This window comes from Bacillus sp. bc15, from assembly GCF_900142585.1.
In the GTDB taxonomy this organism is placed as follows: Bacteria; Bacillota; Bacilli; order Bacillales; family Bacillaceae_G; genus Bacillus_A; species Bacillus_A cereus.
Window position 1 is genome coordinate 1 of record NZ_FRBJ01000004.1, and the last position, 57,671, is coordinate 57,671.

Below are 57,671 nucleotides of genomic sequence, written 5' to 3' on the forward strand. Positions count from 1 at the left end.
ACTCATCATATATGGGAGAAATATAAGGATATCGCTAGAAAAAACAAACTAACAGTTACAGGGAAAAAGTTGTACAAAGTACGCTGTTCAACTATAGAGCGAAGCTTTGCAGACGCCAAAGAACTACATGGCTATCGATATGCTCGATTTCGAGGGCTGAAGTCTGTCCAAATGCAGGCTTATCTCACCGCAGCTTGTCAAAACATGAAAAAAATAGCCCTCCATCTGACCAAAAAAGGTCTGGTGGAGGGCTATTTTTTTGAAACTCTATTATTTTATGTTGTTTTTATTCGCTAAAATCAAAATGATTACAGAGTGTTGGGAACCCCTAAAGGGTTTCCCAACACTCTGAAAAAAATCACTCGTGTAAAAACGAGTGATTTTTTTATTTGTATAAAAGATGAAACACTCCGTCCAAACTATAATAGACGAGGTGTTTTTTTATGAAAATAAAACGGAGAATTACAATTGTTTTAATTTGTTTTATGGGCATTATGTTTTTATTGCTTTGTCGTTTAATTCAAATCCAAATTATAGATACAGAATCATTTACTGATCGCAAAATAAATTTAATTGAAAAAAGTGTTACGCAACGTACGCAATCCATTGCAGTAGACGATGGACGTGGGCAGTTTATAGATCGTAGTGGTAAAGAAATAGGTGAGGAAAAGTATCCTGTTTTAATTGTTTTTCCATTTTTACAAATAAAAAATGACATGTTAGAGAAAATCGCGCATATCATTGGTGTGTCGAGACAAGAGATCAGAAGACAAATGAAAAATAAAAAAAATGCATTTATACTGCAAGGGGAAACTGCTCCATTTCGAGTGACACGAGAGCAGATGGAGAAGGTGAATCAATTACATGTATTAGGTATTGTAGCAGCTGAAGTGCGATTAAAACAAACTGGGGAGATAAATCATTTAATTGGTGATGTAGGGGAGAACGAAAGAGAATTTCAAAAGCGATATGGAGAAGTGAAAAAAATTTCAAAACAAACGCCGATAGGTATTTCAGGATTACAGCAATCTTTTGATGAATTTTTATTGACTGATGGAGAGGCAAAAGTATTGTATCAAGTAGATCGGCAAGGAGAACCAATTTTCGGAAAGCAAGCGAAATATACTTCACCAGGAAATCCATTTTACCCAGTTAGGATTCAAACTACTTTACATAAAGGGTTGCAGCAAAAAGCAGAAGAAGTGATTGAAGCAAATGAAATAAAGAAGGGGGGATTAGTATTACTTGATGTAAAGACAAATGAAATATTAGCGATGGTCAGTAAGCCGTCTTTACAAGTAAGAGATAAGAATTTATATAAGACTACACTTGAAAATCAAATGTTAACGCCGCATTTTCCAGGCTCTGTTTTTAAAACAGTAGTTGCAGCTGCAGTCATTGATCAAAAAGTAAATTTGTTTAATCGGACATTTAATTGTAATAAAGATTTATATGGTGAAAACGACCCACAAGTTATGATGGGTACACTTAACTTCAAAGAGAGCTTTGCTAGGAGCTGTAACAGGACATTTTCCGAGTTAGGTAACGAGCTATTACAAAAGGATAGGACGGTGCTAGAAACATACGTAGCAGCTTTAGGAGCAAATGAAAAGGTCGGATGGAAAGGTTCTGTATTTCATACACCTCATTTCGAGCAAATGCCAGAAGAAAAAGGCACTACTATTTGGGGGAATGAAGAAAACAAAAATAGTAAAAAAGCGGTAGAGCAAACAGCGATTGGACAGAAAGATGTACGTATATCACCTCTAGCAATTGCTAATATGATGGCGACGATTGCGAGGAATGGAGAAAAGATGGAAGTGAAAGCTGTTGAAAAAATAGTATATAAAAATGGAGCGGATTTTTTTACATTTGAGAACCATACGTTACATGGAAAACAGCTTTCGTATGAAACAGTGAAAACATTACAAGAGTTATTAAGAGGCGTTGTAACAAGGGAGAAAGGAACAGGAACGGCATTCCGCTCGTTACCGCTCAGTGTCGCTGGAAAATCCGGGACAGCGCAAACAGGGAAAGGGACGAGGGTGAATCGCTGGTTTGCAGGTTATTTTCCGTATGAGAATCCAAGATATGCTTTAGTTGTTGTTGATCTAGAGACTGATAACAAAGTGAATAAAGTAACACCTATTTTTAAAGATATGGTAGGAGCAATCTATCAATTGGAGAATGAAAAGTAATCTTGCAATTTATAGTGAATTGTTTTCATTTCATGAAAATATCATTGTAAATGTTCAACCTTTCTAGATTTAATGTTACAATAGCAATTAGGAAAAACTGCATGGAGGTTTGGAGAATGGCAGGAGGATCAAGATTCCAACAGAAACAACAAAAACGTCGTCAAAACGGTGTTTTAAATATTGCAATCGCTATTGTATTACTATTAGTAGCTATTGTAGCATATCAATTGTTCGTTCCTAGTACGAAAGAGCAAGCATCTTCTACTGATAAGAAAGTCTCTCAACAAACAACAAAGAATGAGAAAGCTGGAAAATCAGAAGATAAAGAATCTGCTAAGAAAAAAGAAAAAGAAAAAGAGCAAGCAGAAGCTAAGCAAAAAGCTGAAGAAGAGAAGTTAAAGGCTGAGGAAGAAAAGAAAAAAGCTGAAGAAGAAGCGAAAGCTAACGAGAAAGTATCAGCTGAAAAAACTGTATCCAAGGCAAAAGAGGCTTATACAAAACCTTCTTGGAAAGCTGTAGGAACAGAACAAGGTTCATCACCAGCGATGACGTTTAAACAGGGGTCATCAGATTGGAATGAGATGCAAAGTGCAATTGCTGCAGGTATTGAAGTACCGAAGGAGCAATTAGTATTCCATTTTGTTGGAAGAGACAAAACTGGAAAGAGTAAAGCTTATGGTGACGTTCAAGATAAGCAAAGTGGAAAAAGATATTACGTAAATATTGATTGGGTAGACAATGAGGGCTGGAAACCAGTACTTGTTCAAACTCTAAACTAAAAAAGAGAAGCTCCTTAGGAGCTTCTCTTTTTTAGTTAACGCAATTTCTTTAATTTAAAATGAACAACCGCGCTATAATACGGTCTTTTGCTTTCAGGATCCATAACCATTTGATGTGAGATGTGATGAACTTCAAGCATAAGTGCTTTATTATTATCGATTTGTTCACTAATTTTTCGTTCTAAAGAAGCTAAGTCTCCCGCTTCAAAAAATTCTACTTTATCTTCTAACATTTCAAAGGTAAATGACATGAAGACGGCCCCTCTCCTATGTAATCAACTATAGTGTAACAAAGAAAAGAAGGAAATACCATGTACATTTCAATTGACATTTTTAGAAAGAGGGAATATCATACTGATAAAACCGATAAGAAAAAGGGGAATTTTTATGGGCACAGAATTTAATGGTTTATTTGATGAGTGGGCTCATACGTACGACTCATTCGTACAAGGCGAAGATATACAATATAAAGAAGTTTTCGCCCATTATGAGGATATTCTAGAGGATGTAGTTAACAAGTCATTTGGTAATGTATTAGAATTTGGTGTCGGTACAGGTAATTTAACAAATAAATTATTACTTGCTGGCCGCACAGTTTACGGTATAGAACCGTCGCGTGAAATGCGTATGATTGCAAAAGAGAAATTGCCAAAAGAATTTTCGATTACAGAAGGTGATTTTCTTTCGTTTGAAGTCCCAAATTCAATTGATACCATTGTAAGCACCTATGCATTTCATCATTTAACAGATGATGAAAAAAATGTAGCGGTTGCGAAGTATAGTCAATTGCTAAACAAAGGTGGTAAAATAGTGTTTGCTGATACGATATTTGCAGATCAAGATGCATATGATAAAACTGTTGAAACAGCAAAACAAAGAGGTTTTCACCAGTTAGCAAACGATTTGCAAACGGAATACTATACACGTATTCCAGTTATGCAGACTATTTTTGAAAACAATGGCTTCCATGTAACGTTTACGAGATTAAATCATTTCGTTTGGGTAATGGAGGCAACTAAGCAATAGAAAGAGGGATTAGATTGAGAATTGCTGTAATTGGAGCAATGGAAGAAGAAGTACGTATTTTACGTGACAAATTAGAACAAGCAGAAACAGAAACGGTTGCAGGTTGTGAATTTACGAAAGGGCTATTAGCAGGACATGAAGTAATCTTGTTAAAGTCTGGTATTGGTAAAGTAAATGCAGCGATGTCAACGACAATTTTATTAGAAAAATATAAGCCTGAAAAAGTAATTAATACTGGTTCAGCTGGTGGATTCCATCATTCTCTAAACGTTGGTGATGTAGTTATTTCCACTGAAGTTCGTCACCATGACGTAGATGTAACAGCATTTAACTATGAATATGGTCAAGTACCAGGAATGCCGCCTGGATTTAAAGCTGATGAGGCGTTAGTTGCATTAGCTGAGAAATGTATGCAAACTGAAGAAAATATTCAAGTTGTAAAAGGCATGATTGCAACAGGCGATTCATTTATGAGTGATCCGAACCGCGTTGCAGCCATCCGTGATAAATTTGAAAATCTTTATGCGGTAGAAATGGAAGCAGCAGCTGTCGCACAAGTATGCCACCAATATGAAGTTCCGTTTGTTATCATTCGCGCACTTTCTGATATTGCTGGTAAAGAATCAAATGTTTCATTTGATCAGTTTTTAGATCAAGCAGCTCTTCATTCTACAAACTTTATCGTAAAAGTGTTAGAAGAGTTAAAGTAATGTAACAAAAAGGCAACTGTCTCATATAAAGAAAATACATACAGTTGCCTTTTCTTTATTGGCAAACAAGGGGGAGAACACGATGAATGTATATCGTGGAGTTCATGAGTTAATTGGTCATACACCAATTGTAGAAATTACTCGTTTTTCACTTCCGAAAGGGGTCCGCTTATTTGCAAAGCTTGAATTTTATAACCCAGGCGGAAGCGTTAAGGATCGTTTAGGAAGAGAATTAATCGAAGATGCGCTAGAAAAAGGGCTTGTTACCCAAGGTGGAACAATTATTGAACCGACTGCTGGGAATACTGGTATTGGACTGGCACTTGCAGCATTAGAACATGATTTACGTGTTATCGTTTGTGTACCAGAGAAATTTAGTATTGAAAAACAAGAATTAATGAAAGCACTAGGTGCAACGGTCGTGCATACACCGACTGAGCAAGGAATGACCGGTGCAATTGCAAAAGCAAAAGAATTAGTAAATGAAATACCGAATTCATACTCTCCAAGTCAGTTTGCGAATGAAGCAAACCCGCGTGCTTATTTCAAAACACTAGGTCCTGAACTTTGGGATGCACTGAATGGAGAGATTAACATATTTGTTGCTGGAGCAGGAACTGGCGGTACGTTTATGGGGACTGCATCTTATTTGAAAGAAAAAAATATAGATATTAAAACAGTTATCGTAGAGCCAGAAGGATCTATTTTAAATGGTGGTAAGGCTGGTTCACATGAGACCGAAGGAATTGGACTGGAATTTATCCCGCCATTTTTGAAGACATCTTATTTTGATGAAATTCATACGATTTCTGATCGAAATGCATTTTTACGAGTGAAAGAATTAGCGCAAAAAGAAGGACTTCTCGTTGGGAGCTCTTCAGGAGCAGCATTTCATGCGAGCTTACTTGAGGCAGAGAAGGCAGCACCAGGTACAAATATTGTAACCATTTTTCCTGATAGTAGTGAGCGCTATTTAAGTAAAGACATATACAAAGGATGGGAATAAAAAATGAGAGCAAAGACAAAGTTAATTCATGGTATTCGCATAGGAGAACCTTCAACTGGATCTGTAAACGTACCGATCTATCAAACAAGTACGTACAAACAAGAAGCGGTTGGTAAGCATCAAGGATATGAATATTCACGTACAGGTAACCCAACACGTGCAGCTTTAGAAGAAATGATTGCTGTATTAGAAAATGGTCATGCTGGATTTGCATTCGGTTCTGGAATGGCTGCTATTACAGCGACAATTATGTTGTTCTCAAAAGGTGACCACGTTATTTTAACAGATGATGTTTATGGTGGAACGTATCGTGTTATTACGAAAGTATTAAACCGCTTCGGTATTGAACATACATTTGTAGACACAACAAACTTAGAGGAAGTTGTAGAAGCAATTCGTCCAAATACGAAAGCGATCTATGTGGAAACACCAACGAACCCATTACTAAAAATTACTGATATTAAGAAAATATCTACTCTTGCTAAAGAGAAAGATTTATTAACAATTATTGATAATACATTCATGACGCCATATTGGCAGTCGCCGATTTCTTTAGGAGCAGACATTGTACTTCATAGTGCAACGAAATATTTAGGAGGTCATAGTGACGTAGTTGCAGGTCTAGTAGTGGTAAATAGCCCACAACTAGCAGAAGACCTTCACTTTGTACAAAACTCAACAGGAGGTATTCTTGGACCACAAGATAGCTTCTTACTACTTCGCGGTTTAAAAACATTAGGAATTCGTATGGAAGAACATGAAACGAATTCACGCGCTATTGCTGAATTCTTAAATAATCATCCAAAAGTAAATAAAGTATATTACCCAGGTCTTGAATCACATCAAAACCACGAATTAGCAACAGAACAAGCAAATGGATTTGGTGCTATTATTTCGTTTGATGTAGATAGTGAGGAAACATTAAATAAAGTACTTGAGAAACTGCAATACTTTACACTTGCTGAAAGCTTAGGAGCAGTAGAAAGTTTAATTTCTATCCCATCTCAAATGACACATGCATCAATCCCAGCAGATCGCCGTAAAGAATTAGGAATTACAGATACATTAATTCGTATTTCTGTCGGTATTGAAGATGGTGAAGATTTAATTGAAGATTTAGCACAAGCGCTAGCGTAATAAAAAATGCACTGCTAATGTGGAGCAGTGCATTTTTTATTATGTTAATTTGTGAAACATTTCACAAATTAGACATACACAAATGAAATGATTTCATGTATATTGAATTCATGAAATGTTATTCACGAGTAAACTTGTGAAATGTTTCACAAACAATGGGATTCATGTAGGACGGTAACTCTATTTTTTTTCGCTAATCGGGACTTATTATGACCTGTAGGGACTTATAAAGACCGTGATAACAGAATAGGAGGAAATTTACATGGTAGTCAAAGAGAAAGTTGTAAATGAAATGCAAGAGGTAAAAGAGATGATTGATACGTTAGTAAATAACGGTCAACAAGCTTTACAAGCATTAGAAAGTTTTACACAAGAGCAGATTGACAACATTGTTCATGAAATGGCATTAGCAGGTGTTGATCAACATATGCCACTTGCAAAATTGGCTGTTGAAGAAACAGGCCGTGGTGTCTATGAAGACAAATGCATTAAAAATATTTTTGCCACTGAATATATTTGGCATAGTATAAAGCAAGATAAAACGGTAGGAATTATTCACGAAGATCCTCATGAAGAAATAATAGAAATTGCAGAACCTGTCGGTGTAGTAGCTGGGGTAACACCAGTAACGAATCCAACGTCGACAACAATGTTTAAAGCTTTGATTGCGATAAAAACGAGAAATCCAATTATTTTCGCATTTCATCCTTCTGCACAAAATTGTTCGGTGGCAGCAGCGAAAACCGTATATGATGCAGCAATGAAAGCTGGTGCACCAAAACATTGTATTCAATGGATTGAAAGACCGTCTGTCGAAGCGACAAAACAATTAATGAACCATGAGGGTGTGGCACTCGTTCTAGCAACTGGAGGCGCTGGTATGGTGAAATCAGCTTACTCTACTGGAAAACCAGCACTAGGTGTAGGTCCTGGTAATGTACCGTGTTATATAGAAAAATCAGCACATGTAAAACGAGCTGTTAATGATTTAATTTTATCGAAAACATTTGATAACGGTATGATTTGTGCATCGGAACAAGCAATCATTGTCGATAAAGAAATCTATGATGATGTTAAAACAGAAATGATCGAAAACAATTGTTACTTTGTAACAGAAGAAGAAAGAAAAAAATTAGAAAAGCTCGTTATAAATGAAAATACATGTGCAGTAAATAGTGATATTGTAGGAAAATCAGCACAGTATATTGCCGAATTAGTTGGGATTACTGTTCCTGAACATACAAAAATGCTTGTAGCTGAAATTCAAGGTATCGGAGCAGCATACCCGTTATCTCGTGAGAAACTGAGCCCAGTATTAGCCTGTGTGAAGGCGAATTCATTAGAAAAAGGATTTACATATTGCGAAGAAATGTTGAACCTCGGTGGTTTAGGACATTCAGCAGTTATTCATTCTACAAATAAAGAAGTGCAAAAGCAATTTGGATTACGTATGAAAGCTTGCCGTCTCATTGTAAATGCACCTTCATCACAAGGTGGAATAGGGGATATATATAACGGATTTATTCCATCACTTACACTTGGTTGTGGTTCTTACGGAAAAAATTCAGTTTCCCAAAATGTAACAGCGACTCATTTATTAAATATAAAAAGGCTGGCAAATAGAAAAAAGAATATGCAGTGGTTCAAATTGCCGCCAAAAATTTATTTTGAAAAACATGCTACAGCGTATTTAGCAAATATGCCTAACATTTCACGTGCATTTATTGTAACGGATCCTGGAATGGTTGAACATGGCTATGTGGATACAGTCACGCACTATTTAAACAAGCATGCAAATGATGTGAAAATTGAAGTTTTCTTTGAGGTCGAACCAGATCCATCAGATGAAACTGTCTTTAAAGGTGCGGAAATGATGAGAAGCTTTAAGCCAGATGTAATTATCGCACTTGGTGGTGGTTCAGCTATGGATGCAGCAAAAGGAATGTGGTTATTCTATGAGCATCCAGAAACGACATTCTATGGCATTAAACAGAAGTTTTTAGATATAAGAAAACGTACATGTAAATATCCGGAATTAGGAAATAAGGCGCAGTTTGTTGCGATTCCAACAACATCAGGAACAGGATCAGAAGTGACACCATTTGCGGTTATTACAGATAAGAAAAATAATATAAAGTATCCGCTCGCAGATTATGAATTAACACCAGATGTAGCAATTGTTGATCCGCAATTTGTAATGACAGTACCACCACATGTAACAGCAGATACTGGTATGGATGTTTTAACACATGCAATTGAGGCGTATGTGTCTGTTATGGCAAATGACTATACAGATGGATTAGCATTAAAAGCTATTGATCTCGTATTCAAATATTTACCGAGAGCATATAAAGATGGAAATGATGAAGAAGCACGGGAAAAAATGCATAACGCTTCTGCAATTGCAGGGATGGCATTTGCAAATGCTTTTCTAGGTATTAATCACAGCTTAGCACATAAAATTGGTCCAGAATTCCATATTCCGCACGGACGTGCAAATGCAATTCTTATGCCGCATGTAGTCCGCTATAATGCTATTAAGCCAAGAAAACACGCATTGTTCCCAAAATATGAGCACTTTGTAGCAGATGAACGCTATGCACATATTGCGAGAATGCTCGGGCTTCCAGCAAGCTCAGTAGCAGAAGGTGTGGAATCACTCGTCAAAGCAATTATTGAGCTTGGAAAAAGCTTAAATATTAATATGAGTATTGCCGGACAAGGGGTAGATAAAGAGCAATTTGAAGAGGTTGTTGGAGTATTAGCAGAAAGAGCTTTTGAAGATCAATGTACAACTGCTAATCCAAAGTTACCGCTTATTTCAGAGCTGAAAGAAATTTATATGGAAGCATATAAAGGTGAATAATGATTAAAAAAGAGCCGCAGTAAAGCGGCTCTTTTTTTGTTGGAAAACATCTCCCAGAATGGCTGTATTTACTGGTCTTTCAGTTTCATAGAATATGATAAAGTGAAATGGAGGAGTGAGAATATAATGAAAGAATTACAAGGGAAAATAGAAGATTATACTAGGTTCGGACAAATTCTTCTCGCTGTAAGTACATTGTTAATGGTTGGCTTGTTGATTCCGGATGGAGCAAAAGAGACAATCCAATTTTTTGTTATGATGGGGAGCATCGTTATATTTTTAAGTTTATCGTTCTTTTTCTTTCAGCGTGTGAAAGTGATGCGTGACCAGTTAGAGGAAAATGAATGTGAATAATATTGTTAACTAGAGCACGGCGAAAAGAAAGAATCTTTTTGTCGCGCTTTTTGTTTTTTGTAGAAAAATGTATGCGTTTCATGTTGACAATGATAATCCTTATCAATTAAAGTAGAATAGTAGTTAATGATTATCATTATCAATTAGAGGTGAAGGAATGAAAAAATCTATTACGCTATTTACAGCGTTTTTATCTATTTTTTTCTTGTTAATAGGTTGCAGTGCCAAAGAGGACGAAAAAGCGTCTGCAACCAAAACAGAAAAAGGAAAAGAAAAAATCGAAATTACCGACCTGTCAGGGAGAAAGGTAACATTCGATAAAGTACCAGAAAGTTTTGCAACATTAAGTATGGGAGACATGGATATTATTCATGCTTTAGGTGGAAAAGTAGTAGGTCGTCCGGATACGAAATTAACTCTTCCAGAGGAGTTAAAGAAAGCAAAAGTAATCGGGAATGCACATCAACCGAACTTTGAGCAAATTGCTAGTTTAAAGCCCGATGTACTTGTTGCTAACAATGGATTCCAAAAGAATGTGCCAACGGTTGAAGGACAGGGAACGAAAGTAATCATTTCTTCTGCGAATTCTGTACAAGATATTCAAAAGAATATTGAATTATATGGAACGGTAATGAAGAAAGAAGATAAAGCAAAAGAACTTAATCAAAAAATCAATGATCAAATGAAGAAATATGAGAAAAAGAGCGATGTGAAAGCATTGCTAGTGTATGGCGCACCAGGTACTTATTTAGCGGCATTACCAACATCTTTATCAGGTGATGTTTTAGAAAAAACAGGCGGGAAAAATATTGCTTCTGATTTTCCAGAAACGAAAGAATATCCGCAATATGCACAGCTAAGTGTAGAACGTATTATTGAGGCGAATCCAGATGTCATTTATTTAATTACACACGGAGATCCAAAAAGTGTGAAAAAAGCATTCGAAGGCGAAATGATGAAAAATGAAGCGTGGAAAAATTTAGATGCAGTAAAACAAAACCGCGTAGTTATTTTGCCACCTGATTTATTTGGATCTAATCCTGGGACAAAAGTTACAGAAGCAATGGACTTTATGTATAAAAGTATACAAGATGTAAGGAAATGATACGTATGGAAAGTAGTGAAGTAGTAAGAGAAAAGGAACATCCTTTTGCGAAAAAAAGATGGATAATAGCAGTTACTTTAGTTGTATTAACAATTCTAGGCCTCTTTTACGGACTTTTCGCAGGAAGTTTATCTTTTTCTGTACGAGACATTCTAACAGGTATACAAGATGAAGGTTCGACAGTTCATCGAATTGTATGGGATCTTCGCATACCGAGAGTTCTCGTTGGGTTTATAGTAGGAACATGTTTAGCTGCATCTGGTACACTGCTGCAAGGGGTTATGAGAAACCCTCTTGCAGATCCTGGTATTATCGGGGTTTCATCTGGGGCAGGCCTTGTAGCAATTGTCATCATGATTTTATTCCCACAGCATCTAGCTTTTTTACCACTAGGGGCGTTTTTAGGAGCTTTCATAACAGCGATGGTTATTTATGCTTTATCATGGCAAAAAGGGGCACCACCTTCAAGAATCGTCTTAGTAGGAGTGTCAATCAATGCATTAATTGGTGCAGCAACGTCAGCTTTAATGTTATTACATAATGACAAAGTACAATCCGTGTTACCGTGGCTAGCGGGCGGCATTGGTGGTGTAAGTTGGGCACATTTAAACATGATTATTTATTATGCAATATTCGCCATTATATTAGCTTTCTTTGGTATTAAGCATATTCGAGTGTTAATGCTTGGAGATGAAATGGCAAAACTATTAGGACATAATGTGGAAAAAAGTCGGTTTTATTTAATCGTAGTAAGTACATTATTAGCTGGAATTGCGGTAAGTGTGTCTGGTCTTATTGGATTTGTCGGTCTTGTCGTACCACATATGCTACGTTTATTAGTTGGAAATGATTATAGATATTTGCTACCTTTATCATGCCTTGGCGGCGGGGTATTACTTGTTTTTGCGGATGCAATAGCTCGAAGTTGGTTTGACCCAATCGAATTGCCTGTTGGTATTTTACTGTCCTTCTTAGGTGGTCCTTTCTTCTTATATTTAATTCATAGAGGAGGAAAACAACGTGATTTCCGTTAACAAAGTGTTTTATGCACACTCTGAAAGATTTCAAATGCAAAATATGAATGTACATATTAAGGCTGGAGAAATCGTTAGTTTAATTGGTCCGAATGGATCGGGAAAATCTACTTTGCTTCGTTTAATAGCAAGGCTACTGAAACAAAGCGAAGGGGACATCATTTTAGATGGGAAAAATATTCATATGATGAAGAGTGCTGATGTAGCGAAGCAATTAGCGATGTTACCACAAATGCATGATCATCAATTAGATTTGACAGTGAAAGAACTAATTGAGTTCGGAAGAGGTCCACATAAATCATGGAGTAGCCGCTTAAATAAAGAAGATGAAGAAATTGTTGATTGGGCATTGTCTGTTACAAATCTTGAAGGGTATGAATATCGTCTTTTACATTCTTTATCAGGAGGGGAACGGCAACGTGCTTGGATTGCGATGACGCTAGCGCAACGTACAAATGTCTTATTATTGGATGAACCAACAACCTTTTTAGATATCGTTCACCAGTTGGAAGTAATGGAACTTGTGAAACGATTAAATGAGGAGTTTGGAATGACAATTATAATGGTTTTACATGACATTAACCAAGCTGCTCAATATAGCGATCGTTTACTCGTATTAAAGCGAGGAAAGATTCAGTATGATGGTATACCAGAAGAAGTACTATGCCATGAAATGTTTCAACATGTATTTGGCATAGATGTAGATATTTTTCAAGGAAATGACAAACCGTTTTTTACACCGAAACGAATTTCTAGAAGGGGAGAAGAGCGATGCAAACAGAAGAGCGTATTACCACTGAATTAGTAAGAGAATTTGTTATGGCAGCTCACGGGGATTTAGAGAAAGTACAAGAGCTATTGGTTGAATCACCAAGCTTACTTCACGCCTCTTATAATTGGGGTGGATCAGATTGGGAAAGTGCGTTAGGCGCATCGGCACATGTAGGTCGTAAAGATATTGTTCTTTATTTACTAGAAAAGGGTGCTCGGATGGATATTTTTGCAGCAGCTATGCTTGGTGAATTAGAAGTTGTACAAGCTATTTTAGTAGCTCAACCAGAAGCATTGCGTGCATCTGGCCCTCATGGTATTTCTCTTCTTCAACATGCACGAATGGGTGGAGAGAAATCTAAGCGTGTATATGATTATTTAGCAATACTATCTTAATGAACGAAGGAAGTTCTTATGTGCGGTAAACTTTTCACTTGAAACAATTGGAAAGTTTACCGCCCGTTAGAACGGGATAAGTATCTAGTATATTTGAAAATCCTACACCCCCCTCAATTGTAGTTTTCTTTATGCTAGTTATGATATGGATGCAGTGGACAATATTTGTCTACTGCTTTTTTTAGTTATTAAGAATGAATATTCTGTATTTTATCGTTGGTTCATTTATCCCGCTATTTTCCAGGCAGTAAGACTCCCGCCTAAAAATTCGGCTAAAGCAAAGAAGTTAGACGGGAGATCCACTGCCCGTAAACGCCTAGTTGGTGAAGGCTAATAATCAGTGGGGATGAACAAAATTTCCCACTGATTAAAGTTTCACTTTATAATAAATAGTAACATTTCGTATACACACAAAACGTGATCGTGAAATGAAGAAAAAATTAGTGGAAAGGAGTGCCAGCATGTTTCATACAGAACGTTTACAAATTCGCAAATATACAATGGATGATTTACAGTTCTACGCTTCACTATGGGGGAACGAGAAGGTAATGCGTTATATTGGAAATGGGATGTTAAAAACATATATGCAGTGTAAAAAAAGTCTGGAGGAATGGGTAATTCCTAGCTATAAAAACGGTCTCGGTTTATTTGTATTGATTGAAAAGGAAACGGGAACAAGAATTGGTCATGCAGGGCTGGTAAAGCAGAAGATAGATGGAAAAGAGGAAATTGAAATTGGTTATTGGTTACTTCCTCAGTATTGGGGAAAAGGGTATGCAAAAGAAGCGGCGGCAGCATTTCGTGACTACGGTTTCCAAGCATTACGAATGAATAAATTAATTTCTCTTATTAATCCGAATCATCCCGCCTCAATATTTGTTGCTAGAAAAACCGGGCTCAGCTATGAGAAAACAACGTCATTTCATGGAATCGATGTTCTAGTTTATTCTATTAAGCGTGTTGGATGAAAAAATTACTTTTTTAAAGGTAAATTGCATTTTTTGAAGAATGGTATATGAAAATAAAGGGAGGGGTTACATGTACATTTATCATAATGGACTTATTATTCGTGAGGGAACGAGTAGCGTACCAGCATATGCAATTAAAGCTTTGTTTGAAGATGCCGGTTGGAGTAATGATAATATCCCTTCTTGGCAAATTGAAAAATTTACGATAGCATTCGAAAATTCAACATGGGCTTTCACAATTTGGGATGAGGAAGAGATGGTTGCGATGGTTAGAGTCATTTCTGATGGAATTATGATTGCGAACATAGTAAATTTAGTTGTGAAGTGTGAATATAGAGGGAAGGGATTAGGTAAGAAGCTTGTAGCTCTTTGCCTGCAAAAACTTCCCCACGGTGATTGGTTTGCGCATACATCAGCGAACAATTTTGATTTTTATAGAAGTTGTGGATTTGAAGTTAGAGAGCTATCGAGAAATGGAACATGTGCGTATTATGGATACCAAGTCGCGAAAAGAGATGGTCACCGATAAATGAATGGAAAGTAAAAAAGTATAGCGAGGTAATTTTGAGACTTTTGATAATAGAGAATGGATTGAGGCTCGTTTTATGATAAAATAAAAGAAAATTCTGTTTATTATTAGGGGGATAAAAATGAGTGTAAAAGCTGGGGATGTATTTAAATATGAAAGAAGATTTACTGAGGAAGAAGTTTTTGAATTTGCAAATATTACCGGTGATAAAGGTAGACACCATGTGGAATACGATGAAAATGGAAGATTAATGGTTCATGGTTTATTGACTGCTAGCATTGGGACGAAAGTGGGAGAAGAGTTACATTACATAGCAAGAGAATTAGTAAGTGAGTTTATTAGACCAGTTTTCACAGGAGATACGATCACTTGTGAACTAACTTTAACAAATGTTGAGCAAATGGAAGGCTATAAAAAAGTTTCAATCGAGTCAGTTTATCGCAATCAGCATGAAAAGACTGTACTAGTTGGGACAAGTTATGGAATTATAAGGGGATAAAAAAGAAGCCTGTTTAACAGGCTTCTTTTTTTTATTATTTAATAAACACGTTTTCGATTTTCCGCATAACTAGAGATGAGTAATAATGCAGTTTCTTCTCCTATATTACGAACAATATGAGGAACGCATGCATTCCATGAGAAAGAATCACCTTCTTCTACAATTGCAATATCTTCACCGTGCTGAACTTCTAGTTTTCCGCGTAATACAAGGTGACATTCTTCCCCTTCATGGGCATTTGGTGAGTTTTCTTTCGGGAATCCAGTAGGGATTTCTACTAAAGATAGGCGAAGGCCCCCTTGCTCCGCAACATGTTCAATTCTTTGCTCATCTTTGCCGTATACACTGTATTTCCGTTCTTCTTTTTTGACAATTTTTAATCGATCTTTTTGCTCTAACAATAAATAGGGAAGGGGAACGTTTAAAAAATTGGAGATCGTTTCTAAAGTTGAGATAGATGGTGATGTTTTATTATTTTCAACCTGACTCATAAATCCTTTAGAAAGACCTGTTCCCTCGCAAATTTGTGCAATTGTTATGCCTCTACGTTGACGGATTTCACGTATTGCAGAACCAATATTCATAAAATCAAGCTCCTTTTTGTAAACAACTATTTGTATCATAGCAAAAAAAATATATTTTTTCCCAGTGAAAATGAATTGACGAATAAAAAAAATTAGTGTATGTTTTGTAATGTAAATAAAAGTTTTGTATAAGAAAACTATAAAGGAGAGAATGAAATGAATCAACATATTGGTAACTTAATTATTCGTATCGTGTTAGGGGTAACATTCTTCATGCACGGTTTAACAAAATTCCAATCAGGAATTGACAATATTGCAGGGTGGTTTACAAGTATTGGTTTACCAGGAGGACTTGCATACGGTGTAGCAACAATGGAAGTAGTTGGTGGGCTATTATTAATTCTAGGTTTAGGTGTAAGATATATTGGGTTATTATTTGCACTTGTTATGGTTGGAGCAATCGTAAAAGTGAAATGGTCAGCTGGTTTATTGGGAGATGGAAAAAATCCTGGTTTCGAATTAGAACTTGCATTATTAGCAATGGGTGCATACTTATTTATTGCAAAAGCTGATGGTTTTGTAGATAATTTCTTAAAAGAAAAAATGTCAAAGAAGAACTAATTTAAATGGGGGGGCTAACAAGATGAGTTTTCAACTTCATCCCGATACAACACTTGATGTTGTTCATTTATACGTATCTAATGTAAAGAAATCACTAGAGTTTTATACGGAAGTACTAAGTATGAAGGTGCTAAGAGAAGAAGAAGCAGTCGTTACATTTGGGAATGAAAATGATGAACCACTTCTTATCATTGAAGAAAAGAAAGAAGCTTTTCCGAAGCAAAGAGGAAGAACAGGGTTATATCATTACGCAATTTTATTACCAAGTAGACAGGATTTAGCGAATGTTCTTCGTCATCTTGTAGAGATGGTATATCCACTACATGGCGGAGCCGATCATTACTTTAGTGAAGCTCTTTATTTAGCTGATCCAGATGGAAACGGGATTGAAATTTATCATGATCGACAAAAAGAAGTTTGGCGTGATGAGAATGGAGAACTCCCATTTGTTAGTAACCCGTTAGCTGGTGAAGAATTATTACAGCAAGGAAGTACATGGAATGGCTTTCCAGCTGGTACTGTGATGGGGCATATTCATTTTCATGTAGCTGATTTAGAGGAAGCGAAACGTTTCTATGTTGATGGTCTTGGTTTTGAAGTAACGATTCCAGCTCGTAATGGAGCATTGTTCGTATCTGCAGGTGGTTATCATCATCATATCGGTTTAAATACATGGCAAGGTGAAGAGGTACCACCGCAAATGCCAGGTTCTGTTGGTTTGAAATATTTCACAGTTGTACTAGCGAATGAAAAACAAAAAGAGCAAGTATGTGAAAGCTTAAAAAATATTGGCAAGATTGCTACGTACAAAGATGGAATATTACAAGTCGAGGATCCATTTGGACATTGTATCCATTTCAAAATAAAAGGAGAAGCCTAAAAAGGCTTCTCCTTTTATTTTCTTATAATTGCTTTTTCGTTTTGTAAAAATAGTTCATCAAATTGTTTTGCAAGCTCAAAATCTAGTTTCGTTAAACCTTTTGCATTCCAAGATGACAAAGTAATAATAACTGCTTTATACTGGATAAGGATAAATGGATGGTGATTATGTTCTTCTGATAGTTTGGCGGCTTCAGAGACAAATTCGACTCCTTTTAAGTAGTCGGAAAACATATATTTTCGTTCAATCCATTTCTCATCTTTTACCATCCATTTATCTACCTTCAATAATTCTTCGTGAACTTCTTCTTCAGTTAATCTTAGCATCATTTTTCACATCCTTTACTGGAAGTAACGCAAGACCATTGTTAATAAGGCGTGTTACAGCTTCGTCAGTTGTGAAAGTAGAAAGTTGATGTAGTAATGCTGCCGATGTTTCATGCCCTTTGTTATGCTCTAAAAGTAACTCTAATACTTCAAGGCGCAGCAACCATTCTTTCGCATAAAATTTATTTAATACTTCTTGAATTGCTACTAATTGATCGATATGCGCGTCGTGTAAAATCCCTTCACTTCGAATATCTCGAACTGTTTGATACATACGTTCAAGTTCATTCAGTACAAGTGGAGCAGGAATTTCGTGAACTTCTTCATCCATTGGGAAAAATGCTGCGGCATCTGCGGCACCTGGGAATACTGAAGTGATTTGTGAGCCAACAGCCATATCAAATGCGCCCCATGAAGCATCAAATAAAACGCGGGCGTTATAAGTAACTGTGCAATCGATAAAGGAAATAAGAGCAATTTTCTTATCGTTTTTTACAATATCTGTTACTGTTCCTTTTACATGAATACCACTTGCAAAAGTAAACTCAGCGATAGTTCCAATTGTAATCCCTAATGATTGTAGTTGTTCGTCTGTACAATTTTCTAATGCAATATTTTCAGTGAGTAATCCAATCGGAGTTCCAAATCCGTCACTGTGTACAGAAGTAGAATGATTTGCTAACTGTTTATTATGAAGCGCTAATGCCGTTGGCGAATTTGTTCGCATGTAAATTAATTCACCTGCATCGTTTTCAATTGTCTCGCTAAATGTACCTGTAATTTGTAATCCACTATTTAGCTCAGCTGTTGCATAGTTCTCAGAGCGAATTGCTTTTTCTAAACCTTCTTTTCCACCTGTTTTAAAGGCCATTGTTTTAGAAAATGTTTCAAGCGCATCTGTTAATTCTTCAAAGGATTCACAAACAAATAGTTGTGGTTGCATTTTTGTTACGTCATAAGTTGTCCCTGTACATGCTTCGATAGAAAATGGAACCTTTTCTACAGCGTCTGTTAAGCAATGTTTGCTTTCGCCAACAGAAGAAAGGAGACCAGCACCATATATTTTTGGATCATCTATATTTCCGATCAATCCATATTCTACTGTCCACCAGAAAAGACGTGAAATTTGTTCAGCTTCTGATAAACCAGAAACTAAGTTTTGTTTTTCAATTACAGCATTTTCAGCAGCCTTAACTTCATCAGGAGTAGAAGTAGGGCTTTCTTTTACTATCGTTAATGTACGAACAGCTTCAAATGCATCATGTTCTTCTTTTGTAGAGAAAGCTTTTGCACCAATTTGCCCAAAACGTTTCACATATTTTGCATATGTAGGATCAAGTAAAATCGGTGCGTGTCCTGCGGCTTCGTGTACGATATCTGGAGCTGGTGTGTACTCGATATTTTCTACTTTCCGAATATCTGTTGCGATCGGTAGTAATCCGTGTCCTTGAAAATCGAAGAATGCTACGCCGGGAATAAGTCCGTCAATCGTTACAGCGCCCCAGCCACTTGGTGCCAAACACTCATTCATTTCTTCTACTTTTGGAATTGCATCTATATTAATACCAGATGATTGTAGTCCGTTCACATAGGCTGGATGAGCAACGTCTTTTAAGAAGCTATGATTTTGTCTCATAATGTAACGCCACACAGCGTGATTCACCGGTGTGTATTGATCATAATGTTGTGTGGATACGAATGGTTTTAAATGCGATGGAATTTCTGTTTTCTTTGTCATTTAGACATCCTCCTTTTTTTCTATAAAATTGAATATCGATTTCGTATAGCTTGTATCACCTCCCTTCATAATTTGTAAGCGCTTATAAAATTTTATCATAAGATTCGGAATTATTTAACATCTGTTTCTGTGAGAAATAGAAAAAGCCCCTATCGGAAAGTCCGATAGGGGCGAAAGAATCGCGGTACCACCCTATTTGTAAGTGAAAATATACTTACATCTCAATTAATGATAACGGAAAAATTCCGTCTTTTCCTTCATGCATAAAAGCACTACGAAAAAGAAGCTCCAGAATTGTAATTCATACTTATATATGTGCTAATTTCCACCGACCATTAGCTCTCTGTAACAGGGATATAAGATACTACTGCGATTCTTTCAACGCGTATATATGAAATTGTGTAAGAGGATGGACGCAAAAAAGTCCCTATCGGAAAATCCGATAGGGACGATAAAAATCGCGGTACCACCCTATTTGTAAACAACTAATTGTTTACCACTCACTTTACGATAACGGAAAGATCCGTCTTTCTCTTCATGCATAAAAAGCATTACGGGAAAGAAGCTCCAGAATTGTAATTCACGCTTGTATATGTACTGATTCGCACCAACCATCAGTTCTCTGAGACAGTGATATAAGTCGCTACTAGTATTCCTTCAAAGCCGATATATAATTCGTTCAACTAAACTATGTTTTGTATTATAAAACTATATTAAAAAAATTGTCAACAAAAATTTTTTATCCCGTGTGAATGAGCAGTAAAATTCCTACCTCAAAATTGGGTTGGAGTAAAGAAGTGAGAGGGAAGATTAACTGCCCGTAACTCCCGATTGGTGAAGGCTAATAATCAGTGGGGATGAACGAAATCTCCACTGATTAAAGTTTCACTTTATTTCACTTCTAAACTAACAGCTAAATTAGAGGTATTGCCAGCTGCATCAGTTGCTACAATGTGAATAGTATTTTTCCCTTCTTGTAATTGAGTGCGATCGAAATAAATGTCATAGCTTTTCTCCCAAGGGTTCAGGAATGCCTGGTCCCATACACCATTTCCGTTAATTTCATATTGCATTCTCACTGGAATACCAGGTGCTATCCAACCAGATTCTGACATCCAATCTAGTAGAATATCATCAACTTTTCCTCTAATTACGAGATTTTCTTGGTCAACTTCGTATGTTAACTTAGGTGCAGTTCGATCAAGAAATACAGCAGCTGTTTGTTTTGTTTCTCCGCCAGAATTAGAAGCAACTGCTTCGATTTGATATAGCCCGTCAGCTAAAGGAGTGCCATCGGTTTTTGTACCATTCCATTTGAAAGGTTTGTATCCAGGAGTTGCATTTTTAGCTTGATGGATAATCCCTTGATACGTTACACGTTCTTTCGTAACTAAATTTGCATGCAATGTTACATCATCCACAGGCGCAACTAAATAGTAGTTGATGAGATTATCATCTAGTACGTGGTCGCCATTTGGGCTAAAAGTAGAATTAATAATTTCAAGTCCATCGATACGTTTATAATCTTTAGGATCGATACTAAATGTGAATGGAATTCGAATTTCTTCTTTTGCCCCTTGTTCTTTTACATATACATTTCCAGTATACACACCTTGTGGTAGTGAGCTATCTACAGTGATAGTAAATGGTTTTTCGGTACTACTATTCGGTTGAATGCTAATCGATGAAGGGACAGAAGCTTTTACTTTTGTGTTTGCATCTAGTAACTCCACACGAGTTGAAAAACTTTTCTTTTTACTAGAAAGGTTTTGTAATGTAACATTTTGCGTCAGTTTTACTTTTCCGCTATTTGGCTTAATAAGACCAAAGCTGACATTGTTAGGTTTTACTAATACATTTGTTTGAGCTGCTTTCGGAATGTTAATTAAACCTGATCCTTGTGCCATAACAGGGTATGTATTTTCATTGACATCATGTAATGTTTTTGCATTGTTAGCAAGAGCCGCTTTCAATTGTTCTGTCGTCCAATCAGGATGCATTTGACGCAAGAGGGCAACCGCTCCAGCTACTTGCGGAGCAGCCATACTTGTTCCGTTATGCGATTCATAGCCGCCTCGCGGTACTGTACTAGTAATTTGTACTCCAGGTGCAACAACATCAGGCTTTATTAGCCAACTTCCTTGTGATGGTCCTCTTGAACTAAAGTTACCGATAAGTTCTGTTTGCTTTGGTTGTCCAATTTTTATATTTTTCTTTCGTTTTGTAATTAAAGTTTTTAATTCTTCCCCATTTGTATTTGATAATTGCATTACTGGGACAGCTAGATGTTCACGTGAAAAATATTCCGGCATCATATTAATTTCTTTTTCGCTAGAGATTAATAACACACCAAGTGCCCCAGCTTGCTTCGCTTGTTCTGCTTTTACTAATGTACTAGAAGTACCTTGTAAAATAAGTGCGAATTTCCCTTTCACATCTTGTTTTGCATAATCACTTGGATTGCCATAACCAACGTATACAAGAGGGGAATCATTTCCTATTGGAAAATCGGATTTTGATAACGGTAACCCTTGATATGTTTTGCTGGAACCAGCTACTTGGAATGTTGGAAACGGGATAGAAACCGTAGATGCTCCAACAGAAATGACACTACTTGCGTTACCGGGAGCATCAACAGACCAAGGTTTTGGTCCGTCATTTCCATTTGAAACGACAGTAGTAACACCAAGTTTCGCTGCTCGTTCTAACGTTAATGTTACAGGCTGATCAGGTACATTTAAATCCTGCCCAAGGGAGAGATTTAACACATCTGCACCATCTTGAATCGCTCGCTCAATCCCTTGGATAATATCATCTGTTGTACCAGTTCCACCGTCATTCATTACACGATAGGCTAGAATAGAAGCGTTTGGAGCAACGCCTTTAATTTTTCCATTACCCGCAATAATTCCAGCTACATGAGTACCATGTACGTTACCATCCATTGGATCGCTATCTTCATCAACCGTGTCATATCCACCGATATAATTTGCCTTTAAGTCAGGGTGTGTATAGTCTACGCCAGAGTCGATAATGGCTACTTTCATGCCTTTTCCATCAAGCGGTTTGCCAGATTGATCTTTTAAATTCCACGCGTCAGGTGCACCAATTGTCGGTCCACCGATATTTGGTGCTTCTTCGTTAGTAGTACTTTTTGATGTTTCATGCAATTTATATGTTAAGTTCGGATAGACTGCTTTTACTTCAGGTAAAGAGGCAAGAGAGGTAATTTGATCTCCAGGAACTGAAATAGAGAATCCGGAAAATAACGTATTATACACTTCTTTAATTTTTGCACCAGGTGCTTTTTCTTTTATTTTCTTAGTCGTATCTTCTTGTGCTTTTTTTAGTTCAGCATGATAAGACTGCGCATTACTATTTTGTAAATCTGGAGCATGCTGAATATTACTTTGAGCAGCGAGAGGTGCATGTTGCAATTCTACAATTACTGATATTTCTTTTGTTGTTTTCGTTTCAACATTTTGAGCAATTTTATGTTCTCCCCACTGTTCAATCGTTGTTTTTAATTGTGGACTAAATTGCTTCTCCTTTTGTAGTGATTCAGCATGAGTGCTTAAAGCTCCAAAACTAGAAAAGACAAGCGCCATGCTTAATAGTGTAGATGTAGTTTTTTTCATTGATACTCCCCCTAATAAAAAGTGCCAATATTCAGAAATGGAATCTTACATTTTAGTTAGAACTTATAAATATAAATGTTGGCTAAACTATACTTTCGACATAATTCATACCAATCCTCTATGAATTGAAAATTTCTTGGGAAATTTTTTCTGATTATGTCGAATCGATATTTTTCACATATTGTAGGAAGAAAGTGAGGAATGCTATGAGGGAAATGGAGTGATGGTATGAAAAGGCTAATAGTAAGTGGTAGTGTAGTGTTGTTTATGTTTTTATGTTCTATCGCTATTACTAGCGCAGAAAATAATAGTGTGAAAGTTGCTTTTATTCGTCATCATAACCTTTGGATTAAAGTTGATGGGAAAGAAAAACAACTTACAAAAGGAGAGAACATAACAGGGCCAAAGTGGTCACATGATGGAGAATGGCTGGCATATGTAAAAGGGGAGAAACAAAATATTCTTGAGTTATATCGGCTGAAAGATGGAAAGAAAGTTACGCCGTTTCACTCAGAAGCATCGAATTATCAATGGTCACCAACAGAAAATATAATTGCATTTATATTTACAGGTACATTGAATACATTTGATGTAGAAAAAAAGAATGCAGATTTTGAAAATGTATCGGCTGGTGTGGGTGATTATGCATGGTATCCTGATGGAAAGAACTTTCTTGTATCCTCTGAAGCGCACTTACTTCCAACAGGATGGACAGGGGCTCAGCTATATGAAGTGCAAAAAGATGCACATATGAATCCTCACAAAATGAAGCATTTGTATGCATTGCCAAATGAACATGATGATTTTCTAGCGCTAGTAGCAAGTGGCTTTAAGTGGTCACCAGATCAAAAGTGGATTTCATTTTTAGCGGTACCGACAGCTTCATGGTCAGCTGATAGTAATACGCTTTGCTTAGTTCGAGCAGATGGTAGTCGGTTTGAAATAGTAGATCAAATGCTATTAAATACAGAATGGTTCAAATGGGCGCCATCAAAAAACATATTGGCTTATATTGAAGGAAGCGGGAGAGTTGCATTAGAGAATAAACATTTAAAAATAAAAGAACTGCCAGCACTCCAGCAGCAAACATTTACGCCGAAAGGATATGTGGATTGGGATTTTACATGGAAGAACGATAATGTAATTATCGTTTCACGAGCAAAAGAGGGAGGGTTTGAAACTCTGCCAGAAAAAAGGCCATTTCCATCTTTATATGAGATAAATAGCACAAGCGATAAACAATATCAAATTACAAAGTCATCTAATAAGCAAGGCGATTATCATCCAATTTTCATGAAGAAGAGCAATCAATTAATATGGATACATTCAGATCGTAAGAAAGCTAATATATGGATAGCTCATAGTGATGGAAAACATGAAAAAAAGTGGATTGAAAATGTAGATATACCAGAGTGGTATTATGAGAAATGGAATTGGGAAAATGTTATCTCGGTGAAAGAAGAATAAAAAACTGCCTAAAAGATTGTTTTAGGCAGTTTTTTACTGTTATTTATGTGTTTTATTTGGCTTTTTTTTCGCTGGGTTTCCGTTCCCTTGGCGCTTTCTATTTCGTTCATCTTTTGCTTGTTTTTCATGTAGTGTATCTAAAAATTCATTCGAGTTACTCATGTTTATATCTCTCCTTTCATTTTGTCATGATTACTATAACCATTTAGGAGGATAATCATGAGTTAGAAGTTAGGCACTTAATTTTCTTCGATAATGTAAGTAAAATATTCCATACATAACAAATAGCATGAGTAAAACTTGTAACTCTACATTTGCCTTTAAAATAGCTGCGATAGGGTCTAGTAAGTACGGTGATTTATCATTTGTGCTTAAACCTAACCATTTATTTAAGAGGCTAATGGTACAAAACATAAAAACACCGGACCAGCTTGCCGTAATTGCTTTTTGTTTAATTTTTGTTTCACGTTCATCATCTGTAATCCAAGGATTAGCAGTTTTATCACTACTAAAGAAGCCGTTTATATATCCCCATACAATCATTCCAATAAAGACAATTATCCATTTCATATATGTAATTCTCCTTTCGGTGTAAAAAGTATTTTACATGTAATATTGTAATATTTTACAAACCTTCGTGTCAAACCTTTTTTACATATCGGTTTTTATACAGCAGGAATAAAGAATGCAATAGGGAAGAAATATGTGTGAGGATTTTATAGTAAGAGGAGACTGAATATGAAAATCGTTTTTGTTCGGCATGGTGAAGGTGAACATACAACGGATTTACCAGAAAGTTTACAAGTGTTTGACCCACCATTGACGAGAGTAGGAAAGGCTCAAGCTAAGTTACTTCAACGTGATGTATCATTACAAGAAGCGGATATATTAATTGTTAGTCCTACACTTAGAACTTTACAAACGGCGACAATATGGAGTGCGAAAGTAGCTTGTCAAAAAATAGTCCATCCATATGTATCTCCGCGTATTTTTCCTTATCGAGAAGGAGCGAAAACATTACCGTGCGATTATATAGTAGATCAGGGAATGATAACAAAGTTATTTCCGCATTTTTCGATAGAGAAAAGCTCAAATAATCAGTTATGGAAGGAAGGTATAAACACTATTTCAGAGAATAGTTTTCAGCAAATAGTAGATGAATTTCTTCTTTGGTGTTATGAACTGGGTGCGGAAAGAATTTGCATTGTATCTCACGATGGAACAATTACAGCATATAGGCAATATTTACAGAAAGTCGTTTTAACTAGATCAGATTTTTTGAAAGAAACAGGTATATATGAAATGGATTTATCCCATAAAAGTCTGATTGATAAGGGCTGATTATAGGATGGAGGTTGTTTGTTGAATATTGCATTAGTAGTTGGTTTTAATTCGGATTTAGAGGCGCAATCAATACGAGCATCTCTTGAGTATTTTGGTGCAAGAGTTGTGACATATTGGATTGGTAGACCGAAAGATTTTGTGGAAGTTCTTTCTGGAAAGAACTTATTTAACGATATTAATTATATTATTTTTTGCTTTCATGGTGAAGAAGGGAAGTTTGTCATGGAAGAGTTAGGCGAAGAAGTATATGAACAAGATGAACCGAGAGGGTATTTTGGTAAAGCAGAAATTTATAAATATGCAAAATTGCATAATACACATATTGTAAATAGCGGGTGCACATTAGGGGAGCAAAAACTTGCAAAATCTTTTTTACATAGTGGTGCAAAATCATATATTGGATCGATTGATTATGTAGATGGAAATGCAGCACTTATGTTTACTATACGCTTATTTTATGGGGTTATTAACCATGGGAAAACGTTAGAAGAAGCGTTTCAAGAAGCGAGTTTAATTGATGAGGAGACACATACATTTCGATTCTATAATTAGTGTGAAACACGTTTATTCTATATTCGAATAAACGTGTTTCACATTTAACTCACAATTTTTTTGCATTTTTTTCAATGAAAATGATTATCACCTGTGGTATGATATGTTCAAGTTTTTACAGGTAATAAAAGTTACTATATAAACGTTAGTTTTTAATGTTTCATACACATGTCATGAATTATTCATAATTAACGTTTGAAAAATGAGTAACTAATGTTATTATATTAACTGTAACTAACTTAATTACAACTTTAGGAGGAAGATATGGTTATTCAATTTTTAAGAGAAAACAAAGCAGTTTCTTTTGTATTAGCAGTAATTCGAGTATATCTTGGTTACACATGGTTAATGGCTGGAATCGGTAAACTACAAGGAAAAGGATTCGATGCAACAGGTTATTTGCAAGGCGCAATTGAAAAATCTAAAGGTGCACAACCGGCTGTTCAATCTTGGTGGGCATCATTCCTACAAGAATTTGCAATTCCAAATGTAGATTTGTTTAATACGCTTGTAACATGGGGAGAAATTTTAGTCGGAATTGGTTTAATTGTAGGCTGTTTAACAAAAACAGCGGTCTTTTTTGGTCTTGTAATGAACTTTTCCTATATGTTTAGTGGGTCAATTGGTGTGAACCCTGAGATGGTTATCTTATCTATGTTTGTTCTTGTTGCCGGTATGAACGCTGGGAAATTTGGAATGGATGGCTTTGTTATCCCAAAAGTATTAGGATCAAAAACTCAAAAACGCCAAAAGCAAGCTGCTTAATATATGAAAACGGGTATCTCAAAATGAGATACCCGTTTATGTTATTTTTCAACTTTGATCGGATTGTTCTTAAAGAAGTCTTGTACATACCCGACAAATTCTTGTGGTTCTTGGCGAAATGGTGCATGATAACCTTTTTCAATAATATGTAAAGTGCTATTTTTTAAGAATTGATGATACGTTTCTCCTTCTTTCCAAGAAACGCTACTATCATTTCTGCCCCATATAATTAAAGTCGGCTGTTTCATTTCATTCGCATTAATTTTAAGACGTCTAGGCCATAGTTTCATTTTGTTATAATGCTCTTCATCGTTACGTTTGAATTTCACTTTGCTCTCATCATAATCAGTAATAGAAGAAACGGCATTTAAATCAGTCGGCAATTGTGGTTTTGGTGAGCCTTGTTTAGTAACGAATGTATGAGGACCACCTGTAGCATCAGTTAAAATAAGGTGAGTAACTGCTTCAGGATATAAATATGTTAAATTTAGAGAAATTTCTCCCCCCATGGAATGCCCCAGTATTGCGAATGAATCATACCCTAGTTTTTTCATTAATTTATAATACAAATTTGCATGAGTTGGAAAAGAATAATAAAAATCCATTGGCTTAGATGAGCGCCCGAATCCTAAAGCATCTACAGAAATAATTGTATGATCTTTTGCTAAATCGGAGTAAATCTTTTGAAAACCATCTGATGACCCTCCAAAGCCATGAATCATAAGTAAAGGTGGTTTTTCATTACCAATCTTTTTAAAGTAAATGGTTTGACCATCTATTTCTACCATTTTTTCCTCGGTAGCTAGTTTAGCTGTAATTGTATTTTTCACTTGCTTTACTTGTTCTACTGGCTTTTCTGCTGCACTACATCCTACTAATAGTGTAAGAGTAAGACAACCTACCATAAAATAGCTAAATCGCTTCAATTAGGTGTCTCCTTTCTAACATAACGCTGTATCTATCATAGCAAATAGCATATTACGATTTCCAGGAAGTTGGCTACCATTTTTTATCATAAGAGGTGAAAGGAGCGTTTCTTGGAAATTTTCTGTTTGAAGAAATTTACGAAATATAAATTGTGAGTGTGGGACATCAATTCGTACTATACCATTCCAACATTCACATATCTTTTTTAATAATTGAATAGCATCTTCTTCTTGCTTGGCGATAAGTGGATGGATACATAATATATTGCCCTTTTGTATGCATAATGAAAAAGCTTCTATACGGTTATTTCTTTCAATTTTAAAAGCGTGTATGGCCCTTGGTAATAGCAAAGAGTAAAGTAGAGAACGATTCACACCAGTTGCAATTTGATCGAGAGAAGTAAGAGATATAAGGTCTTCTTCTCGTACTTGTTGTAAGTGAGAAGGATACGTCTTAGTAGTTTGCTTTTCAAAACGATGAATTGTTGTTGCTGTTTGAAATCCACATGATGTGTATAGAGGTTCGCCAGCTTTTGTCGCAATAAGTGCAATTGGTTGTTTTGGATGAATTTGTTCCAAGCAATGATTTAGCAACATGCGCCCTATTCCTCGTCCTTGAAAATTAGGGTGAACGATTAACATACCAATGGAAGTGAAGTTACTTGTAAAAGGAAATACTCCTCCAGTCGCAATGAGTTTGTTTTCATGAATATAACCTACAAGTGTGCCGATAGAAAGATACATTTCGAATTGCTTTTTCATAAAAATTTCATCGTGTAACCATCCAACAGATTTGCAAAGATTAAGTAATTCAAAAATAAAAGACTCATTTAGCTTTACTATTTTCATAAAGGCTCACCGCATTTCTATTTAATTTCATAAAAATAGAGTCAAAATGTAAAAAAAAGAGATTTACGTTAAATGAAATCCAACCTGTTTATATTTAAATTGTAAAGGGCAGGATGGCTGATACGAAGAGACAAAGTTATACAAATTATAACTGATATTTACATAAGTTAACAAAAAATTTACATACAGCTAATTTTCTCTTAATAGTCTTCCATTAAATTTGATAGTGGGAAATGAATAACCTAATTAGGGGGACAAGACAGTGAAAAAGTTTGTGAAAAAAGCATGGCCATTTGCAGTTGTGGCATCATTAGCAGTTACTTCGGTAGCAACATGGAATTTTACTCGTTCTAGTGAGGTTAATGCAGATGAGAACGGAAGCAATGCAAAGATTAAAAATGTTATCGTATTAATTGGGGATGGTATGGGCCCTTCATATATGACGGCTCACCGTTATATGAAAGATAATCCAAAAACCTTTGAAATGGAATCTACAGAATTTGATAAGCATCTTGTAGGAACACAAAAAACATACCCAGAAGATGAGCATGAAAATATTACAGACTCTGCATCAGCAGCAACAGCTATGTCAGCAGGGATTAAAACATATAATGCTGCAATTGCAGTTGATAATGATAAAGCGGAAGTGAAAACGGTTCTTGAGCAAGCGAAAGAAAAAGGGAAATCAACGGGACTTGTTGCAACTTCTGAAATTACACATGCAACACCAGCTGCTTTCGGTGCGCATGACATTAGCCGTAAAAATATGGACGCAATTGCAAATGATTATTTTGATGAGAAAATTAAAGGGAAGCATAAAGTAGATGTTATGCTTGGCGGCGGCGTAAAGAACTTTGTTAGAAAAGATCGTAATCTTACAGAAGAGTTTAAGAAATCTGGTTATAGCTATGTAACGGATCGAGATCAATTGTTAAATGATAAAAATGATCAAATTCTTGGTTTATTTGCACCAGGTGGATTAGATAAAATGATTGACCGTAATGATAAAACACCTTCATTAGAAGAAATGACTAATGCAGCAATTGAGCGTTTGAACAAAAATAAAAATGGTTTCTTCTTAATGGTGGAAGGAAGTCAAATCGACTGGGCTGGACATGATAATGATATCGTTGGTGCAATGAGTGAAATGGAAGACTTCGAAAAAGCTTTCAAAGCAGCGATTGAGTTTGCGAAAAAAGATAAAAATACGTTAGTTGTTGCAACGGCAGACCACGCTACAGGTGGATTATCTTTAGGTGCCAATGGCGAGTATAACTTTAAAGTAGATCCAATTAAAGCTGCAAAACGCACACCAGACTTTATGGCAAATGAGATTGCAAAAGGTGCAAATGTAGAAGAAACATTGAAAAAGTATATTGATTTACAATTAACTCCAGAAGAAATTCAAGCTGTAAATGATATTGCTCCGTCAAAAGATGTAACAAAGATTGATAATGCAATTGAAGATATTTTCAATAAGCGCTCGGTTACAGGCTGGACAACTGGTGGACATACAGGGGAAGATGTGAACGTGTATGCATTTGGTCCAGGTAAATACTTATTCTCAGGCGTTCAGGAGAATACAAATATAGCGAAACGTGTCTTTGATATTGTTGGCGGCGGCGATCCGAATAAAGGAAGACGTTAATTAAGAGCGAAAGTGAGGCGAAATGCCTCACTTTTCTTTTTAGGAGTTGGGAATATGGGGGAATTATTTAGAAAATTAAGATTTTTTATAGTGTTTGTAGTATTACTAGTTGGATGTCAACAAGAAGAGAATAACGTAGAACAAAAATCTACTACTAAAAAATCTGAGGAAAAGGTACAAATAACAAAAGAAGAAGAGAGATCTATTCAAGATGTTATTACTACATTTGTGCGAACGACGAATGAAAAAAATCTTGCAGAACATATGGAGTTATTTTCAAAGAAGATGCCTAGTGCTGAAGACTTAAAAACACAAAAAGAAGCCGCATTTCAAAAGGGAAATAAGAAGATTGAATTGGAACATATAGATATGAAAGCTAGTAAAGTAGGGTATGTTATTGTTGAAACGAAAGAAAAGGAAGTAGACGATAGTGTCACTCTTCAAAAGAAAGTACAGTACGCTCTTGGAAAAGAAGATGAGAAATGGAAGATTGAAGAGGTTCGCACGATAGAGAAAAAATAACGTGAAACTTTAATAAGTGTGGGAGTAACACCTCCAAAAAAAATGGTATAAAAAAAGGTTCTCATTGGCGAGAACCTTTTTTTATAGTGGTAGCATAATTTGATTTGAGCATGCCTCAATATCATCAATATCTTGACGAATTGTGGCCATTTTATTATCAAGATCTTCAGCTTTCATTGCTGCATCATGTAGTTCATCTTTTAAATACTCCGGTATTTTCCCTTCATATTTATAATAAAGTTTGTGTTCTAAACTTGCCCAAAAGTCCATTGCCAGTGTACGTAACTGAATTTCTGCAAATACATCTTTTGTACCAGAATTCAGTGATAAAGGATATTTAATAATCATGTGTAAACTTTTATAACCGTTTCGTTTTGGGTTAGCGATATAATCTTTTACCTCTATGATTTCCATATCTTCACGCTTTTGAATGACTTCTTTTAAATGATAAATATCTTCTACGAAGCAACATGTAATACGAATACCAATAATATCTTGTAAATGCGTTTGGGCATTTTCAACTGTCGGTAATAAATTTTTACGTTCAAGCTTTTTAATAATACTTTCAGGTTGTTTTAGTCTTGTTTTTATATGTTCAAACGGGTTGTAATCCTCTAAAAATTGAGCTTCCCGGTTCATAATTTCAAATTTAGTTTTTAACTCTTCTAAAGCAAATGTATATGGTAATACAAAAGCTTTCCAGTAGTTAACTGTTGATTGATTATATTCCATTTATATACACACCTTTTCCTATTTACAAGTGAGGTTGTTATTATACTAAATACCAAATCATATAAGCACAAGCAGCAAATGATGAGATCATAAAGCGATATTTAGTTTTCATACTTTCAACTCCTTTCGAGTAAGATTCTATATAAATAAACGTGATTGTTAATAAGTTCACTATGTACAATTTCTATAGTAATAGATTCGTGTGAATTTCGTATGAACTAATTGTTTCAGCTTTTTGTCTTTTTTGCTGTTAATCATAATTATTATTCGGATTTAAAGTGTTTTTATTTGATTTATCCATTTGTATAAATTAATGTATATTTAAATTTATAGTTATTAAGGAGGATATACGGTGAACTTTGAAGAATTAGCAATTGCTAGACGTTCTGCAATGAAATTTATACAAGGTATAGAAATCCCTGATGAGGATTTTAAAAAAATATTTGAGTTAACTAAGCTTTCTCCATCTTGCTATAATTTGCAGCACACACATTATGTTGTAATTCGTGATCAAGAGCGAAAAGAAAGATTAAAAGAATTAGCGTTTGGTCAATATAAAGTATCGAGTGCATCAGCGGTAGTGCTCGTTTGTGGTGATAAAAGAGCATACCAAAATGTTGAAAATATTTACTTCGGTATGAAAGTTTTAAAAATGATTGATGAATGCGAATATGAAGATACCATTAGGCAAACGAAAGGGTTATATGAAGGAAAAGGAGAGCGTTTCATGGAGGATGAAGCGATTAGAAATGCTTCGTTAAGTGCGATGACTTTTATGTACGCAGCTAAATATTATGGATATGATACATGTCCAATGATTGGTTTCGATGAAAAAGCAGTACAAAGTGAATTAAATATGCCAGAGCATGTAATACCTGTTTTAATGATTACGATAGGGAAAAGTGATACGACTAAAGTTCGTCCAAGAGGATATCGAAAGCCAATTAGTGAGTTTGTTACATACGAATCGTTTTAATAAAATTTATTTAACTATAAAAACAAGGGGATTCTAAATAGAATCTTCTTGTTTTTGCAATTGACAAATAGAATGAAGTTTTATAATATGTAAATCGTAATCATTACGTTTTAGTTTGCGATCTTTGAAAGAAAGGAGAATTACCTATGCGTGTAAATATTACATTAGCTTGTACGGAGTGCGGTGATCGTAATTATATTTCTAAAAAAAATAAACGAAACAATCCAGAACGCATCGAACTAAAAAAATATTGTCCACGATTAAAGCGAGTAACGTTACATCGTGAGACGAAGTAGAAGACTAGAGATATCTCTAGTCTTTTTTTGTTAATAAGTTTTGGTTTTCTTTGTTATAATTACCTTAAATTGTAACGAAGGAGAGGATATGGTGAATCAAAAAGATAAAGAAAGAAAAGAGCACGTAGCTCATATTATTGAAATTCCAGATGAATATAGGCTTGTTGTAGATGATCAAGAAGGGGTTGATGACCCGTATCATCTATTATGGTGGGGACATAAAGATGATGAGGAGAAACAGATACAAATTACATTAAATAGACATACTGGTAATTTAATTGAATTTAGGATAGATGATGGAAATTCTTTTTCGAGTGATAAGGGAGCGATAGAGGAGAATAAAGCAAGAGAGGTTGCAAATACATTCTTAAAAAAATATACAAAAGAAGGATATGAATTCTATACATATGTAACGGTTAAGGACGACAGGCGCGGTTGGAAAGAAGTAAATTATATGCAAGAAGTGAATAGCTATCCATTGCCGAATACTGGGTGTGTTGTGCGAGTGCACCCTTCAGGTAATGTTGTGCATTTTCATTACAATGGACAAAAAGCCATAGAGAAAAAACCGTTATGGCCAAGTGAAATTGTTGGGGAGAATATCGTTTTAGAAAATTTGAAAGCTAGACAAGATATGAGACTTGTATTTGTAGATTTAACATACTCTTCATGTGAGTATGAAAACGGGGAAGAAGTAAAAGGGTACCATCTTGTATATGAACCAGAACCTAGTCATGCGTTTATTGATGCAAGTACAGGTAAAGATTTATATGGGCCAGAACACTATAAATTACCTTCTACAGTACTTGTTGATAAACTGCTAAAGAGTAGTCAAAAAAAAGATGTGTTTGATTTATTTGATTGGGACAAGGGGAAGTTTGTCAAAATAGATGAAAAAGTAGATGAGGATGAAGTCCGGATAAAATTTGTATTAAAAGAAGAATTACAAAAAGAAATAGAAGAGAAGGATTCATATTCAATGGATGAGTTTTATAAAAAACATTTTCCAATGTTGAAACATGATGAATTCGTTATAATTACTCTAGATAAAGAAACAAATCAATTGCTTTCTTTTTTTATGTGGAAGAATGAGAAAAAAAGGAAAACAATCTTATCAAGAGAGCAATGTTTAAGCAAGGCACTTCAATTTTTAGAGCATATTATCCCAGATGCGACAAAGTATGTTCAACTTTGGGATAATTATGAGGAGGAAGAGGGGATAGAGAGGTTTTCCTTTTCAATCTATGTAAATGACATTCATGTAGAGCGGAAATATATTATGATCAACATCAATGCAGAAAATGGTGCTGTGATGCACTACTCTGGAGAGTCTGGCAACTTTATAAAAGAATTACTTACATATGAAACAACACCAAAAGTAACAAAAGAAAAAGCGTTAGAAATATACAGAGAGGCTATCCGAGTTAAATTAGAATGGTTTGTGGATCATCATGCAGAGGAAACGAAATACAAACTACTGTACAAACAAACGACAGATGAAAAACATAAAGAACCTTTTGATTGTAGTCGGGAAATTCGTTATATTGATGCCCAAACTGGGAGAAAGATTTGGAGTAAGTAAAATAAAAAGAGTTATTTTTCAAAGAAAATAACTCTTTTTATTTTTATAATTTGTCTGTTCGTTTTTCAAAATTAAATGTGATAGGAAGATTGGAAGAAGAATTATCACTTTTAAATGTTACTTTCCATTCTTTAGTATGGGCTTTAATTTCAAAATTAAGAAGATTCATCGCTCTACGTTTATCTATTTCTAAAAACATATTATGAATTTCTGGTTCTTGCTGTAAATTAAGAGCCTTTAGTGTGACTGTTAATGTGAAAAAATTTTGCCCTTCATATACTATTTTTGATATTTTTGTTTTTTGTGTATTTAACAGTATATAAAAACGGTCTGATGGAGTTAATTGTACAGAGTCATCAGTAATTTCATTCTCGCTATTATAAAGTTCAACTAAGAAAGATGTACTATGGGAAGAATGTTTTTTGCTTGTAATCTGTAATTCAGTAGGAATCATCGGTATTTCATAAAAATCATTCCTTATTATGTTATTGTAATCCTCTGAAAATTTACGGACTTCTTTTGGAAAAGAGTCTTCTTGTGTACTTAAAAAAGTTTTATGTTGCTTTGGAGTTTTTTTACTAAAATTTAATGTTTCTTTAAAGTAATAATTGGATCCAGTTAAAAATAAAAAACTACAAATTAATAAAAAAATTCGATACGGATTTTGAAAGTTAAAGAACAGTAGTATACATGTAATAAATCCAATTACATAGAAAATAAAGATAAGTAGTTCTAGTTTTGAGTGAAAGGAGAAACCATAATTATGAAAAAATTTCATTCCAATTATAATTTGAGCTCCAAAAAACAAAGAAATTCCAAATTGAAAAAATAATAAATCAGGCCCTCTCTTAATAACAAAAGTAATGAACGAAATGAAAAGTAAAAATACCCCTAAATAAATTGTTACATTTAATAATCGATCTAATGTAAGCATGAATAGTTTCCCCTTTAATAGCATATTCATATATAAATAACAATTTTATATAATTATAATATAACAATAAAATATTTTAAATGTTGGAAGTGTTGAGTTTTATAAATAAACTGTACAGACACAAACAACCTCAAGCCCACATACACATAATAAAGACCACTATTTTGGCGGAGGTGAAAGGTTTGAGTCTATTCGCCGCAATTGGATATATGGTTCGAGAAGTGTTTGTCTTTGTTTCTTATGTGAAAAATAATGCGTTTCCGCAGCCGTTATCATCAGATGATGAGAGAAAGTACTTAGAGTTAATGGAGCAAGGTGATGCTCAAGCGAGAAATCTTTTAATTGAACATAATTTACGGCTTGTAGCTCATATCGTTAAAAAATTTGAGAACACAGGAGAAGATGCAGAAGATTTAATTTCAATTGGTACGATCGGGCTCATTAAAGCGATCGAGAGCTATTCTGCAGGAAAGGGAACGAAGCTTGCGACGTATGCAGCACGCTGTATTGAAAATGAAATTTTGATGCATTTACGTGTACTAAAGAAAACGAAAAAAGATGTTTCACTTCATGATCCGATCGGGCAAGATAAAGAGGGCAATGAAATATCGCTTATTGATATATTAAAATCAGAGTCTGAAGATGTAATTGATATGATTCAGCTTAGTATGGAGTTAGAAAAAATTAAAGAGTATATCGATATTTTAGACGAAAGAGAAAAAGAAGTGATTGTGAAACGTTTTGGACTTGGGCTAGATAAGGAGAAAACACAGCGGGAAATCGCTAAGGCGCTTGGCATTTCTAGAAGTTACGTATCACGGATCGAAAAGCGTGCTTTAATGAAAATGTTCCACGAGTTTGTAAGGGCAGAGAAAGAGAAAAAAGCGAAAGAGTAAAGTGTATTAGAAGCAGCCATATTTTAAAATAGGCTGCTTTTCTTATTGTAAATAAGAAAAGAAAACGCGTTATGCTAAGAAGAAATACATGTTCACTGTTGAAAATGACGGATTCTATCTGTAATATTAGAAGGTGCTAAATAATTTAAGAATAATACCATACTTAGTTTTCTGTATGTATAATAAGGCTGCTTTATATGATATGTGGGAATAAGAACCAATTTTACGTATGATATAGAAAGAAAATAAGGGAAAACTAAAGTTATAGACTGATTAGGGGGTTTCGCAATTTGCGACGTACATTATATCGACTTATGATAGAACTTACAAATGGTCGCTTTACTTCTTATATATTACGTAAATTTGCACAATCTCGTTTGAGCTCTATCATTATTCCATCGTATGCGAAAGTTTTTCAAATTAATCAAGATGAGATGGAAAAGGGTTTGAAGGAATATAGAACGTTGCATGAATTATTTACGCGTAAGCTAAAAGAAGGAAAGCGTAGTATTGATACAGATGCATCGAGTATTGTTAGTCCTGTTGATGGTGTTTTTGCAGATTATGGTCCTATTGAGGATACAAAAACATTTGATATTAAAGGAAAGCGCTATTCAATTGTGGATATGCTAGGTAATGAGGAACGTGCAACGCGATATGCAGGCGGTACATATATGGTAATTTATTTGAGTCCAAGTCACTATCATCGCATTCATAGTCCGCTTTCTGGTTCTGTGACTGAAAGATTTGCACTCGGTAGAAAATCGTATCCGGTAAATGCAGCTGGTATGGAATATGGGAAAGAACCGTTGTCAAAAAATTATCGTTCTGTTACAGAAGTAAGCAGTGATGGCGAACATATGGCTCTTGTAAAAGTAGGGGCCATGTTTGTTAATAGTATTGAGCTTTTGCATGAGAGAGACACTGTTCAAAAAGGTGAAGAAATGGCATACTTTACATTTGGTTCAACAGTTGTGTTATTGTTTGAAAAAGATATGATAGAAGTAGTGCAGGAATTAAAGAGTGGGCAAGAGCTGCGTCTTGGTGAAAAAATAGCTACTCGATTAGCTCATAAATAAAGAAACGCTTTTATAACCGTAAGTAAGAGTTATGGGCAAAGATACTTAATGATGAAATCCCCTAGATGGGAGTACTTGTTTATTCGAGAGCCATCGTAGGATGGCTCTTTTTACAGGGCATTCAATAATGTATCCTGTAACTGTTTGATTGGTACGGGCTGATTAAACTTTCACTTTATATATAATCAAGAAGATTTGACAAGCTTGTCCTCTAATGAGCGTCTAATGATTTCTTGTTTTATAAGTAAAATGAAGTCGGGATTTAATTTTAGTTCTTTTGCTTTATAATAAGACTCAGTGAGTAACTCAGTGGATAACTGTTCCATATGTTTTGTTTTCAAGGTGAGTCACCTCCTAATAATATAAGGATTGATTCGTTGATGCATTTAATGTACCAAAAAAATATGACAGTCACAAACGAGTGGTTATCCACATACCTAGGTGGATAAAGTGTGTATAGTTTGTTAGTAAATTCCAAATTAACTGAAAAATTAATGTGGAAAATGTGTACAATTTTATCCACAGGTTATATATCGAAAAATGTTGTCGAAAAATTTTATGAAAAATCCTCAAAGAGGTGAAAGAAATTGAAACTATTTTTACCAAATGAATACGTGAAAAATGTATATCATGTTCAACCAGAAGATTTAAAAAAACGTGGGATTAAAGGTGTTATTACTGATTTAGATAACACTTTAATTGAATGGGATCGTCCAAATGCAACCCCGCAACTTGAAGAATGGTTCTTAAAAATGAAAGAGCAAGGCATCCAAGTAACGGTTGTTTCAAATAATAATGAGCAACGTGTAAAAGATTTTGCTGACCCATTAGGTATTCCATTTATTCATAGTGCACGTAAACCATTTGTTCGAGCGTTTAAGCGTGCGATACAAGAGATGCATCTGCAGGCAGAGGAAGTTGTAGTAATTGGAGATCAGTTACTGACTGATGTGCTTGGTGGAAACCGAGTAGGGCTTCATACAATTTTAGTTGTACCGGTAGCACAAACGGACGGATTAGTGACGCGCTTTAATCGGAAAATTGAACGAAGAATCATGAAAAATATGAAGAAAAAAGGTTTAATTAACTGGGAGGAATAAAGTTTGACTGAAACAATTAAATGTATTGGTTGCGGTGTAGAAATTCAAACAGAAAATAAAAACGAAGTGGGGTATGCTCCTACCTCATCTTTAGAGAAAGAGCAAGTCATTTGTCAACGTTGTTTTCGCTTGAAGCATTACAATGAAATTCAAGATGTATCGTTAACAGATGATGACTTCCTACGCATTTTAAATGGAATTGGAAAATCAGATGCATTAGTAGTCAAAATTGTAGATATTTTTGATTTTAATGGTAGCTGGTTACCTGGCTTACATCGTTTCGTAGGGAATAATAAAGTATTACTTGTTGGAAATAAAGCTGATTTAATTCCAAAGTCAGTAAAACATGATAAAGTAAAGCATTGGATGCGCTATAGTGCAAAGCAGCTAGGATTAAAACCAGAAGATGTCTTTTTAATTAGTGCAGCGAAGGGACAAGGAATTGCTGAACTAGCAGATGCTATTGAGTATTATCGCGGCGGCAAAGATGTTTATGTTGTTGGATGTACGAATGTAGGGAAATCGACATTTATTAATCGTATGATTAAAGAATTTAGTGATGAGACTGAAAATGTAATTACAACATCTCATTTCCCAGGAACAACACTGGATTTAATTGATATTCCATTAGACGAAGAATCTTCTTTATATGATACGCCAGGTATTATTAACCACCACCAAATGGCTCATTATGTTGGGAAGCAAAGCTTAAAGCTTATTACACCAACAAAAGAAATTAAGCCGATGGTATTCCAATTAAATGAAGAACAAACGTTATTCTTTAGTGGATTGGCACGTTTTGATTATGTAAGTGGTGGTCGTCGTGCGTTTACTTGTCACTTCTCGAATCGTTTAACAATCCATCGTACAAAGCTTGAGAAAGCAGATGAATTATATAAAAATCATGCTGGAGATTTACTAAGCCCGCCAACGCCAGAAGAATTAGCAAATATGCCTGAGTTAGTGAAATACGAATTTAATATTCGTGAACCAAAGACGGATGTTGTATTCTCTGGATTAGGATGGGTTACTGTGAACGAATCAGGCGCGAAAATTGTTGCACACGTACCAAAAGGAGTAAGTGTTTCACTACGTAAATCTTTAATTTAATATGGAGAGGGATTTATGAAACAATTATATGGTGTAATCGGAAATCCAATTGGACATTCATTATCACCCGTTATGCATAACGATGCATTTGAACACTTGAATATGGATGCCCATTATCATGCATTCCTTGTTGAAGAGGAAGCGCTAGGGGAAGCAGTAAGAGGTTTAAAAGCATTAGGTATTTCAGGATTTAATGTAACAACTCCGCACAAGGTTGCTATCATGGAGTATTTGGATGAGATTGATCCATTGGCAAGGAAAATCGGTGCAGTAAATACAGTGGTTCATAAGAATGGAAGGTTAATTGGCTACAACACAGATGGAATTGGTTTTGTTCGAGCGCTGCAGTCAATTAGTAATGAACCACTTCAAGGGAAACGTATTTTGTTACTTGGTGCAGGTGGTGCTAGCCGAGCTATTTATTTTTCTCTTGCTGATGTAGGTGTAAAAGAGATTGATGTAGCCAATCGTACAGTTGATAAGGCGAAAGAACTTATTGCTGCACGTACGGCCGATGTTCATTCTGTTGCTTTGTCGTTAGAAAAAGCGACAGAAGAACAAGGAAATTATGATATTATCATTCAGACGACAACGATAGGTATGCATCCACACGTCGAACATACGCCATTACAAATGTGTTTGTTAAAAAAAGGAACGATTGTATCAGATATAATTTATAATCCATTTGAAACGAAAATTTTATGTGAGGCAAAAGAGCAAGGCGCAATCATTCAAAATGGTATTGATATGTTTGTTTATCAAGGAGCACTTGCATTTGAAATGTGGACAGGACGTGTACCAAATATTGATCGAATGAAACAATTAGTTATAGAAAAGCTTGGAGGCTAACATATATGTTAACAGGAAAACAAAAAAGATTTTTACGTGCACAAGCACATCATTTAACACCAATTTTTCAAGTAGGAAAAGGCGGAGTAAATGAAAATATGGTAAAACAAATTGGAGAAGCGTTAGAAGTTCGTGAACTATTTAAAGTGAGCGTATTACAAAACTGTGAATTTGATCGCCGTGAGGTTGCGGAAGAACTTGCAAAAGGTGCACGTGCTGAAATCGTTCAAGTAATTGGAAGCACAATCGTTTTATACAAAGAATCAAGAGAAAATAAACAAATTAAGCTTCCTCGATAAAAAGATTAGCATGCGCTATTTTTTATCGCTGATGCGTAATGATGTAGAGAGCGAAACCAATTGAACTTTTATTAATAGCAACTCTCTTCGTTCCTAACCAAGGAGAGTTGCTGTATGTAAGAGGAAGGGGCGTTTCTTTTGAGGAAAATTGGCATCATTGGCGGTACATTTGATCCGCCTCACTATGGACATTTGCTAATTGCAAATGAAGTATATCACGCTTTGGAATTGGAAGAAGTATGGTTCTTGCCAAACCAGATTCCGCCACATAAACAAGGACGTAATATTACAAGTATAGAAAGTCGTTTACATATGTTAGAGCTTGCGACTGAGGCAGAAGAACACTTTTCTATTTGTTTAGAAGAGCTAAGCAGGAAGGGCCCATCTTATACGTATGACACTATGTTACAATTGACGAAGAAGTATCCGGATGTGCAGTTTCACTTTATTATCGGTGGGGATATGGTTGAGTATTTACCGAAGTGGTATAACATTGAAGCTTTACTTAATCTTGTAACATTTGTTGGAGTTGCAAGACCTGGGTATACATTGCATACAACATATAAGATTACTACAGTGGAAATTCCGGAATTTGCAGTTTCTTCATCCTTATTACGTGAGAGATATAAGGAGAAGAAAACGTGTAAATATTTACTTCCTGAAAAAGTACAGGTATATATCGAGAGGAATGGGTTGTATGAATCGTGAGAATGCACTGCATATTGTCAAACAACAAATGCATGAAAAACGTTATATACACACAATTGGTGTAATGGAGACAGCGATTGAGCTTGCTAAGTTATACGGTGTAGACGAGAAAAAAGCAGAGATGGCAGCTATATTCCATGATTATGCGAAATGTAGAGCGATTTCAGAGATGGAAGAGATTATTAAACGTGAAGATTTGCCGAAAGATTTACTTTGCTATAATAAAGAGTTGTGGCATGCGCCTGTTGGGGCATACTTAGTAGAAAAAGAGGTAGGCATTACGGATTCTGAAATATTGCAAGCTATTACATATCATACAAGTGGTCATGAGAACATGACGATGTTAGATAAAGTGATTTATGTAGCTGATTACATTGAGCCAGGGCGAAAGTTTCCGGGTGTGGAAGAGGCTCGTAAACTCGCATATACGGATATAAATCAAGCTTTATTATTTGCGTTAAAGAGAACAATTCAATTTTTAATGGAAAAAAATCAGACGATTTATCCATTAACATTCCAAACATACAATGCAGTTATCAAGGAGGAAATGAGTAAATGAACGATAAAGATTTATTAGTGTTAGCGGCAAAAGCAGCTGATGATAAAAGAGCAGAAGATATGGTTGTCCTAAATATGCAAGGTATTTCACCAATTGCAGATTATTTCATTATTTGTCACGGTAATTCAGATAAACAAGTGCAAGCAATTGCACGTGAAATTAAATCAAAAGCACATGAGTTCCAAATCGACGTACAACGTATGGAAGGTTTTGACGAAGCACGTTGGGTATTAGTTGATCTTGGAGATGTAGTTGCCCATGTATTCCATAAAGATGAGCGTAATCACTATAATTTAGAGCGTCTATGGGGCGATGTGCCACGTGAAGATATAACAGAAGAGCTAGGCCAATGAAATACGAACAATTTGCATTGTTGTACGACGAACTGATGAATGATGTCCCTTATGATAAATGGGTAGAATTCACAGAGGAAAGCCTGCAGCAGGCAGATATGAAAGATGCAAAAATTCTTGATGTAGCATGCGGTACGGGTAATGTAACCCTTCCGCTTGTGCAAAAGGGTTACGATTTAATAGGTGTCGATCTTTCAGAAGAAATGTTAACAGTCGCTCAGCAAAAACTAGGAGGAGAGGGATACTTTATTCCTTTTTACCAACAAGACATGCGAGAGCTTGATGTTCCAGGTGAGTTTGACTGTGTCACTATCTTTTGTGATTCATTAAATTATGTATTGCAAGAAGATGGAGTACAAGAAACATTTAGAAGAGTGTTTCACCATTTGCGTCAAGATGGTTTGTTTTTATTTGATGTACATTCTTTATATAAAATACATCATGTATTTCAAAATGAAACGTATACAGTGAATGCAGAAGAAATATCTCTTATTTGGAATTGCTTCCCTGGTGAAGAATCAAATAGTGTAGAGCATGATTTGACATTCTTTGTTCAAGATCCGGAAGAAGATGTGTACCATCGGTTTGACGAATGTCACGTGCAACGTGCATATCAAGTGGAAGAGTTAACGAAATGGCTTGAAGAAGCAGGTTTTACAGTTCTTCGTGTAACAGGTGATTTTGAGCGACTTGAAGTTACAGAACAAACAGAGCGTATTTTCTTCATGGCAAAGAAAAACGGATAAAACAAATAAAACAAAAGCAACCGAGAAGGTTGCTTTTGTTTTATAAAGAAGATGTATTTTTAGTTCTAGCATAATCTGAAGATCGTATGCGTAAAGTGTGGGAATAGTAGTTGAAGTGAAAATGTATTGTAAAAAAGTAAGTATTTATAAAAAGGATTTGGAATGAAAATGACGTATTTATTATGTGTGTTTATTGAATTGCTGATCAACGCATTCTAAATCTTCATCAAATTTTTCATGTGTTCGCTCGATTAACTTATGGAACATATCTCCAACGTGTTCTTCTAAAACCCGAATGCCTTCCCCGGTAACGCCGCCTTTCACGCAAACCTTTTCTTGTAAGGTAGGTAATGTGAAGATTTCTTTTTCAAGTAATTTCCCCATCCCCACGACCATTTCACTTACTAAAGTAGTAGCCTCTTCGTGTGTAATATTTGTTTTATCTACAGCAGCGTTAATGAAGCATTGTAGTAAATAACTAAAGAAAGCAGGACCGCAACTTGCTATATCAGATGAAACACGTGTTATATCTTCTTCTATTACAAGAGGTGTAGAAATATTTTTGAATAGACGAAGTAGTTTTTGTTGCCATTCTTCAGAGCAATTATCTCCAAATGTAAATAGTGAGGCGCCAGAGAGGGCGCGATTTGTGATACTTGGAATGATACGTGCGACGTGGCACGGTACGAGAGTCTCTAATTGTGATGGAGATATTGGACTTGTAATAGAAACTAAGCACGTTTCATCAGAAAAATGTTCAGCGTATTTTTTTAGGATAGGGTATATATCTATCGGCTTAACGCAAATAAAAATAAGTTGTGATTGTTCGATTACTTCCGGGATTGTTTTTGCTATATGAACAGAAGGGTATTTTTCTTTTATATGATATGCTTTAGCAGGCGTCCGATTAATGATTGTAAGGCACGAAGGTTTGACAGCACGGGTTTCTAAAAATGCATCGATTAGTATATTCCCCATGTTTCCTGTCCCTATAATTCCTATGTTCAAAGTTTCATCCCTCCTTCGTAACAGCTTTCTCCTAAACAATATGAATGATGTTATAAATTTATGATTAGAGGTGTAAAATGATGTGGGATTTTCCGAAAAAGTGGTTAGGTTTAGTAGCTATTATTGGAACTTTACTTTTTCTTGTTTTTTGGAAAACGAATCAGAGTGTAGAACGAACGCCTATTACAATGAATGTGCAAGAGAAGGAGATAGAAAAAAAGGGTAAACCGAAAATATCGGATACAAAGGAACAGAAAAGAACAATTATAATTGATGTGAAAGGAGCGGTTAATAAAGAAGGGGTATATGAAATGAAGGAAGGGGATCGCGTAAAGGATGCGGTTCAAAAGGCTGGTGGTTTTTTATCAGAAGTAGATATGAAAAAAGTGAATTTAGCACAAATTGTACAAGATCAAATGCTTCTTTATATACCGAGTAAAAATGAGTCAGAACAAGGGATGTTTACTTCTTCTAAGGAAGATGGCAAGATTCGAATAAATACAGCAGCGAAAGAGCAATTGGAAAAAATTACAGGGATTGGCTCTCGAAAGGCAGAAAGTATTTTGAAATATCGAGAAGAACATGGTCCGTTTCAGAAAATAGAAGATTTATTAGAGATTGATGGGATTGGTGCGAAGTCTCTTGAAAAGATAAAAGATCAAATTATTATTCCGTAAAAGATTGACGAAGTTTTTCTTCTTTCGCTACACTACAAGTAGACAAAAAAGTAGGTGAAAAATATGGAACGAATTTCATGGGATCAATATTTTATGACGCAAAGCCATCTACTATCGTTACGTAGTACATGTACAAGGCTTGCGGTAGGAGCGACAATCGTTCGCGATAAACGAATTATTGCTGGTGGATATAATGGTTCGATTAAAGGTGGCGTACATTGTATAGATGATGGTTGTTACGTAATCGATAATCATTGTGTTCGGACAATTCATGCCGAAATGAATGCTTTATTACAATGTGCCAAGTTTGGTGCGAAAACAGAGGAAGCAGAAATTTACGTTACGCATTTCCCTTGTTTACAATGTTGTAAGGCAATTATTCAAAGTGGTATTACAGCGGTTTATTATGCGCAGGATTATAAAAATCATCCATACGCCATAGAGTTATTTGAACAAGCGAATGTAACAGTGAAGCACGTTCCGCTAGAATATGATATCGCTGCATTAGAGGAGCAAAAACGTTATACGGAGTTAAAAGAATTATTTGCGTCTTTAGAAAAAGATAATTTATCAATGGAAGAATTACAGCATGTATTCACGAAAGCAAAAATGATGCTATAAGGAGTGAGTATAAGTTGCAGGAACAATGGGGTTATGTTGCAATCTCGTTTATAATAGGGATTGCAATTGCCTTTTCCTCGTCACTTTTATTGATAGTTTTTTGCCTCTTTTTAAATGTTTTCTTCTGTTTATATCGCACTTCGCGTAAAACCTTCTTTTTTTGCATTGTAGCGTGCTTTAGTGGCGTTATATACACTTCCTATGTTCAAGGGTGGAATAAGTCTCTAGGAGAGCCCTATGGAGTTACAAGAGGGGTTATACAAAATACACCGCTTGTTAATGGGGATCGCCTATCTTTTCAGTTTGAAGATCACAATAAAAATATAGTGCAGTTAAGTTATAGAATAAAATCAGCCTTGGAAAAGGAAAAAATGCAGCAATTATACGCAGGGATATCATGTGTATTCGAGGGTGAGAGGAAAGAACCGCAAACAGCTCGGAATTTTCATGGTTTTAATTACCGTGATTATTTATACAAGCAACATATTCATTTCACATTTGAGGCTACATATATTTCTGAATGCTATAAAACATCACTGTCGCTCATGCAACGGATTCTCCTTTTGAGGCAACAAGTAATCTCGAAAGTTACAGAGATGTTTCCAGAGCAATCAGGTGCTTTTATGAATGCGTTACTATTTGGTGATAGACAACAAATGACGTTTGAAGTGGAAGAGCAATATCAACAGTTTGGTCTTGTACATTTGTTAGCAATTTCAGGTTCGCACATTGTATTGTTAATGGTGATAGTATATTTTATTTTGCTAAGAAGTGGTGCGACGAGGGAGGTAGCAACAATTTGCCTTATCATTTGTATTCCTTTGTATATGGTTTTAGCAGGGGCGTCACCCTCTGTTATAAGGGCTTCTATAACAGGAGTTTTGACGTTGATTGCTTTTATGTGCTCGATTCGTTTATCTAGTTTAGATGCTTTAAGTGTAACAGCTATATGTATGCTTATATATGACCCTTATCTTGTTTTTAATATTGGATTTCAGTTTTCTTTTGTAGGTAGCTTCGCTTTACTTTTGTCTGCTCCGTTATTGTTAGTGAGTAGCAACGGAGTAATCCGAAATTCTATTTATATTTCTATCATTTCACAGCTCGTTAGTACTCCGATTTTGTTATATCACTTTGGTTATTTTTCTCCATATAGCATTTTCCTCAATCTTTTATACGTTCCGTTTTTATCTATCATTGTATTACCATGTAGCATTATTATTTTACTGTGTATGCCAATTGTCCCGTTTCTCGCAAAAGGATTTGCGGATGTGTTATCAATAGGCTTGAGTATGTCTAATGTTTTTCTAAGTTATTGTGAAAGTTTACCATTTAACCAGCTTATTTTCGGGAAAACGTCCTTCAATCTTGTAGCTGTATATTGCGCGAGTATTGTCAGTATATTGATGGTTTGGGAAAGGAGAGCGCCGAAAAAAATGGTTTGTATAGTTGTGAGTATATTTCTTTTTATTAGCACGTGTCATTATGTATATCCATATTTTAGAGGAAGTGGAAGTGTAACATTTATTGATGTTGGATAAGGTGATGCAATATTAATTCGCCTTCCGTATGATAAAGGGGTTTATCTTATTGATACAGGTGGAACGCTTCGTGTCAATAAGGAAGAGTGGCAACAAAAAAAGCATGAATTTTCTGTTGGAAATGATGTTTTAATACCCTATTTACAAAAAGAAGGTATTAAAACAATTAATAAATTAATCGTAACGCATGGAGATGCAGATCATATAGGTGCTGCGCAAGAATTATTATCATATATACCTGTAAAAGAAGTTGTGTTTGGCCGGAAGGGAAAAGATGCAGTATTAGAAAAAGTAGTAAAGAAACAGGCATTAGAAAAGGAAATGAAAATAACTGAAGTGGGGGAAGGGGAAAGTTGGAGTGTAAATGAAGCTGAATTTTTCGTTTTAGCTCCAAAAGGAAAAGAAAAAAGTGAAAATAATGCTTCAATTGTAATATGGGCAAAATTTGGAGGATTGACGTGGCTATTTACAGGCGATTTAGAAGAAGAAGGAGAGCAGTTTTTAGTATCTGCGTATCCAGATTTGCGAGTAGATGTTTTAAAAGTTGCTCATCATGGAAGTAACACGTCATCTATAGAGTCTTTTTTGAACGTTATACAGCCCCGTGTAGCGATTATATCTGTTGGTAAGCAGAATAGATATGGACACCCACATAAAGAAGTGATAGAGCGTTTGGAGAAGATGGGGAGTGTGATATGGCGCACGGACAAGCAAGGTGCTATTTCCTATGTTTTTAAAGGGGAAAATGGAACCTTTCAAAGTAAAATCACATACGATAAGACATATAATAGGTGAAAAAGAGAAGACTGCCATGAAGTGGCAGCCTTTAAGAACCGATAAATTTAATAACAGTTGCAATGATGAAAAGTGTTGCGAAAAAACCAAATGAGACGATAAATCCTACCCCTGAATCAATAGCGTCATTGCGTTTACTTTGAACGTTTTGTTCAAAATCATTCATTTAGAATCCCTCCCCAACATTCCACTTTAGTATAAAATATTGTCAGAAAAAAATCTACAATTTCCATATGAAGAGAAAATGAGCTTTTTTGCTACTTTTAGATCATGAAGTAACGTGAGTTTTTTGTTTCCAAGCATGTTAACAGTTGGCACTTATACTCGAATTTTTATTGTGAATAATAAAGGGAAGGTGATTACCGCACACCAATAAGAAACCCGGGGCTTATTGCGTGGCGTTTAATATAAATAAAGGGACGGGTTATAAAGCCTGTTCCTTTGTACTTGTAAAACAAAAGCTAGGGCATTAGTATAAATATATATTGCCAAGTTAGGGAGTAGGAAAAAGTATGAGTGATATACATAAAAAAATTAAAAAGAAACAGTTTGCTTCGTTATATTTACTATATGGAACGGAAGCTTTTTTTATAAATGAAACGATAAAGCTTATTACGACAGAAGCACTTGAAGAAGAAGATAGAGAGTTTAATGTTGTGACATACGATTTGGAAGAAGCATATTTAGAAGATGTGGTTGAGGATGCGCGTACGCTTCCTTTCTTTGGAGAACGGAAAGTACTGTTAATAAAATCACCGCTATTTCTGACTTCGCAAAAAGAAAAGTTAGAGCAAAATATAAAAATTTTAGAAGAATACATTGGTGAACCTTCTCCATTTTCTATTCTTGTTTTTGTTGCGCCTTACGAAAAACTTGATGAGCGAAAAAAAATTACAAAACTATTAAAGAAAACAGCAGATGTAGTAGAAGCGAATGCGATGCAAGTGCAGGATGTTCAGAAGTGGATTATTGCTCGTGCAGATGAAGTGCATGTGCACATTGATAACGCGGCTGTTAGTTTGTTGCTAGAGCTTGTGGGAAGTAATGTAACGATGTTGGCGAAGGAAATGGACAAGTTAACGTTATACGTTGGTATGGGCGGAGAGATTACGACGAAACTTGTTGCAGAGCTTGTGCCAAAATCAGTTGAGCAAAATGTATTTGCTTTGACAGAAAAAGTGGTGAAAAAAGATATTGCAGGTGCAATGCAAATTTTGGATGGATTATTTACGCAGCAGGAAGAGCCGATTAAATTGCTTGCGTTATTAGTGAGTCAATTCCGTTTGTTGTATCAAGTGAAAGAGTTACAGCAACGTGGTTATGGGCAAAATCAAATTGCATCTCATATTGGTGTACATCCGTATCGTGTAAAATTGGCGATGAATCAAACGAAATTTTTCTCTTTTGAAGAATTAAAAAAAGTGATTATAGAATTAGCAGAAGCTGATTATAGTATGAAGACGGGAAAGATGGATAAGAAACTTGTGCTCGAGTTTTTCTTAATGCGATTAAATTATATGTGATGACACAAAAAAAGTTCATGTACCTAGTGCATGAACTTTTTTTGTATATAAAAAAACGATCCAAATGGATCGTTTTTTAAACGCCTTACGCGTTTACTTGTTTCGCTAAGCGAGATTTTTGACGAGATGCAGCGTTTTGGTGGATAAGACCTTTACGAGCTGCTTTGTCAAGTTTTTTAGAAGCAGTTTTGAAAGCTTCTTTAGCATTTTCAAGATCGTTATTAGTAACTAAAGCTTCTACAGTTTTAACAGCAGAACGCATGTCAGACTTGATAGAAGCGTTATGTGCACGACGCTCTTCGCTAAGTTTAGCGCGTTTGATAGCAGATTTGATGTTTGCCATACTTTTCACCTCCCTGGTGCAATCGAATGACTCGATTCTTACATAGAACAAGTGATATTCTATCAAACGGTGAAGAGAATTGCAATAGTATATCCATGAAATTTCACGTAAAGGAAAGAATGACCTTATATAACTTTGGGAAATCTAACGATATTTACTATGAATTACGGAGGAGATACGATGAAAGAACCATTGGATTTAAGTAAATATAGCGTTAGAACTGACCTTGCTGTAGAAGCTCATCAAATGTTGCAAGAAAGCCAAGAAGAACAAAAAGGGATACAGGGGGTAATTGTAAAAGAGAGGGAAGAAGAAGGTACTATAATTACAAAAGTAACAATTGATGAAGCTGCCTCTGAAGCGATGGGTAAAAAACCTGGAAATTATTTAACGCTTGAAGTACAAGGTATACGTCAGCAAGATACAGAACTTCAACAAAAAGTGGAGCGTATTTTTGCAAAAGAATTTTCTTATTTCTTAGAAGAGGTTGGTGTTACCAAAGAAGCGAGCTGTTTAATTGTAGGCCTTGGGAATTGGAATGTAACACCGGATGCTCTTGGGCCAATAGTTGTAGAAAATGTATTAGTAACGAGACATTTGTTTCAATTGCAGCCTGAAAGTGTAGAAGAAGGATTCAGGCCTGTTAGTGCAATTCGGCCGGGGGTAATGGGGATTACAGGCATCGAAACGAGCGATGTTATTTATGGGATTATTGAGAAGACAAATCCAGACTTTGTAATTGCGATTGACGCATTAGCTGCCCGTTCTATTGAACGAGTAAATAGCACGATACAAATTTCTGATACTGGAATCCATCCTGGATCAGGGGTTGGGAATAAACGTAAGGAACTAAGTAAAGAGACATTAGGTATCCCTGTTATCGCAATTGGTGTTCCGACTGTGGTCGATGCCGTTTCGATTACAAGTGATACGATTGATTTTATTTTGAAACATTTTGGTCGAGAGATGAAAGAAGGAAACAAACCTTCAAGATCTTTGTTACCAGCGGGATTTTCATTTGGAGAAAAGAAAAAATTAACAGAAGAAGATATGCCAGATGAAAAGAGCCGAAATATGTTTTTAGGTGCTGTTGGTACGTTAGAAGAAGAAGAAAAAAGAAGGTTGATTTATGAAGTGCTATCGCCTCTTGGTCATAACTTAATGGTGACCCCAAAAGAAGTAGATACTTTTATTGAGGATATGGCGAATGTAATAGCGAGTGGTTTAAATGCAGCGCTGCATCATCAAATTGATCAAGATAATACGGGAGCGTATACACATTGAGGGAGAAAGATGATAATAGTTTGAGTCGTTTTGCGCTTTTGTGTATATGTAGTGTAGCTTTATGTTTACTTATGATGATAGCAGGAGTGTCACTTGCTAATCATGGTTTGAAAAGTATGAAAGGTTATCGGCAATTGTCGTATGAACAAATAGCTCATATGACAGGGACAGAGAGTACAGGTGCTGAATCAGAAATTTTGGGTAGTTCGTTTTCAGCTTCAGAAAAACAACAACAATTAGAACGTTTAAGAAGTTTTAATGTTGTAGAAGGAATTGGGATGGCGGTAGCAAGTGTAGCTTATGAAATGACGAAGTTCGGAACGGATATAGTTGTTGGGAAAATAAAGGGGATTTTTAGCTAAGAGTAGCATTGGAGATGGTTGTTTTACTGATTTGTAAGACAACCGTTTTAAAATTTGAAAAGGGTTTGTCTCTTATGGTTTATTCGCATAAGATATAGATAGAATGATTTGTATCGTAAGCAGCACGAGTTTTCATTGAATCTTTGTTGCTCTATTGATATAATCAGTGCTAGTGTATATTGGCGAGACTATTAGGAGTTGAGAACATAGATGAACAAAGAAGAAAGAGCAAAAAGACAGTCCAAAATTCGTAATTTCTCTATTATTGCTCATATTGACCACGGAAAATCAACGTTAGCAGACCGTATTTTAGAGAAAACAAATGCGTTAACACAACGCGAAATGAAAGCTCAGTTGCTTGACTCTATGGATTTAGAGCGTGAGCGTGGTATTACAATCAAATTAAACGCAGTTCAATTAAACTATAAAGCAAAAGATGGTGAAGAGTATATTCTTCATTTAATTGATACACCAGGACACGTCGACTTTACGTACGAAGTATCTCGTAGTTTAGCGGCTTGTGAAGGCGCGATTCTTGTAGTAGATGCAGCGCAAGGTATTGAAGCTCAAACGTTAGCGAACGTATACTTAGCGCTCGATAACAACTTAGAAATTTTACCAGTTATCAATAAAATCGACTTACCAAGTGCGGATCCAGAACGTGTACGTCAAGAGGTAGAAGATGTAATTGGTTTAGATGCATCAGAAGCGGTACTTGCTTCTGCGAAAGCTGGAATTGGTATTGAAGAAATTTTAGAACAAATTGTTGAAAAAGTACCAGCTCCGGCAGGTGATTCAGAAGAGCCGTTACAATGTATGATTTTCGACTCTTTATATGATCCGTACCGTGGTGTAATTGCTTATATCCGTGTTGTAAATGGAACGGTAAAAGTTGGCGATAAAGTACGTATGATGGCAACGGGTAAAGAATTTGAAGTAACAGAAGTAGGTGTATTTACACCGAAAACTACGCAACGTGACGAGTTAACAGTAGGTGATGTAGGTTTCTTAGCAGCATCTATTAAAAACGTAGGTGATACACGTGTTGGTGATACGATTACACATGCGAAACGTCCAGCTGCAGAGGCGCTACCAGGTTACCGTAAATTAAACCCGATGGTATTCTGTGGGCTGTATCCAATTGATTCTGCTCGTTATAACGATTTACGTGATGCGTTAGAAAAATTAGAGTTAAACGATTCTGCTCTTGAGTTTGAACCAGAAACATCTCAAGCGTTAGGATTTGGTTTCCGTTGTGGATTCTTAGGACTTCTTCACATGGAAATCATTCAAGAACGTATTGAACGTGAATTTAAGATTGACTTAATTACAACAGCGCCAAGCGTTATTTATAAAGTTTATTTAACAAACGGTGAAGATGTTATTGTTGATAATCCATCTAATATGCCAGATCCACAGTCTATCGATCGTGTAGAAGAGCCGTTTGTGAAGGCTTCAATTATGGTTCCGAATGACTATGTTGGAGCTGTAATGGAAATTTGCCAAGGTAAACGTGGAACGTTTATTGATATGCAATATTTAGATGAAACGCGTGTTACATTAACATATGAAATCCCGTTATCAGAAATCGTATATGACTTCTTCGATCAATTGAAATCAAATACGAAAGGGTATGCATCATTTGACTACGAGTTAATTGGTTATAAACCATCTAAACTTGTGAAAATGGATATTCTTTTAAATAATGAACAAGTGGATGCTTTATCATTTATCGTACACCGTGATTCAGCGTATGACCGTGGTAAAGTAATTGTAGAGAAATTAAAAGAATTAATTCCGAGACAACAGTTCGAAGTACCAATTCAGGCGACTATCGGAAATAAAGTTGTAGCACGTTCTACAATTAAGGCGATGCGTAAAAACGTACTTGCAAAATGTTACGGCGGTGACATTTCTCGTAAGCGTAAACTTCTTGATAAGCAAAAAGAAGGTAAAAAACGTATGAAGTCTGTTGGTTCTGTAGAAGTGCCACAAGAGGCATTCATGGCTGTACTGAAAATGGATGACAACTAATATTTGAAATAAAAAAGAAGTCGTTTGTGCGGCTTCTTTTTTCTGTATAATTACTTTTTAGACATCTGAGCAGCTCTCATTTACAATAATGAGAGAGCTTTTTAGTTCATATAGAGTTAGGAGATTGTTAATGTCCGAAAATATTCGAAAAGATATTCAAGATAAAATACAAAATGGCAATTTTAATTGTGAAAAGGAATTGACGCTTTCTATTATTAGTGGAAAGTGGAAAGTTGTGATACTGTGGCATCTTGGTGTGGAAGGGCCTCATCGTTTTAGTGAATTACAACGGTTATTCCCAAGCATTTCTCATAAAGTTTTGTCGAACCAATTAAAAGAGTTAATGGAAGATGGGATTGTTGATCGAACAGTATATCCCGAAATTCCTCCTCGTGTTGAGTATTATATGACGGAACTAGGCATGTCACTTTTACCGATCGTTGAAATGATGTATGATTGGGGAAAAATGCGAATGGAACAAATTCGTAATACGTTAGAGAAGTAGAGAATCCTCCGGAGTGCGGAGGTTTTCTTTTTAGAAAGGTAGGAGTTATATTTGGTACAAGCTGCATATATTCATATTCCGTTTTGTCAGCACATTTGTCACTATTGTGATTTTAATAAAGTGTTTATTGAACGCCAACCGGTTGATCAATATTTAGATTATTTAGAGAAGGAAATAATAAATACGGTTCAAAAAGTTCCGTTTGATAGTATGAAAACGATTTTTGTGGGCGGTGGAACTCCGACAGCGTTAAATATGGAACAGACAAAAAAATTACTCGAGATTATTAATCGTCATTTGCGTCCGTTTGCTCCGAATTGTGAATTGACATTTGAAGCAAATCCAGGAGATCTACCGAAAGAGAAGTTGAATGTACTACTAGAAGGTGGAGTGAATCGAATTAGTTTTGGTGTGCAAACGTTCCGTGATGAACTGCTTGAGAAAATCGGGCGCAAGCATACGAGGGAAGATGCATTCCTAGCAATTCGAGAAGCTCAGGAAGTAGGCTTTAAAAATATTAATGTAGATATTATTTATGCTTTGCCAGGACAAACGATAGAAGATGTGAAGGAAACATTAGACATTGCTTTTACGCTTGGTGTACAACATTTCTCGGCATATTCATTAATTGTGGAACCTAAAACAGTGTTTTATAACTTAATGAATAAAGGGAAATTGCGTCTTCCGGGTGAAGACCATGAAGCTAAAATGTATGAAATGGTAATGGATGAAATGGAGAAACACGGTTATAACCAGTATGAAATTAGTAATTTCTCAAAAGGTGACAATAAAAGTAGACATAATCTCACATACTGGAATAATGAAGAGTATTATGGCTTTGGAGCTGGAGCTCATAGTTATGTGAATGGGGAACGTATTCAAAATGTAGGTCCGCTGAAGCAATATTTTAATAAAATTGATGAAACAGGATTTCCGTATTTAGATGTTCATAAGGTGACGGAGAAAGAAAGAATGGAAGAAGAACTGTTCTTAGGACTTCGAAAAACAAAAGGTGTTTCTAAAACAGCATTCCGCAATAAATTTAATGTGGAGATGGATCAAGTTTTCGCGAAGCAGTTACAAAGCAATCAAGAACAAGGATTACTTGAAGAGGAAAATGGACATGTGCGTTTAACGCGAAAAGGAAAATTATTAGGGAATGAAGTATTCCAATCATTTTTGATTGACTAATTAAATGTTCCATAGGCGTGAAAAAGTTTCATTATTTCGTGACGTTTCCGTTGACAATTGAATGTCAATTTTGGTAAGTTATTAATAGATTTAGCACTCAAAGACAAAGAGTGCTAACAGAGGTGATGATGAGATGCTTACGGAACGTCAGCTCTTAATTTTACAAACAATTATTGATGACTTTATTGGATCAGCGCAGCCTGTTGGGTCTAGAACGTTGGCTAAAAAAGATGAAATTACATTTAGTTCAGCTACTATTCGAAATGAAATGGCGGACTTAGAAGAATTAGGTTTTATTGAAAAAACGCACAGTTCTTCTGGACGTGTTCCTTCTGAGAAAGGCTACCGATTTTATGTAGACCATCTTTTAGCGCCGCAAAACTTACCGAACGCTGAAATTGTACAAATTAAAGATTTATTTGCTGAAAGAATTTTTGAAGCGGAAAAAATTGCACAGCAATCTGCTCAAATTTTATCAGAACTTACGAATTATACGGCCATTGTTCTTGGACCGAAGTTAAGTACAAATAAACTTAAAAATGTACAAATTGTGCCGCTTGATCGTCAAACTGCAGTCGCTATTATTGTAACTGATACAGGGCATGTACAAAGTAAAACGATTACCGTTCCGGAATCTGTTGATTTATCAGATTTAGAAAAAATGGTTAATGTTTTAAATGAAAAGCTATCTGGCGTACCGATGGAAGAACTTCATAATAAAATCTTTAAGGAAATTGTTACAGTTTTACGTGGGTATGTTCATAATTACGATAGTGCAATAAAAATGTTAGATGGTACATTTCAAGTTCCGTTATCGGAAAAGATATACTTTGGAGGAAAAGCAAATATGCTTTCGCAGCCAGAGTTCCATGACATTCAAAAGGTTAGATCTTTGCTTACCATGATTGATAATGAAGCCGAATTTTATGACATTTTGCGTCATAAACAAGTCGGGATTCAAGTGAAAATTGGTAGGGAAAACACTTCGACGGCTATGGAGGATTGCAGTTTAATTTCTGCAACATATTCGATCGGCGAAGAGCAACTTGGAACAATTGCTATTTTAGGTCCTACGAGAATGCAATATTCTCGTGTAATTAGTTTGTTACAGTTATTTACGAGACAATTTACTGATGGACTTAAAAAGTAAATGAGAGTAATACATTCGCTCAAGTGATGAAATTTTCATTGCTGTGTGTAATATATAATGCTTAGGTAATCATGCTATGCATGATACCTAATACCTTTTAAGGAGGTGAATATTGTGGAAGAGCGTAACGAACAAGTGGTAGAAGAAGTAAAAGAAGCGCAAGTTGAAGAAGCTGTCACGCCAGAAAACAGTGAAGAAACTGTAGAAGAAAAAAGTGAGGCTGCTCTTTTACAAGAAAAAGTAGATGAGTTACAAGCGAAACTAACGGAAACGGAAGGTCGCACATTACGTCTACAAGCTGATTTTGAAAATTATAAGCGCCGTGTCCAAATGGATAAACAGGCTGCTGAAAAATATAGAGCACAAAGTCTAGTTTCAGACATCTTGCCAGCTCTTGATAATTTTGAAAGAGCAATGCAAGTGGAAGCGACTGATGAGCAAACGAAATCCTTGTTACAAGGTATGGAAATGGTGCATCGTCAATTGTTAGAAGCGCTGACTAAAGAAGGTGTGGAAGTGATTGAAGCTGTTGGTAAACAGTTTGATCCTAATGAACACCAAGCTATTATGCAAGTGGAAGATAGTGAATTTGAATCAAACGCGGTTGTGGAAGAATTCCAAAAAGGTTATAAATTAAAAGACCGTGTGATTCGCCCATCAATGGTAAAAGTAAATCAATAATTTACATAAAACTAGGAGGATTCGCCATGAGTAAAATTATCGGTATTGACTTAGGTACAACAAACTCTTGTGTAGCTGTTATGGAAGGTGGAGAACCAAAGGTTATCCCAAATCCAGAAGGAAACCGTACAACACCTTCTGTTGTAGCTTTCAAAAATGAAGAACGTCAAGTTGGGGAAGTTGCAAAGCGCCAAGCAATTACAAACCCAAATACAATCATGTCTGTTAAACGTCATATGGGTACAGACTACAAAGTAGAAGTTGAAGGTAAAGATTATACACCTCAAGAAATTTCTGCAATCATTTTACAAAACTTAAAAGCTTCTGCTGAAGCATACTTAGGTGAAACAGTAACGAAAGCTGTTATTACAGTACCTGCATACTTCAACGATGCAGAGCGTCAAGCAACGAAAGATGCTGGTCGTATCGCTGGTTTAGAAGTTGAGCGTATCATTAACGAGCCAACAGCAGCAGCACTTGCTTACGGTTTAGAAAAACAAGACGAAGAACAAAAAATCTTAGTATATGACTTAGGTGGCGGTACATTTGATGTATCTAT

General features: G+C 35.6%; 62 protein-coding genes, 2 pseudogenes and 2 other annotated features (1 of these 66 running past the window's edge). Of the genes and pseudogenes, 49 read left to right on the plus strand and 15 right to left on the minus strand.

Annotated features, from left to right (window positions below):
- The 3 genes and pseudogenes from BUA87_RS15540 to BUA87_RS15550 all read left to right on the plus strand — a co-directional run.
- Positions 1-308 (plus strand): annotated as a pseudogene (locus BUA87_RS15540) (transposase); the annotation flags it as partial.
- A gap of 135 nt (positions 309-443) precedes the next feature.
- On the plus strand, positions 444-2,198 hold the full coding sequence (locus BUA87_RS15545; RefSeq protein WP_000695142.1) for a peptidoglycan D,D-transpeptidase FtsI family protein: 1,755 nt from the start codon (positions 444-446) through the stop codon (positions 2,196-2,198).
- Positions 2,199-2,314: 116 nt separating this feature from the next.
- The gene (locus tag BUA87_RS15550; protein WP_000897094.1) at positions 2,315-2,977 is read left to right on the plus strand and encodes a YrrS family protein; all 663 of its coding nucleotides are present in this window, start codon (positions 2,315-2,317) and stop codon (positions 2,975-2,977) included.
- A 35-nt stretch (positions 2,978-3,012) separates the two neighbouring features.
- Here BUA87_RS15550 and BUA87_RS15555 read toward each other — a convergent pair whose 3' ends face one another.
- Positions 3,013-3,228, minus strand: a complete 216-nt coding sequence (locus BUA87_RS15555) for a YrzA family protein (RefSeq protein WP_000010984.1) — start codon at positions 3,226-3,228, stop codon at positions 3,013-3,015.
- A 136-nt stretch (positions 3,229-3,364) separates the two neighbouring features.
- Here BUA87_RS15555 and BUA87_RS15560 point away from each other — a divergent pair, with 136 nt between their 5' ends.
- From BUA87_RS15560 to BUA87_RS15630, 13 genes are all read left to right on the plus strand, one after another.
- Complete coding sequence (locus BUA87_RS15560; RefSeq protein ID WP_000536323.1) at positions 3,365-4,003, plus strand: class I SAM-dependent DNA methyltransferase; 639 nt, start codon at positions 3,365-3,367, stop codon at positions 4,001-4,003.
- Between the two features lie 14 nt (positions 4,004-4,017).
- Positions 4,018-4,713, plus strand: a complete 696-nt coding sequence (mtnN, locus tag BUA87_RS15565) for a 5'-methylthioadenosine/S-adenosylhomocysteine nucleosidase (protein WP_001217027.1) — start codon at positions 4,018-4,020, stop codon at positions 4,711-4,713.
- Between the two features lie 82 nt (positions 4,714-4,795).
- Complete coding sequence (locus tag BUA87_RS15570; RefSeq protein ID WP_001103877.1) at positions 4,796-5,719, plus strand: O-acetylserine dependent cystathionine beta-synthase; 924 nt, start codon at positions 4,796-4,798, stop codon at positions 5,717-5,719.
- Between the two features lie 3 nt (positions 5,720-5,722).
- Positions 5,723-6,856, plus strand: coding sequence for a bifunctional cystathionine gamma-lyase/homocysteine desulfhydrase (locus BUA87_RS15575; RefSeq protein ID WP_001201921.1), 1,134 nt, complete (start codon positions 5,723-5,725; stop codon positions 6,854-6,856).
- 262 nt (positions 6,857-7,118) lie between these two features.
- The gene (gene adhE / locus BUA87_RS15580) at positions 7,119-9,722 is read left to right on the plus strand and encodes a bifunctional acetaldehyde-CoA/alcohol dehydrogenase (RefSeq protein WP_000260463.1); all 2,604 of its coding nucleotides are present in this window, start codon (positions 7,119-7,121) and stop codon (positions 9,720-9,722) included.
- Between the two features lie 126 nt (positions 9,723-9,848).
- The gene (locus BUA87_RS15585) at positions 9,849-10,076 is read left to right on the plus strand and encodes a YrhC family protein (RefSeq protein ID WP_000661454.1); all 228 of its coding nucleotides are present in this window, start codon (positions 9,849-9,851) and stop codon (positions 10,074-10,076) included.
- 157 nt (positions 10,077-10,233) lie between these two features.
- Positions 10,234-11,181: an ABC transporter substrate-binding protein gene (locus BUA87_RS15595; RefSeq protein WP_000748441.1), complete on the plus strand. Its 948-nt coding sequence runs from the start codon at positions 10,234-10,236 to the stop codon at positions 11,179-11,181.
- A 5-nt stretch (positions 11,182-11,186) separates the two neighbouring features.
- Positions 11,187-12,215 carry a FecCD family ABC transporter permease gene (locus tag BUA87_RS15600; protein WP_072940348.1) on the plus strand — a complete coding sequence of 343 codons (1,029 nt, stop codon included), beginning with the start codon at positions 11,187-11,189 and terminating at the stop codon, positions 12,213-12,215.
- Positions 12,202-13,020 carry an ABC transporter ATP-binding protein gene (locus tag BUA87_RS15605; protein ID WP_000626528.1) on the plus strand — a complete coding sequence of 273 codons (819 nt, stop codon included), beginning with the start codon at positions 12,202-12,204 and terminating at the stop codon, positions 13,018-13,020. The genes BUA87_RS15600 and BUA87_RS15605 overlap by 14 nt, the downstream gene beginning before the upstream one ends.
- Entirely contained in the window at positions 12,987-13,382 is a 396-nt protein-coding gene (locus BUA87_RS15610; RefSeq protein WP_001192767.1) for an ankyrin repeat domain-containing protein, read from the plus strand. The genes BUA87_RS15605 and BUA87_RS15610 overlap by 34 nt, the downstream gene beginning before the upstream one ends.
- Positions 13,383-13,810: 428 nt before the next feature.
- Entirely contained in the window at positions 13,811-14,350 is a 540-nt protein-coding gene (locus BUA87_RS15620) for a GNAT family N-acetyltransferase (RefSeq protein ID WP_072940208.1), read from the plus strand.
- Positions 14,351-14,420: 70 nt separating this feature from the next.
- Positions 14,421-14,879, plus strand: coding sequence for a GNAT family N-acetyltransferase (locus BUA87_RS15625; RefSeq protein WP_000276127.1), 459 nt, complete (start codon positions 14,421-14,423; stop codon positions 14,877-14,879).
- Between the two features lie 121 nt (positions 14,880-15,000).
- Complete coding sequence (locus tag BUA87_RS15630; protein ID WP_000111564.1) at positions 15,001-15,378, plus strand: hotdog family protein; 378 nt, start codon at positions 15,001-15,003, stop codon at positions 15,376-15,378.
- A 38-nt stretch (positions 15,379-15,416) separates the two neighbouring features.
- Here BUA87_RS15630 and BUA87_RS15635 read toward each other — a convergent pair whose 3' ends face one another.
- Positions 15,417-15,962 carry a helix-turn-helix domain-containing protein gene (locus BUA87_RS15635; RefSeq protein WP_001020693.1) on the minus strand — a complete coding sequence of 182 codons (546 nt, stop codon included), beginning with the start codon at positions 15,960-15,962 and terminating at the stop codon, positions 15,417-15,419.
- Between the two features lie 156 nt (positions 15,963-16,118).
- On the opposite strand from BUA87_RS15635, the gene BUA87_RS15640 reads away from it, so the two are divergent.
- Both BUA87_RS15640 and BUA87_RS15645 read left to right on the plus strand, forming a co-directional pair.
- Positions 16,119-16,523, plus strand: a complete 405-nt coding sequence (locus BUA87_RS15640; protein WP_001071555.1) for a DoxX family protein — start codon at positions 16,119-16,121, stop codon at positions 16,521-16,523.
- A 22-nt stretch (positions 16,524-16,545) separates the two neighbouring features.
- Positions 16,546-17,403 carry a VOC family protein gene (locus BUA87_RS15645; protein WP_000009846.1) on the plus strand — a complete coding sequence of 286 codons (858 nt, stop codon included), beginning with the start codon at positions 16,546-16,548 and terminating at the stop codon, positions 17,401-17,403.
- 14 nt (positions 17,404-17,417) lie between these two features.
- Here BUA87_RS15645 and BUA87_RS15650 read toward each other — a convergent pair whose 3' ends face one another.
- The 3 genes from BUA87_RS15650 to BUA87_RS15660 all read right to left on the minus strand — a co-directional run bounded on the left by BUA87_RS15650 (position 17,418) and on the right by BUA87_RS15660 (position 23,105).
- Complete coding sequence (locus BUA87_RS15650; RefSeq protein ID WP_000979537.1) at positions 17,418-17,732, minus strand: 4a-hydroxytetrahydrobiopterin dehydratase; 315 nt, start codon at positions 17,730-17,732, stop codon at positions 17,418-17,420.
- A complete protein-coding gene (locus BUA87_RS15655; protein ID WP_044784495.1) occupies positions 17,713-19,467 on the minus strand; it encodes an aromatic amino acid hydroxylase in 1,755 nt (584 codons plus the stop codon). The genes BUA87_RS15650 and BUA87_RS15655 overlap by 20 nt, the downstream gene beginning before the upstream one ends.
- Positions 19,468-19,630: 163 nt before the next feature.
- Positions 19,631-19,858: a binding site (T-box leader), on the minus strand.
- A 50-nt stretch (positions 19,859-19,908) separates the two neighbouring features.
- Positions 19,909-20,137 (minus strand) — a binding site (T-box leader).
- A gap of 220 nt (positions 20,138-20,357) precedes the next feature.
- Positions 20,358-23,105, minus strand: coding sequence for a S8 family peptidase (locus tag BUA87_RS15660; RefSeq protein ID WP_072940211.1), 2,748 nt, complete (start codon positions 23,103-23,105; stop codon positions 20,358-20,360).
- Between the two features lie 228 nt (positions 23,106-23,333).
- Between BUA87_RS15660 and BUA87_RS15665 the strand changes: the two genes are divergently transcribed.
- A complete protein-coding gene (locus BUA87_RS15665) occupies positions 23,334-24,572 on the plus strand; it encodes a TolB family protein (RefSeq protein ID WP_071713635.1) in 1,239 nt (412 codons plus the stop codon).
- 39 nt (positions 24,573-24,611) lie between these two features.
- Here the strand turns inward: BUA87_RS15665 and BUA87_RS15670 are convergent, their stop codons facing one another.
- Both BUA87_RS15670 and BUA87_RS15675 read right to left on the minus strand, forming a co-directional pair.
- Positions 24,612-24,734, minus strand: a complete 123-nt coding sequence (locus tag BUA87_RS15670; protein ID WP_016512308.1) for a DUF4023 domain-containing protein — start codon at positions 24,732-24,734, stop codon at positions 24,612-24,614.
- Positions 24,735-24,803: 69 nt separating this feature from the next.
- Positions 24,804-25,142 (minus strand): hypothetical protein, encoded by a 339-nt coding sequence (locus BUA87_RS15675; protein ID WP_016512309.1) that lies wholly within the window; start codon positions 25,140-25,142, stop codon positions 24,804-24,806.
- A gap of 168 nt (positions 25,143-25,310) precedes the next feature.
- Here BUA87_RS15675 and BUA87_RS15680 point away from each other — a divergent pair, with 168 nt between their 5' ends.
- From BUA87_RS15680 to BUA87_RS15690, 3 genes are all read left to right on the plus strand, one after another.
- Positions 25,311-25,913, plus strand: a complete 603-nt coding sequence (locus BUA87_RS15680) for a histidine phosphatase family protein (protein ID WP_071713633.1) — start codon at positions 25,311-25,313, stop codon at positions 25,911-25,913.
- 18 nt (positions 25,914-25,931) lie between these two features.
- Entirely contained in the window at positions 25,932-26,468 is a 537-nt protein-coding gene (locus tag BUA87_RS15685; RefSeq protein ID WP_025118463.1) for a hypothetical protein, read from the plus strand.
- A 264-nt stretch (positions 26,469-26,732) separates the two neighbouring features.
- Complete coding sequence (locus BUA87_RS15690; protein WP_000236608.1) at positions 26,733-27,233, plus strand: DoxX family protein; 501 nt, start codon at positions 26,733-26,735, stop codon at positions 27,231-27,233.
- Positions 27,234-27,274: 41 nt separating this feature from the next.
- Here the strand turns inward: BUA87_RS15690 and BUA87_RS15695 are convergent, their stop codons facing one another.
- Positions 27,275-28,159, minus strand: coding sequence for an alpha/beta fold hydrolase (locus BUA87_RS15695; protein WP_000819813.1), 885 nt, complete (start codon positions 28,157-28,159; stop codon positions 27,275-27,277).
- A gap of 15 nt (positions 28,160-28,174) precedes the next feature.
- Complete coding sequence (locus BUA87_RS15700; protein ID WP_000706702.1) at positions 28,175-29,008, minus strand: GNAT family N-acetyltransferase; 834 nt, start codon at positions 29,006-29,008, stop codon at positions 28,175-28,177.
- Between the two features lie 262 nt (positions 29,009-29,270).
- On the opposite strand from BUA87_RS15700, the gene BUA87_RS15705 reads away from it, so the two are divergent.
- Positions 29,271-30,656, plus strand: a complete 1,386-nt coding sequence (locus BUA87_RS15705) for an alkaline phosphatase (RefSeq protein WP_000714908.1) — start codon at positions 29,271-29,273, stop codon at positions 30,654-30,656.
- Positions 30,657-30,710: 54 nt separating this feature from the next.
- A complete protein-coding gene (locus tag BUA87_RS15710; RefSeq protein WP_061659952.1) occupies positions 30,711-31,178 on the plus strand; it encodes a hypothetical protein in 468 nt (155 codons plus the stop codon).
- Positions 31,179-31,259: 81 nt separating this feature from the next.
- Here BUA87_RS15710 and BUA87_RS15715 read toward each other — a convergent pair whose 3' ends face one another.
- Positions 31,260-31,910, minus strand: a complete 651-nt coding sequence (locus BUA87_RS15715; RefSeq protein ID WP_000456218.1) for a GTP pyrophosphokinase — start codon at positions 31,908-31,910, stop codon at positions 31,260-31,262.
- Positions 31,911-32,262: 352 nt separating this feature from the next.
- On the opposite strand from BUA87_RS15715, the gene BUA87_RS15720 reads away from it, so the two are divergent.
- The 3 genes from BUA87_RS15720 (at position 32,263) to BUA87_RS15730 (ending at position 34,764) form a co-directional block, all read left to right on the plus strand.
- Positions 32,263-32,886, plus strand: a complete 624-nt coding sequence (locus tag BUA87_RS15720; protein WP_001008498.1) for a nitroreductase family protein — start codon at positions 32,263-32,265, stop codon at positions 32,884-32,886.
- A 146-nt stretch (positions 32,887-33,032) separates the two neighbouring features.
- Positions 33,033-33,182, plus strand: coding sequence for a 50S ribosomal protein L33 (gene rpmG / locus BUA87_RS15725; RefSeq protein ID WP_001265617.1), 150 nt, complete (start codon positions 33,033-33,035; stop codon positions 33,180-33,182).
- Positions 33,183-33,270: 88 nt separating this feature from the next.
- Entirely contained in the window at positions 33,271-34,764 is a 1,494-nt protein-coding gene (locus BUA87_RS15730; protein ID WP_000248009.1) for a YcdB/YcdC domain-containing protein, read from the plus strand.
- A 43-nt stretch (positions 34,765-34,807) separates the two neighbouring features.
- Here the strand turns inward: BUA87_RS15730 and BUA87_RS15735 are convergent, their stop codons facing one another.
- The gene (locus BUA87_RS15735) at positions 34,808-35,728 is read right to left on the minus strand and encodes a hypothetical protein (RefSeq protein WP_003271732.1); all 921 of its coding nucleotides are present in this window, start codon (positions 35,726-35,728) and stop codon (positions 34,808-34,810) included.
- 152 nt (positions 35,729-35,880) lie between these two features.
- Between BUA87_RS15735 and sigK the strand changes: the two genes are divergently transcribed.
- Together sigK and BUA87_RS15745 are read left to right on the plus strand one after the other, a co-directional pair.
- Positions 35,881-36,594 (plus strand): RNA polymerase sporulation sigma factor SigK, encoded by a 714-nt coding sequence (sigK, locus tag BUA87_RS15740; protein ID WP_000051382.1) that lies wholly within the window; start codon positions 35,881-35,883, stop codon positions 36,592-36,594.
- 290 nt (positions 36,595-36,884) lie between these two features.
- Positions 36,885-37,673 carry a phosphatidylserine decarboxylase gene (locus BUA87_RS15745; RefSeq protein WP_001255005.1) on the plus strand — a complete coding sequence of 263 codons (789 nt, stop codon included), beginning with the start codon at positions 36,885-36,887 and terminating at the stop codon, positions 37,671-37,673.
- Positions 37,674-37,858: 185 nt separating this feature from the next.
- On the opposite strand, the gene BUA87_RS15750 is transcribed toward BUA87_RS15745, so the two are convergent.
- Positions 37,859-38,014 (minus strand): sporulation histidine kinase inhibitor Sda, encoded by a 156-nt coding sequence (locus BUA87_RS15750; RefSeq protein WP_000850094.1) that lies wholly within the window; start codon positions 38,012-38,014, stop codon positions 37,859-37,861.
- A gap of 246 nt (positions 38,015-38,260) precedes the next feature.
- On the opposite strand from BUA87_RS15750, the gene BUA87_RS15755 reads away from it, so the two are divergent.
- The 8 genes from BUA87_RS15755 (at position 38,261) to BUA87_RS15790 (ending at position 43,397) form a co-directional block, all read left to right on the plus strand.
- Positions 38,261-38,773, plus strand: coding sequence for a YqeG family HAD IIIA-type phosphatase (locus tag BUA87_RS15755; RefSeq protein ID WP_000765307.1), 513 nt, complete (start codon positions 38,261-38,263; stop codon positions 38,771-38,773).
- A gap of 3 nt (positions 38,774-38,776) precedes the next feature.
- On the plus strand, positions 38,777-39,883 hold the full coding sequence (gene yqeH / locus BUA87_RS15760; protein ID WP_072940215.1) for a ribosome biogenesis GTPase YqeH: 1,107 nt from the start codon (positions 38,777-38,779) through the stop codon (positions 39,881-39,883).
- Positions 39,884-39,898: 15 nt separating this feature from the next.
- Complete coding sequence (gene aroE / locus BUA87_RS15765; protein WP_000812070.1) at positions 39,899-40,732, plus strand: shikimate dehydrogenase; 834 nt, start codon at positions 39,899-39,901, stop codon at positions 40,730-40,732.
- A gap of 5 nt (positions 40,733-40,737) precedes the next feature.
- Positions 40,738-41,031, plus strand: coding sequence for a ribosome assembly RNA-binding protein YhbY (gene yhbY / locus BUA87_RS15770; protein ID WP_000955227.1), 294 nt, complete (start codon positions 40,738-40,740; stop codon positions 41,029-41,031).
- Positions 41,032-41,169: 138 nt separating this feature from the next.
- Positions 41,170-41,739 carry a nicotinate-nucleotide adenylyltransferase gene (gene nadD, locus BUA87_RS15775; RefSeq protein WP_001226038.1) on the plus strand — a complete coding sequence of 190 codons (570 nt, stop codon included), beginning with the start codon at positions 41,170-41,172 and terminating at the stop codon, positions 41,737-41,739.
- Positions 41,729-42,298: a bis(5'-nucleosyl)-tetraphosphatase (symmetrical) YqeK gene (gene yqeK, locus BUA87_RS15780; RefSeq protein WP_001078478.1), complete on the plus strand. Its 570-nt coding sequence runs from the start codon at positions 41,729-41,731 to the stop codon at positions 42,296-42,298. The genes nadD and yqeK overlap by 11 nt, the downstream gene beginning before the upstream one ends.
- Positions 42,295-42,651 (plus strand): ribosome silencing factor, encoded by a 357-nt coding sequence (rsfS, locus tag BUA87_RS15785; protein ID WP_000998173.1) that lies wholly within the window; start codon positions 42,295-42,297, stop codon positions 42,649-42,651. The genes yqeK and rsfS overlap by 4 nt, the downstream gene beginning before the upstream one ends.
- Entirely contained in the window at positions 42,648-43,397 is a 750-nt protein-coding gene (locus BUA87_RS15790; protein WP_072940218.1) for a class I SAM-dependent methyltransferase, read from the plus strand. Before rsfS ends, BUA87_RS15790 begins: the two co-directional genes overlap by 4 nt.
- 180 nt (positions 43,398-43,577) lie before the next feature.
- Here BUA87_RS15790 and comER read toward each other — a convergent pair whose 3' ends face one another.
- On the minus strand, positions 43,578-44,405 hold the full coding sequence (gene comER / locus BUA87_RS15795; RefSeq protein ID WP_001020554.1) for a late competence protein ComER: 828 nt from the start codon (positions 44,403-44,405) through the stop codon (positions 43,578-43,580).
- A gap of 77 nt (positions 44,406-44,482) precedes the next feature.
- Here comER and BUA87_RS15800 point away from each other — a divergent pair, with 77 nt between their 5' ends.
- The 3 genes and pseudogenes from BUA87_RS15800 (at position 44,483) to BUA87_RS15810 (ending at position 48,039) form a co-directional block, all read left to right on the plus strand.
- Positions 44,483-45,082 carry a helix-hairpin-helix domain-containing protein gene (locus BUA87_RS15800; RefSeq protein ID WP_000989936.1) on the plus strand — a complete coding sequence of 200 codons (600 nt, stop codon included), beginning with the start codon at positions 44,483-44,485 and terminating at the stop codon, positions 45,080-45,082.
- A 63-nt stretch (positions 45,083-45,145) separates the two neighbouring features.
- Positions 45,146-45,703: a ComE operon protein 2 gene (locus BUA87_RS15805; RefSeq protein ID WP_000439773.1), complete on the plus strand. Its 558-nt coding sequence runs from the start codon at positions 45,146-45,148 to the stop codon at positions 45,701-45,703.
- Positions 45,704-45,717: 14 nt separating this feature from the next.
- Positions 45,718-48,039, plus strand: a pseudogene (locus tag BUA87_RS15810) (DNA internalization-related competence protein ComEC/Rec2).
- 31 nt (positions 48,040-48,070) lie between these two features.
- Here BUA87_RS15810 and BUA87_RS15815 read toward each other — a convergent pair.
- Positions 48,071-48,205: a YqzM family protein gene (locus BUA87_RS15815; protein ID WP_000997609.1), complete on the minus strand. Its 135-nt coding sequence runs from the start codon at positions 48,203-48,205 to the stop codon at positions 48,071-48,073.
- A 346-nt stretch (positions 48,206-48,551) separates the two neighbouring features.
- Here BUA87_RS15815 and holA point away from each other — a divergent pair, with 346 nt between their 5' ends.
- Entirely contained in the window at positions 48,552-49,562 is a 1,011-nt protein-coding gene (holA, locus tag BUA87_RS15820; protein WP_072940221.1) for a DNA polymerase III subunit delta, read from the plus strand.
- An 85-nt stretch (positions 49,563-49,647) separates the two neighbouring features.
- Here the strand turns inward: holA and rpsT are convergent, their stop codons facing one another.
- Entirely contained in the window at positions 49,648-49,905 is a 258-nt protein-coding gene (gene rpsT / locus BUA87_RS15825) for a 30S ribosomal protein S20 (protein WP_001274012.1), read from the minus strand.
- Positions 49,906-50,085: 180 nt separating this feature from the next.
- On the opposite strand from rpsT, the gene gpr reads away from it, so the two are divergent.
- From gpr to dnaK, 8 genes are all read left to right on the plus strand, one after another.
- Positions 50,086-51,189 carry a GPR endopeptidase gene (gene gpr / locus BUA87_RS15830; RefSeq protein WP_000662644.1) on the plus strand — a complete coding sequence of 368 codons (1,104 nt, stop codon included), beginning with the start codon at positions 50,086-50,088 and terminating at the stop codon, positions 51,187-51,189.
- Complete coding sequence (locus BUA87_RS15835) at positions 51,186-51,551, plus strand: YqxA family protein (protein WP_001207094.1); 366 nt, start codon at positions 51,186-51,188, stop codon at positions 51,549-51,551. The genes gpr and BUA87_RS15835 overlap by 4 nt, the downstream gene beginning before the upstream one ends.
- Positions 51,552-51,761: 210 nt before the next feature.
- The gene (lepA, locus tag BUA87_RS15840) at positions 51,762-53,585 is read left to right on the plus strand and encodes an elongation factor 4 (RefSeq protein ID WP_001030948.1); all 1,824 of its coding nucleotides are present in this window, start codon (positions 51,762-51,764) and stop codon (positions 53,583-53,585) included.
- 130 nt (positions 53,586-53,715) lie between these two features.
- A complete protein-coding gene (locus BUA87_RS15845) occupies positions 53,716-54,090 on the plus strand; it encodes a winged helix-turn-helix transcriptional regulator (protein WP_001293539.1) in 375 nt (124 codons plus the stop codon).
- Between the two features lie 51 nt (positions 54,091-54,141).
- On the plus strand, positions 54,142-55,281 hold the full coding sequence (hemW, locus tag BUA87_RS15850; protein ID WP_000249436.1) for a radical SAM family heme chaperone HemW: 1,140 nt from the start codon (positions 54,142-54,144) through the stop codon (positions 55,279-55,281).
- Between the two features lie 133 nt (positions 55,282-55,414).
- Positions 55,415-56,431, plus strand: coding sequence for a heat-inducible transcriptional repressor HrcA (gene hrcA / locus BUA87_RS15855; protein ID WP_000954942.1), 1,017 nt, complete (start codon positions 55,415-55,417; stop codon positions 56,429-56,431).
- 114 nt (positions 56,432-56,545) lie between these two features.
- A complete protein-coding gene (gene grpE / locus BUA87_RS15860) occupies positions 56,546-57,112 on the plus strand; it encodes a nucleotide exchange factor GrpE (protein ID WP_000392711.1) in 567 nt (188 codons plus the stop codon).
- A gap of 26 nt (positions 57,113-57,138) precedes the next feature.
- Positions 57,139-57,671, plus strand: partial view of a chaperone protein DnaK gene (gene dnaK, locus BUA87_RS15865; RefSeq protein WP_000034701.1) — the beginning only. The gene runs 1,303 nt beyond the window's last position; 533 of the gene's 1,836 nt are visible here — the first part of the coding sequence; its start codon is at positions 57,139-57,141; its stop codon lies off the right edge, out of view.

Coding starts and splice junctions, on each gene's coding strand:
- BUA87_RS15545 (WP_000695142.1), top strand. CDS start 444: ATGAAAATAAAACGGAGAATTACAATTGTTTTAATTTGTTTTATGGGC.
- BUA87_RS15550 (WP_000897094.1), top strand. CDS start 2,315: ATGGCAGGAGGATCAAGATTCCAACAGAAACAACAAAAACGTCGTCAA.
- BUA87_RS15555 (WP_000010984.1), bottom strand. CDS start 3,228: ATGTCATTTACCTTTGAAATGTTAGAAGATAAAGTAGAATTTTTTGAA.
- BUA87_RS15560 (WP_000536323.1), top strand. CDS start 3,365: ATGGGCACAGAATTTAATGGTTTATTTGATGAGTGGGCTCATACGTAC.
- BUA87_RS15570 (WP_001103877.1), top strand. CDS start 4,796: ATGAATGTATATCGTGGAGTTCATGAGTTAATTGGTCATACACCAATT.
- BUA87_RS15575 (WP_001201921.1), top strand. CDS start 5,723: ATGAGAGCAAAGACAAAGTTAATTCATGGTATTCGCATAGGAGAACCT.
- adhE (WP_000260463.1), top strand. CDS start 7,119: ATGGTAGTCAAAGAGAAAGTTGTAAATGAAATGCAAGAGGTAAAAGAG.
- BUA87_RS15585 (WP_000661454.1), top strand. CDS start 9,849: ATGAAAGAATTACAAGGGAAAATAGAAGATTATACTAGGTTCGGACAA.
- BUA87_RS15595 (WP_000748441.1), top strand. CDS start 10,234: ATGAAAAAATCTATTACGCTATTTACAGCGTTTTTATCTATTTTTTTC.
- BUA87_RS15600 (WP_072940348.1), top strand. CDS start 11,187: ATGGAAAGTAGTGAAGTAGTAAGAGAAAAGGAACATCCTTTTGCGAAA.
- BUA87_RS15610 (WP_001192767.1), top strand. CDS start 12,987: ATGCAAACAGAAGAGCGTATTACCACTGAATTAGTAAGAGAATTTGTT.
- BUA87_RS15620 (WP_072940208.1), top strand. CDS start 13,811: ATGAAGAAAAAATTAGTGGAAAGGAGTGCCAGCATGTTTCATACAGAA.
- BUA87_RS15625 (WP_000276127.1), top strand. CDS start 14,421: ATGTACATTTATCATAATGGACTTATTATTCGTGAGGGAACGAGTAGC.
- BUA87_RS15630 (WP_000111564.1), top strand. CDS start 15,001: ATGAGTGTAAAAGCTGGGGATGTATTTAAATATGAAAGAAGATTTACT.
- BUA87_RS15635 (WP_001020693.1), bottom strand. CDS start 15,962: ATGAATATTGGTTCTGCAATACGTGAAATCCGTCAACGTAGAGGCATA.
- BUA87_RS15640 (WP_001071555.1), top strand. CDS start 16,119: ATGAATCAACATATTGGTAACTTAATTATTCGTATCGTGTTAGGGGTA.
- BUA87_RS15645 (WP_000009846.1), top strand. CDS start 16,546: ATGAGTTTTCAACTTCATCCCGATACAACACTTGATGTTGTTCATTTA.
- BUA87_RS15650 (WP_000979537.1), bottom strand. CDS start 17,732: ATGATGCTAAGATTAACTGAAGAAGAAGTTCACGAAGAATTATTGAAG.
- BUA87_RS15655 (WP_044784495.1), bottom strand. CDS start 19,467: ATGACAAAGAAAACAGAAATTCCATCGCATTTAAAACCATTCGTATCC.
- BUA87_RS15660 (WP_072940211.1), bottom strand. CDS start 23,105: ATGAAAAAAACTACATCTACACTATTAAGCATGGCGCTTGTCTTTTCT.
- BUA87_RS15665 (WP_071713635.1), top strand. CDS start 23,334: ATGAAAAGGCTAATAGTAAGTGGTAGTGTAGTGTTGTTTATGTTTTTA.
- BUA87_RS15670 (WP_016512308.1), bottom strand. CDS start 24,734: ATGAGTAACTCGAATGAATTTTTAGATACACTACATGAAAAACAAGCA.
- BUA87_RS15675 (WP_016512309.1), bottom strand. CDS start 25,142: ATGAAATGGATAATTGTCTTTATTGGAATGATTGTATGGGGATATATA.
- BUA87_RS15680 (WP_071713633.1), top strand. CDS start 25,311: ATGAAAATCGTTTTTGTTCGGCATGGTGAAGGTGAACATACAACGGAT.
- BUA87_RS15690 (WP_000236608.1), top strand. CDS start 26,733: ATGGTTATTCAATTTTTAAGAGAAAACAAAGCAGTTTCTTTTGTATTA.
- BUA87_RS15700 (WP_000706702.1), bottom strand. CDS start 29,008: ATGAAAATAGTAAAGCTAAATGAGTCTTTTATTTTTGAATTACTTAAT.
- BUA87_RS15710 (WP_061659952.1), top strand. CDS start 30,711: ATGGGGGAATTATTTAGAAAATTAAGATTTTTTATAGTGTTTGTAGTA.
- BUA87_RS15715 (WP_000456218.1), bottom strand. CDS start 31,910: ATGGAATATAATCAATCAACAGTTAACTACTGGAAAGCTTTTGTATTA.
- rpmG (WP_001265617.1), top strand. CDS start 33,033: ATGCGTGTAAATATTACATTAGCTTGTACGGAGTGCGGTGATCGTAAT.
- BUA87_RS15730 (WP_000248009.1), top strand. CDS start 33,271: ATGGTGAATCAAAAAGATAAAGAAAGAAAAGAGCACGTAGCTCATATT.
- BUA87_RS15735 (WP_003271732.1), bottom strand. CDS start 35,728: ATGAATATGCTATTAAAGGGGAAACTATTCATGCTTACATTAGATCGA.
- aroE (WP_000812070.1), top strand. CDS start 39,899: ATGAAACAATTATATGGTGTAATCGGAAATCCAATTGGACATTCATTA.
- yhbY (WP_000955227.1), top strand. CDS start 40,738: ATGTTAACAGGAAAACAAAAAAGATTTTTACGTGCACAAGCACATCAT.
- yqeK (WP_001078478.1), top strand. CDS start 41,729: ATGAATCGTGAGAATGCACTGCATATTGTCAAACAACAAATGCATGAA.
- rsfS (WP_000998173.1), top strand. CDS start 42,295: ATGAACGATAAAGATTTATTAGTGTTAGCGGCAAAAGCAGCTGATGAT.
- BUA87_RS15790 (WP_072940218.1), top strand. CDS start 42,648: ATGAAATACGAACAATTTGCATTGTTGTACGACGAACTGATGAATGAT.
- BUA87_RS15800 (WP_000989936.1), top strand. CDS start 44,483: ATGATGTGGGATTTTCCGAAAAAGTGGTTAGGTTTAGTAGCTATTATT.
- BUA87_RS15805 (WP_000439773.1), top strand. CDS start 45,146: ATGGAACGAATTTCATGGGATCAATATTTTATGACGCAAAGCCATCTA.
- BUA87_RS15815 (WP_000997609.1), bottom strand. CDS start 48,205: ATGAATGATTTTGAACAAAACGTTCAAAGTAAACGCAATGACGCTATT.
- holA (WP_072940221.1), top strand. CDS start 48,552: ATGAGTGATATACATAAAAAAATTAAAAAGAAACAGTTTGCTTCGTTA.
- rpsT (WP_001274012.1), bottom strand. CDS start 49,905: ATGGCAAACATCAAATCTGCTATCAAACGCGCTAAACTTAGCGAAGAG.
- gpr (WP_000662644.1), top strand. CDS start 50,086: ATGAAAGAACCATTGGATTTAAGTAAATATAGCGTTAGAACTGACCTT.
- lepA (WP_001030948.1), top strand. CDS start 51,762: ATGAACAAAGAAGAAAGAGCAAAAAGACAGTCCAAAATTCGTAATTTC.
- BUA87_RS15845 (WP_001293539.1), top strand. CDS start 53,716: ATGTCCGAAAATATTCGAAAAGATATTCAAGATAAAATACAAAATGGC.
- hrcA (WP_000954942.1), top strand. CDS start 55,415: ATGCTTACGGAACGTCAGCTCTTAATTTTACAAACAATTATTGATGAC.